Raw genomic sequence first — 57,246 nt, 5'->3', positions numbered from 1 at the left:
CGATCGTTCTGCCGGAGCAGAGATCGGGCAGGTATCTGCGCCGCTGCTCCTCGTTGCCGTTGCGATAGATGTTGTTGGCGCAGAGGTTGTCGTGGGCGACGACCGAGAGCGCCATGGCATGGTTCCAGCGGCTGAAGCCCTGCAGGACCAAGCCAGCCTGAAGCAGGTCGAGCCCGGCCCCGCCATATTGCTCGGGGATCGTCGCGCCCAAGAAGCCGTTGGCGCCGATCTGGCGGAAAGCCTCGTCCGGCCACCACTCCTCGTCGTCCATGCGCCGCGACAGCGGATAGAGCTCGGCGCGTGCATAGCGGTCGGCGCCGTCGAGGATGGCGTTCTGCTCCTCGTCGAGGCCGAAGGCGTTGGCGCGGTTGCTACCGGTCACGGCATTCAAGTCGATCTCCTCCCTTGCCTCGTCACGCAGCGGTGCGGGCATCGCGCCATTCGGCTGTCGATCTTATTGAGCGCATTTCATCAGCGCCAAACCCAACTGTCAATGCAGGCCGGATACGGCGAAATCGAATAATCCGTTTGCGCAATTGCTGGCACGATTCAGGTATGGAACGCCTATTGACACAGCAAATGAATTAAAATCATTTATTCAGCGAAGGCTCCTTCAGCGAGCCGCGCAGGGACGGAACCCGTGAGCGAAGACGTCATCACCCGACGAGAGGGCGCGGCGCTGGTCGTCATGATCAATCGCGAGAGCCGCCGCAACGCCCTGAACGAGGCGGTCGCCGAGGGGATCGTTGCCGCGCTCGACCGGGCCGAGGCCGATTCCGAAGTGCGCGCGGTCATCCTGACCGGCGCCGGCGACAAGGCCTTCTGCGCCGGCGGCGATCTCAAGCCGAACGCGGACGGAACCCCCTTCACCATCGAGGCCGCCGACCCCCGCCATTACGTCGCCCGCCTGCTGCGCCGGATGGATGCCTGCCGGCTGCCGCTGGTGGCGCGGGTCAACGGCCATGCGCTGGCCGGCGGCTTCGGCCTGATCTGCGCCTGCGATCTGGTGGTGGCGCGCGACGACGCCTTGCTCGGGGTGACCGAGGTCAAGGTCGGGCTCTTCCCGATGATGATCCTGCCCTATCTGATGCGGGTCCTGCCCTATCGCCGGCTGATGGAGTTCTGCCTGACCGGCGAGACCATCAAGGCGGGCGATCCCGAGGCCGGCGCGATCGTCAACTACGCCGTGCCGGCTGATCAGCTCGACGCCAAGACCGCGTGGCTGGTCGGTCGCCTCGTCGACAAGTCGCCGACCGGCATCCGCCTCGGCAAGCAGAGCCTCGCCAAGATCAGGGAGATGTCGACCGACGCGGCGCTCGAATACGCCCAGTTCATGCTGGCGAACATGGCCCGCACCGAGGATGCGCGCGAGGGCTTTGCCGCCTTCGCCGAAAAGCGCCCGCCTGCCTGGACCGGGCGGTGAGCGCCATGGCGGCGACACTGCGCGAGAGCATCCGCATCGGCTGCGGCGCCGGCTTCTGGGGCGACAGCCCGGAAGGGCCGCGACAGCTCGTCCGGCAGGGCGGCATCGACTATCTCGTGCTCGACTATCTCGCCGAGATCACCATGTCGATCCTCGCCCGGATGAAGGCGAAGAACCCGGCGCTCGGCTATGCGACCGATTTCGTCTCGCTGGTGATGAAGCCGCTCGCCCGTGAGATCGCGGAAAAGCGCATCCGCGTCGTCACCAACGCCGGCGGCGTCAACCCGGAAGCCTGCCGGGACGCGCTACTCGCCGCCTTCAGGGAGGTCGGCGTCGAGCTCAAGGTCGCGATCGTCACCGGCGACGATCTCTCGGGCGAAGCCGAGCGGCTGCGCACCCAAGGCATCACCGAGATGTTCTCAGGCGCGCCCTTCCCCGAGCGGACCGCCAGCATCAACGCCTATCTCGGCGCCTTCCCGATCGCGGCGGCGCTGGCAGCCGGCGCCGATATCGTGGTGACGGGGCGCTGCGTCGACTCGGCCGTGGTTCTCGGCCCGCTGATCCATGAATTCGGCTGGGCGCCCGAGGACTACGACAAACTCTCGGCCGGGAGTCTGGCCGGCCACATCCTCGAATGCGGCGCGCAGGCGACCGGCGGCATCGTCACCGACTGGCGCGAGGTCGCCGGCGACTGGGCCGATATGGGCTTTCCCTTCGCCGATTGCAGGGCCGATGGCAGCTTCGAGATCGGCAAGCCCGAGGGAACCGGCGGGCGCGTCACCCCTTCGACGATCGCCGAGCAGGTCGTCTATGAGGTCGGCGACCCCGCCGCCTATATGCTGCCGGATGTCTCTTGCGACTGGTCGCAGGTGCGGCTCGAAGCCGCCGGCCTCGATCGCGTCCGGGTGTCCGGTGCGCGCGGGTGGGCACCGTCCAGCAGCTACAAGGTCAGCGCCACCTATGCCGACGGCTATCGCTGCGCGGCGACGATGATGATCGTCGGCGATGAGGCTGCCGAGCGGGCCGAAGCGGTCGCGAAGGCGGTTCTTGCCCGCTGCGGCCGGTTGATCGGCGAGGCCGGCTTCCCGGATTTCGCCGAGATCTCGGTCGAGACGCTCGGCGCCGAGGCGAGCTATGGGGCGCAGAGCCGGGCGCGAGCGACACGCGAGGTCGTGCTCAAGATCGGCGTGCGCCACCCCTCAAAGGAGGCGCTGCAGATCTTCGCCCGCGAAATCTACCCGGCCGCAACCGCAATGGCGCAGAGCCTGACCGGCTTCGCCGGAGGCCGGCCCGAGCCGCAGCCGGTGATCAGGCTGTTCTCCTTCCTGATCGACAAGTCCGAGCTGCAACCGACGGTGAGTCTCGGCGAGACGCGCCTGCCGGTGCCGGCGCATATCCCCGCGGCGGCCACGAGCGCGCCCTCTCCTGCCAGCGCGAACTCGGACGCCCCGGAGACACCAACCGGCGAGACCGTCTCCGTCCCGCTCGTCGCCCTCGCCTTCGGCCGCAGCGGCGACAAGGGCGACATCGCCAATATCGGCGTGATCGCGCGCGATGCCGCTTTCCTGCCCTGGCTCCGGCGCGCGCTGACGCCGGAGGCGGTCGGCCAGCATTTCGCGCACCACGTCCAGGGCAAGGTCGAGCGCTTCGACTGGCCGGGCCTGCGCGGATTCAACCTCGTGATGCACCGGGCGCTTGGCGGCGGCGGCATCGCCTCGCTGCGCCACGACCCGCAGGGCAAGGCGATGGCCCAGGTGCTGATGAGCCTGCCGGTGCCCGTCCCTGCCGCCTGGCTTGCGCCGGGCGGCCCCCTCCAGGACTCCAAGACCATGGACGACGCATGATGAGCACTCCGCCGTTCCGCAAGGTGCTGATCGCCAATCGCGGCGAGATCGCCTGCCGGGTGATCCGGACCTTGCGCGAGATGGGCATCGCCTCGGTCGCGATCCACCACCCGGTCGAGGCTCGCGCCCGGCATGTGCGTGAGGCGGATCAGGCGATCGAAATCTCCGGCGAGACGCCGGTCGCCGCCCATCTCGACATCGCACAGATCGTTGACGCTGCCCGCGCCGTCGGGGCCGATGCGATCCATCCCGGCTATGGCTTCCTCTCCGAGAATGCGCGCTTTGCCCGCGCCGTCGCCGAGGCCGGAATCACCTTCATCGGCCCGGATGCCGATACGATCGCTCTGATGGGCGATAAGATCTCGGCGCGCCAGTTCGCAGCCGATCATGGCGTGCCTGTCGCGCCTTCGGTGATGCCGACGCAGGATCTCGCCGAATTCACCCGCCAGGCGACAGAAATCGGCTTCCCGCTGTTGATCAAGGCGGCGGCCGGCGGCGGCGGCAAGGGCATGAGCATCGTGCGCTCGGCCGAGGAGCTGGAAGGTGCGGCCCGCCACGCCGCAAGCGAGGCCCAGCGCTATTTTGGCGACGGGCGCGTCTATGCCGAGCTCTTCGTCGAGCAGCCCCGTCATATCGAGGTGCAGGTCTTCGGCGACGGCAAGGGCGGTGCCATCCACCTGTTCGAGCGCGAATGCTCGGTGCAGCGCCGCTTCCAGAAGATCATCGAGGAGGCGCCGGCGGCGAACCTGCCGGCCGGAATGCGGGACGAGATCTGCGCCTCGGCGGTCAGGCTCGCGGCGGCGGCACACTATCGCAATGCCGGCACGGTAGAATACATCCTCGGCGCAGACGGCCGCTTCTTCTTCCTGGAGATGAACACGCGCCTGCAGGTCGAGCATCCCGTCACCGAGATGATCACCGGGCTCGACCTCGTACGCTTGCAGATCGAGATCGCTGCCGGGCACGACCTGCCTTTCGCGCAAGATCAAGTCACCGCCAATGGCCACGCGATCGAATGCCGGATCTGCGCCGAGGATCCCGAACGCGACTTCCTGCCGGAGACCGGCACGATCCTGCACCTCGACGCGCCGCAGGCGGCCTATCTGCGATTCGAGAACGCGCTCGATCGCGGCCAGCGCGTTACCGCCGATTTCGACCCGATGCTGGCCAAGCTCGTCGCCCATGGGCCCGACCGGGCCAGCGCGACCCACCGCAGCATCGCGGCGCTGCACGACCTCGCTCTGCTCGGGGTCAAGACCAATATCGACTATCTCGCCCGCGTGCTCGGCCACCCCGCCTTCGCCGCCGGGGAACTGCACACCGGCTTCGTCGCACAGCACAAGGCGGCGCTCGCCGCCGGCGAACCGAATGATGCGACGCGCGACAAGGTCCTGATCGCCGCGGCGCTCGGCCTGCGCGATTTCCGCGAGCTCATCCTCGACGTGCCCGAGCCGCACGCCTCGATCGGGCGCTGGAGGAACTGAGCATGGTCCTCAAGCTCGATCTCGCTGGCAGCGTGCATCACGTCACCATCCTGGCGCGCCGGCCGCATCTCGTGCTCTCGATCAACGGTCGCCGGCATGTCGTGGAGCGCTTCGACGAGGCCGGCGACGGCAGCCGCCAGCTCACACTCGATGGCGAGCCGATCGCCTTCGTCCGCGCCGGTAGCGCCGACGGCGTCATCGTCCGGCTGGACGGGCGCAGCTTCGCGCTGCGCCGCCTTGATGCGGCAGCCGAAGCCTCGGCAGCCGGCGGCGGCGCCAATGTCGTGCGCGCGCCGATGCCGGGCACGGTCGTCGTGGTCCACAAGCGCATCGGCGACAAGGTCCAGCGCGGCGAGACCGTCGTCACGATCGAAAGCATGAAGCTGCAGATGAAACTCGATGCGCCTCGCGACGGCGAGATCGCCGAGATCGCGGCGCGCGAGGGCGAAGGCTTCGACAAGGATACCGTCCTCGCCCGTCTTGCGGCTCCGGCGGAAGGCTGACCCGATGTCCAGACTGCAATCGTCGATCAACACCGCTTCCGCCGATTTCCGCCGCAACGAGGCGCATAACCGCCGCCTCGTCGCCGAGTTCAAGGCGAAGCAGGAGGCGGCGCGTCATAGCCGGCCGCAGCGCGATCTCGATCGGCTCGCCCGCCAGCAGAAGATGCCGCAGCGCAAGCGCATCGAGATGCTGCTCGACCCCGGCACACCCTTCCTGGAGCTGTCCTCGCTCGCGGCCAACATGGCCTATGGCGGCGAATCGCCGTCGGCGAGCTCGATCGTCGGCATCGGCATGATCTGCGGCCGCGAAGTGATGATCCGCGCCGACGACCCGACCGTGAAGGGCGGCGCGTGGTATCCGCTGACGGTCAAGAAGATCGTCCGCGCCCTCGACATCGCCATGGAGAACCGGCTGCCGGTCGTGCATCTCTGCGATTCCGCCGGCGGCTTCCTGCAGCTCCAGTCGGAACTGTTCCCCGATCGCTACATGGGCGGGCGGATCTTCCGCAACCAGTCGCTGCTGTCGAAGATGGGCGTGAAGCAGCTCGCCCTCGTCTTCGGCCATTGCACCGCCGGCGGCGCCTATATCCCCGGGCTGTCCGACTATAGCGTCATCGTGCGCGGCACCGGCGCGGTCTTCCTCGGTGGCCCGCCTCTGGTGAAGGCGGCGACGGGCGAGGACGTCACGGTCGAGGAGCTCGGCGGCGCTGAGATGCATACCAGCGTCTCCGGCACCTGCGACTACCCCGCCGACAGCGAGGAACACGCCATCGAGATCGGCCGCGACATCGTCGCGCAATGGGACCGGTTGCCGCGCTGGGAAGCCCAGCGCGAGGCGCCGGAGGAGCCGTTCTACGATCCCGCCGAGATCTACGGGATCGTGCCCGACGACATCAAGAAGGCGTTCGACATGCGCGAGATCATCGCCCGCATCGTCGATGGCAGCCGCTTCCATGAATACAAACCGAATTACGGGACGACGCTGGTCTGCGGCTTTGCCAATATCTGGGGCTTCAAGGTCGGCATCCTCGCCAATAACGGCGTGCTCTTCAACGATTCCTCGATCAAGGGCGCCCATTTCATCGAGCTCTGCAACCAGAACAATACGCCGCTGGTCTTCCTGCAGAACATCACCGGCTACATGGTCGGGCGCGAATACGAGAGGCGAGGCATCACCAAGGACGGCGCCAAGATGATCATGGCGCAGAGCTGCTCGCGGGTGCCGAAGTTCACGGTGATGTGCAACGGCTCGTTCGGCGCCGGCAATTACGGCATGTGCGGGCGTGCCTTCGACGGGCGCTTCCTTTTCTCCTGGCCGAACCACCAGATCGGCGTGATGGGCGGCGACCAGGCGGCAAACACGCTGGCCGAGGTCAAGGCCAACCAGATGAAGCGCAATGGCGGCGCGGTCGACCAGAGCGAGATCGATCGGCTCTGGGAGGAGACGCGGAGAGCCTATCAGGAGCAGCTCTCGGCCTATCATTCGACCTCGGAACTCTGGGACGATGGCATCATCGACCCGCTCGACACCCGCAACGCGCTGGGCGTGGCGATCTCGGCCTCGCTGAACGCCCCGCTCGGCCCGCCCGGCTACGGCGTCTTCAGGTTCTGATCGATGCCGGGAGCGCTGCGCCTCTATCTCGATTTCGCCTCGCCCTATTCCTATTTCGCGCTTCGTCCGCTGGCGCGACTGGCGGAAGAGCATGGCCGGGCACTGGAGCTAAGGCCGATCCTGCTCTGGGCGGTGTTCAAGCAGCAGGGTGCGACCAACCCGCTGGAGAAGCCGGCGCGGCGGCGCTATTTTCTCGAGGACGTGATCCGCTCGGCCGAGTTCTTCGGCCTGCCCTTCAGGATCCCCGAGCCGCTGCAGATCTCGGCGCATCTCGCCGGTCGGCTCTACCACGCCTGGACCGCGACAAGGCCGCAGGACGGTTTGCGCCTGGCGAGCGAGATCTTCGAAGCGTTCTTCGCTAAAGGCGAGGAAATCACCGACCCGGCCGTGCTCGCCGCCCTGCCCTGTCTTGCGGACGAGACACCGGAGACGGTCCGCGCCATGATCGACGGCAGCGAAGGCCGCCAGCGCCTTGGCGAGGCAGTGGATGAAGCGTGCGCGGCCAATATCACCGGCGTGCCGTTCATGACGCTGGACGGCGAAAGCTTCTTCGGCGCCGACCGCCTGCCGCAGATCGCCTGGCGGCTGCAGCATCCGCGCATGGCGTAAACGGGAGAGTGCGATGAGCGACGACAGGCTCGCCGGGGCGCTGAAGGCGACGCCCTTCATCGATGCGAATGCGCCGACGGTCCGCGCCTTTGTCGACCGCCATGCCGGCAGCGGACCCGATCGCTACCGCGCCGTGCGGCTCTATTACGCCGTCCGCGACGCGATCCCATACGACCTGCGCTATTTCGGGATTGAGCGCGATATCTTCGTCGCTTCGCGCTGCCTGGAGGCGAAGGGCTCGTTCTGCGTGCCCAAGGCGGTGACGCTTGCTGCGGTTTGCCGCGCCGCCGGCATTCCGGCACGCGTCGGCTTCGCCGATGTGCGCAACCACCTGGCCTCGCCGCGCATCCTCGACCTGATGGGCAGCGACGTCTTCCGCCGGCACGCCTATACGCTGCTCCATCTCGAAGGCCGCTGGGTCAAGGCGACGCCGGCGTTCGATCTTGCCTTCTGCGCCCGCTTCGACGTCGAGCCGCTCGATTTCGACGGCAGCGTGGACTCGATCTTCCAGCCCTTCGATGCGGCCGGCCGGCAGCACATGGACTATGTGCTCGACCGCGGCGATCATGACGAGATGCCGTTCGAAGCCTTTCGCGAGGCGATGCAGGACGCCTATCCGCGCCTGATCACGGCGATGGCGGCGGAGCGCGCCGCCCTTGCGGGCAAGGCTCGTCCTGAACACGCCCCGGACGCGTGACCATCGCGTCCCGGCCAGCGGGCCCGACCAGTGACCGCAATTCTTCCACACTGACCAGCTAGCCAGACCGCTTCGTCAGCGCGTGTCGTGGACGACCACGCACGCCAATTGCAGGCTCGGTGGATCATAGCCGGCCAGCGCGTTTGTGATCGCGCATCGACCGCCTTCTGCTCCGTCCCGCTCGATATGCGTAAGAAGTAGACCATTTCCGCCGTCGATTTTATAAGACGGCTAACGAACTTGGCGGCATAATCAGCCGCTTGACCTCTCCGAATCTCGCCTGAAGGAGCGCCCACCCCACGATGAACGCCGCAGACAGCACCACGTCCATCCTGATCCACCTCGCCGGCTCGGTGGCGCTGCTGATCTGGGCGGTCAGGCTGGTGCGGACGGGCGCGACGCGGGCCTTCGGCCCCTCGCTGCGGCAGGGCCTCGCCCGCTTCGCCGGCAACCGCGTCTCGGCGATGGCGAGCGGGGCGGTGGTGACGCTGATCCTGCAAAGCTCGACGGCGACGACGCTGCTGCTCTCCTCCTTCGCCGGCCAGGCGCTGATCGGCCTGCCGATGGCCTTCGCCGTGCTGCTCGGCGCCAATGTCGGCACAGCGATGGCCGCCTTTGTGATCTCCTTCGATCTCGGCTGGCTCTGGGGCGCCTGCCTTTCCGTCGGCGTCGCGCTCTACCTCGCCAACGAAGCGATGAACCGCGCCCGCAATATCGGGCGCCTGATCGTCGGCATCGGCCTGATCCTGCTCTCGCTCGCCGAGCTCAAGACCGCCTCGGCGCCGCTGGCGCAATCGCCCGTGTTCCGCTCGGTGTTCGAGGCGCTGGCGAGCGAGCCGCTGCTCGCCGTCGGGATCACCGTCGCGGCGACCTGGCTGACCCATTCCAGTCTCGCCATCGTCCTCCTGATCGCCTCGTTCTGGGCCGGCGGGCTGTTCCCGGCACCGACCGCGCTGATCCTGATCGTGGGCGCCAATCTCGGCAATGCGCTGGTGCCGGTGCTCGACCAGCTCGGCGCGCCCGTGGTGCAGCGCCGCGTCGCGCTCGCCAACCTGCTGACGCGCATGATCATCGCGCTGGTCGTCATCCCTTTCGCCAAGCCGCTCTCCGTCTGGTTCTCGGCGCTGTCGCATGACCCGTCGCGCCTGGCGGTCGAAATCCATCTGGCGCTGAACATCATCGGCGCCATCGCCTTCCTGCCCTTCGTCCAGCCGATCGCGGCACTGGTGACGCGCCTGACCCCGGCCAAGCCCGAAGCCGAGCAGCGCAATCGGCCGCTCTATCTCGACGCCGGCCTGCTCGACAGCCCGCCCGAAGCCCTAGCCAGCGCGATGCGAGAGACGCTGCATCTGGGCGACCGTGTCGGCGCCATGCTGAAGGACCTGCAGGTCCTGCTGGAGCAGGACAAGCTCGCCCTCTCGCGCGAGATCGCGGCCGCCGATGACGGCGTCGACGCGATCCACGAGGCGATCAAGCTCTATCTCGTCAAGCTCTCTCGCCATCCGCTCGGCGAGGAGGACAGCCGACGCCTGTTCGAGATCATTACGGCTACCACCAATCTCGAGCATATCGGCGACATCATCGACAAGAACCTGCGCGAGCTCGCCGAGAAGAAGATCCGCAAGCGCTACCGCTTCTCCGAGGAAGGCCTAGCCGAGATCCGCGATTTCCACAGGCAGGTCAGCCACAGCCTGCAGCTTTCGCTGAATGTGCTGGCCACGCGCGATATCGGCCTCGCCCGCCAGCTCTTCGACGAGAAGAGCGAGATGCGCGTCGCCGAGCGCATGGCGACCGAGAAGCACTACGAACGCCTGCGCAGCGGGGTGACGCAATCGCTCGAGACATCCTCGATCCATCTCGACGTGCTGCGCGACCTGAAGCGCATCCACGGCCACATCACCTCGATCGCCTACCCGATCCTGGAGGCCGCCGACGAGCTCAGGGACACCAGGCTGCGCAGGGCTGGCGAGCAACCGGCCAAGGAGCAGCCCGGCGTGGCTGACGGCTACGGCCTCGCTTTGCCGCAGAAGCCGGCCTGAGACCGGCACTGCCTTGGGCTGGCGCCGCCTGCGCTTGACAGCCTCCCGGTTTGACCGAGCTTAAGGCCCGAGGCTCGGGGGCACCATGGATCGCATCGACGCGATGAAAGTGTTCATCGCCGCTCTGGACGAGGGCAGCCTCGCCGGAGCGGGACGCCTGCTCGGCCGCTCACCGGCCGCCGTCAGCCGGGCCGTCGCTTTTCTCGAACAGCAGGCCGGCGCGCAGCTGTTGCACCGGACGACCCGCTCGATCCGGCTGAGCGAAACCGGCGAGCGTTATGCCAATATCTGCCGCCGCTTGCTTGCGGACCTGCAGGAACTGGAAGCGGTCGGCGCCGGCGAGCAGGCCGCTCCTCGCGGCACCTTGACCATCACCGCGCCGCCGATCAGCGGCGAGGAGATCCTGCGCCCGATCGTCGACGCCTTCATCGCGGCCTTTCCGGCCGTCTCGGTCAACCTCGTCCTGCTCTCGCGTGGCGCGAATCTGGTCGAGGAAGGCATCGATATCGCCTTGCGTATCCTCGACCTGCCGGATTCCGCGATGACGGCCATCCGTATCGGCGGCGAAGTCCGGACGGTCGTCGCAGCTTCGCCCCGCTATCTCAGCCAGCAGCCGCGTATCAACGAGCCGGGAGACCTGGCAAGTCACAGCATCATCGCCTGCACCGATTTCGGGCGCGATTCCTGGGTCTTCCCGCCGGCGAAGGGGGGCTCCGTATCCCGCTCCGTCCAGTTCAGGCCGCGGCTCACCGTCAACAGCGTCAGGGCGGCTTTGGGCGCTGCGGTCGGCGGGCTCGGCGTCACGCGGCTGTTCACCTACCATGTCGCCGAACGCGTGCAGGACGGCTCGCTCGAGCTCCTGCTGCGGGATGCCGAGCCGCCGCCCCGCCCCGTCAACCTGGTCATGCCGCAGGGCCGCTCGAACGTCCCCAAGGTCCGGGCCTTTCTCGACTTCGCCGTGCCGCGCTTGCGCGCCGACTTCGCGCGGCTCTCGGCCGAATTGGCTGTAAAGCGGTCCTGAACCGCCTATTCTTCCGCGCGGCGGTTGAATGCCTGCCGACCAACGGGCATTCAGCTGCAACGCGAAACACTCCAGATTCCTCGTCATCAGGCCAATGGCCGGGCAGCGGCACATCCGCTCGCTGCCGAAGCAACGAGGATCTATCATGAGCAACGAACGGAAGGTCGCCATCGTCACCGGTGCCTCGCAGGGCATCGGCGCCGCACTGGTCAAGGGGTTCCGCGACCGCAATTATCGCGTCGTCGCGACGTCGCGCTCGATGACGCAGGGCAGCGACCCGGACATCCTTGCGGTCCCCGGCGACATCGCCGATCCGGCGACCGCCGAGACAGTCGTCAGGGAGGCGATGGCCCGCTTCGGACGCGTCGACACGCTGGTCAACAATGCCGGTATCTTCATCGCCAAGCCCTTCATCGACTACACGGCCGAGGACTTCCAGGCCAAGATCGCGACCAATCTCGCCGGCTTCTTCCACATCACCCAGCAGGCGGCCCGCGCCATGCTGGCGCAGGGCTCCGGCCACATCGTCAGCATCACCACCAGCCTGACGGACCAGGCCGTCGCGGGCGTCCCGACCGTGCTCGCCAACCTGACCAAGGGCGGCATCAACTCGGCGACCAAGGCGCTGGCGATCGAATACGCCACCCAAGGCATCCGCGTGAACGCAGTCTCGCCCGGCATCATCAAGACGCCGATGCACGCGCCGCAGACGCATGAATTCCTGGCCAATCTGCATCCAGTCAAGCGCTTGGGCGAGGTCAAGGACATCGTCGATGCCGTGCTGTTCCTGGAGAGCGCCCCTTTCGTCACCGGCGAGATCCTGCATGTCGACGGCGGACAGAGCGCCGGCCACTGACGCAACGCGCAACCCGATAGGAGTTTTCCATGCCGATCGTCACCATCCAGGTCACCCGCGAGGGCTCCGGCCCGGGCCGCACCTCAGTCACGCCTGAGGAGAAGGCCAGGCTCATCGCCGGTGCCAGCCAGCTCCTGCTCGATGTGCTGAACAAGCCGCTCGAGGCGACCTTCGTCGTGATCGAGGAGGTCGAGCTCGACAATTGGGGCTGGGGCGGCCTGCCCGTTGCGGACTACCGCAATCGGCGCGCGGCGCGCTGATCTCGCCACCAGCGGTCTCGAACCGCGTCCCGCCCAATCCTGCACCTCGGATGCGCTGAGCTTCACCTTGCAATCGGCGAGCAGGGCCGGACTCTAGCGCCGACCGGCTCTGCCTCCGCGAGGAACAACCATGACCAGCACCGCACAAGCGCGCCTGCTCGACCTCTTCGGCATCGAGCTGCCGATCATCCAGGGACCGATGGCCCTCGCGAGCACGCCCGAAATGGTCATCGCCGTCAGCGAAGCCGGCGGGCTCGGCTCGCTGGCCGGCGCGCAGTACGATGCGGCGGGCCTGCGGGCCGCATTCGACACGGTGCGGGCCGGCACGCGACGGCCGTTCAACGTCAACTTCTTCTGCCACACGCCCCCGGCCGATGACCCGGCCTGTCAGGCTGCCTGGCTCGACCGCCTCGCCGGCTACTATGCCGAGGCCGGGCTCGACCCGAACATGCCGAAGACGCCGAGCGGACGCACGCCTTTCGACGCAGGCCTGGCGAGCGTGGTGGAAGAGTACCGCCCCGAGATCGTCAGCTTCCATTTCGGCCTGCCAGCGCCCGACCTGTTCGAGCGGGTGAAGCGAACCGGCGCCAGGATCATCGCCTCCGCCACGACCGTGCCCGAGGCGCGCTGGCTCGCGGACCACGGCGTCGACGCGGTCATCGCCATGGGCGCCGAGGCCGGCGGCCATCGCGGCATCTTCCTGAACGACCGGATATCCGAACAGCTCGGGACCTTCGCACTGGTGCCGCAGGTCGTCGATGCCGTGCCGGTCCCGGTCATCGCCGCCGGCGGCGTCACCGACCGGCGCGGGGTTGAGGCTGCTTTTGCGCTCGGAGCGGCGGCCGTCCAGGTCGGCACCGCCTATCTGTTCACGCCCGAGGCCGAGGCCAAGATCTCGCCGATCTACCGCAAGGCGCTCCGCATGAGCGAGCGGCCGACCGCGCTCACCAACCTGTTCACCGGCCGGCCGGCGCGCGGCATCGTCAACCGCGCCATGACGGAGCTCGGCCCGATCTCAGAGCTCGCGCCGGCCTTCCCGACCGCCGGCACGGCGCTGGGACCGCTGCGCAGTGCTGCGGAAGCTGCCGGCCGCGACGACTTCACCCTGCTCTGGGCCGGCCAATCCTTCCCGCTCGCCAGGCCGATGTCGGCGGCGGCGCTGACGCGGATGCTCGCGGGGCTGGACGGTTGATGGAGCCCGTTGCGCGCTGCTTAAGCCGATAGCCTACTGCGCTCGGTCTCGACCGGCGGAACGTTCGTGCCCCACCGCGCGAGCGCGCTGCGGCCGGCCTCGGTCAGCCCGTAGACGCCACGCTCGGCGCGCTCGAACCAGCCATAGACGTTGCGGTGCAGGATCTTCTGGGCGTCGGGGCATGCCGGCTTGAGGTCGCGCGGGCGCTGCGGCGCCGTGCTCATCGCCGCGGCGCAAGCGAGCGCCTGCTGGCGATAGGCGGTCATGATCGGCCGGCGCGTGCTGCCGCCGGCAGCGGGGTCGCCCTTGCGCCGTCGGTGCTCGTCGACCAGCCGCGAGCGGGCCTTGGCGTTCTTGCGCGGCGTCGGCGCGACCGGCGAGACCAGAACCTCGACGCGCCCCGTGCTGCTGACGCCGAGCAGGCCGAAGCCCAGCCGGCGGCAGAGATCGCGATAGCGCGGATCGCTCTCCCGGCCCTTGCCCCGGGCCGAGAGCTGCGCCGCCAGCCAGATCTCGTCGCCGAGGCGCAGTCGGTCGACGCCCTGCAGGATCAGTTCCAGATTGAAGGCCAGCTTCAGTTCCCCAATCACCACCACCGTTGGATCGCCTTCCCTGAGGCCGACGAGGTCGCAGCGGCCGATCTCACCCTTCACGGCATAGCCGAGTTCCTCGAGGAAGCGCTTGACGGGCGGGTAGAGGGTGGTTTCCACGCGGGGCTCTCCGGACGACTCGCACCATGATGGTAGCAAGACGTTTCGAAGTGCCGAACGCGGACGCCGGAGCCCGTCCTAAGCCGCCACCGCCTCGGTCGCAGCGGTCACCTGCCAGCCCTGCAATTCACGCCAGTTCGGCTCCAGCTCGGCGAAGCGCGCCAGTGCGAAGCTGGAGATGTCGGCGAAGCCGCAGGCGCCGTCGATGATGAGGTCGCGGATCGCCCGCCCGCTCGCGGGCGAGAGGCCGAAGCCGACGCTCGACAGCGTCGCGACCACGACATTGGCCTGCGAGGCGAGCCGGTCGATCACCGGCCGGCCATCCGGCGTGTTCTCGATCACCCCGGCCCAGGAGCGGATGATGCGGGCATGCGACGCCTTCGGCAGCAGTTCGGCAAGCCTCCGGCCCATATGCAGCATCAGCGGCGTGGTCGGCTTAGGCAGCGTGCCCTCCTCCGCCATGGCCAGCCATTCATGCGGCCCGCCACCATAGGCAAGGTTGCCGCGCAGGGTCTGTCGGCCATAGAGCCCGCAGCCGTCAACGCCGCCGAGCGGCATCAGCGGCAGCGGCTCGGTCACGATCATCTCGCAGCGGGCCGACTGCACCGGCACCTCCTGCCCGAGCATGGCGGAAAGACGCCCGGTCTGCGGGCCGGCGGCGAGCACGAGGCTGTCACAGCCGATCTCACCACGATCGGTCTCGACCGCGACGACCCGGCCGCCCTCGGTCCGGAAGCCGGAGACGGTGGTGTGCTGCAAGATGCGCCCGCCATGGTCCTGCATCGCCCAGGCGTAGCCCTGCAGCGTGCGGTGCGGATTGGCATGGCCGCCGAACTTGTAGTGATAGCCGCCGACGACGGTATCGCCTGCCAGCGGCACCAGTTCCTTGGCCTGCTTGACGTCGAGCACCTCGGACTCGAAGCCCTGCCGCGCGGCATTGCGCAAGGCGCGGCCATAGAGCGCCATCTGGTGCTCGCTCGCGGCAAGGCGAACACGCTCGCCCCGGAACTCCGTGGGGTAGCCGAGCAACTCGTCCATGATCGGCCAGAGCCGCTGCTCCTCGGCGAAGAGCGGCGAATGATGGTGCGAGCAGCCGCCGCCATTGCGGCCCGATGCCTCCCAGCCGATCAGCCCCTTCTCCAGCACCAGCACGTCGACGCCATCGCGCGCCAGCCACCAGCCTGCGGAGAGGCCGGTGACGCCGCCGCCGACGATGACGACCGAAGCTCCCTTGATCTCGCTCATGACAGCTCTCACTCGCTCGCGACGGGGCCGGTCGCGTCATTGCCAGCGACGGTGTAGCGCGCCGGCACCTCCCAGAACGGCACCCATTGCGCATGCATGCCGAACCAGGTGTCCCAATGCTCGGCCTGCTCGGGCGCCTCGGGAACAAGGGCGGTCATCGCCAGCGGCATCGGCCGGACTGGTGCACGATAGCCGGCGAGCGGGATCGCCGAGAGCGGCTGCGCCGCGCCGAGCGCCAGCAGGGCTGCGACCTGCTCGCGGCAGCGTCGGCCCTGGCACGGCCCCATGCCGGCGCGGGTCAGGCGCTTGACCTGATCGGGATTGGGCGGGCCCTCGCCGAGCAGCGCCGAGAGCGAGCGGTCATTTCGGCGCTCGTTCTGCCAGTCGAGATAGCGCGGCGGGCGGACTTCCAGGATCTCGCGCGCCGTCACCTCCTCGCATTGGCAGACATGGAACTCGGCCCGGGCCTCGATCACGCTCGCCCTGACCCAGGCGAGACGATAGGCGGAGATGTCATAGTCCGGCACAGGCGGCGCTGCGGCTGTCGGACTGGCGATGTCCTCCCCAAGCGCCACGACAGCGCGGGCCGCCTCCGCCTCTGCGATGGCGCGGTCGCGCGTCTTGGCCGCCCAGAGGCCGGCGCAGTCGCCGACGGCGTAGACATTGGCGAGGCTGGTGCGCTGGTTCGCGTCGAGCACAGGCGCATAGCCGCCACGCTCGGCCTGGAACGCGACCTTGCAGCCGGCTGCGTCGATCAGGTCGATGACGGGCGTGGCTCCCACCGCCAATACGATGCCGTCGCAGGCGATGGCGCGCTCTTCGCCAACCGGGCGGCCCTCCCCGTCCAGCCTCGCGACGACAGCCGCTTCGACGCCATCGCGGCCGATCGCTTCGCGCACGACATGGCCGGACAGGATTTCGGTCCCGCCGGCGCGGAGCTTCGCCAGAAAATCCGCGTCGCCGATCGGTTCGGGCGCCTGCTCGACGATGGCGGCGATCGTGACGCCCGCCTCACGCAAGGCGAGCGCGGTGGTCAGGGCCTCCGTGTTCGAACCGAGGACGACGACGGTGCGGGGACCGAAGGCGTCGTAGCGCGTCGCGAGATTGAGCGCGGCGGTGGCGCCCATCACGCCGGGCTTTTCCCAGCCGGGAAAGCCGAGGCCCATGTCGCGGCGGCCGCAGGCCAAAATGACGTGCCGGGCCTGGACGAGGATGCTGCTCTCGTCGTCGGCGAGGCCGGCGACGAGGCCCGGCATCCAGCCGAGCGCCGGGCCGTTGGCATAGAGCCCCCAGCAGGCCGTGCCGAGACGCAGATCGACACCGGCTTCGAACGCCTCGGCGATCCGCGGCTCGGAGGCGACGAAGGTCTCCATCATGGCGTTGCGGTTGCGGGCGTTGGCGGCCATGCCCTGGCCGAAATGCAAGGGGACGTCGTCGCCCATCGTCTTGAACGGCACCGGGTTCTCGTCGACCAGCAAGACGCCAAAGCCCCGCGCCGCCGCGCCGATGGCAGCTTCGAGGCCGGCAGGGCCGGCGCCGACGACGAGGACATCGACGCTCTCGGCAATGGCGAGCTGCTTGCCGGTGACGGATTTGGGATCGGAGGCCGGGACGGTCATGGTCTGCGCTTTCGAATGACTGGGCTCATTCTTGGCGCCGGCGCCTGGCGGAGCCGGCCGGTTTGCGACATCGACCGGCCGGGACGCGACATCCGGGCCGAGGGACCTGCCAGCTCAGAGCACCTGTTCGAGGAAGGCGCGGGTGCGCGTCTCGCGCGGTGCGCCGAAGAACTCGGCCGGCGCCGCATGCTCGACGATGACGCCGCCATCAGTGAAGTAGACATGATCCGCCACCTCGCGGGCGAAGCCCATCTCATGGGTGACGAGGATGCAGGTCATGCCCTCCGCCGCGAGGTCGCGGATGGCGACAAGCACCTCCTTCTTGGTCTCGGGATCGAGCGCGGCAGTGACCTCGTCGAACAACATCACCTTCGGGTTCATCGCCAGCGAGCGGGCGATGGCGACGCGCTGCTGCTGGCCGCCGGAGAGTTCGCCCGGATAGGCATCGTGCTTGTGCGAGAGCCCGACCTTGGCGAGCAGGCGCCTGGCGCGCTCCCCGACCTCGGCAGGGTCCTGCTTCAGCACATGGATCGGCGCCATCATGACGTTCTGAAGGGCCGTCTTGTGCGGGAAGAGATTGTATTGCTGGAAGACGATGCCGACATCGCGGCGCAGCGCCAGCTTGTCCAAAGCGGGATCGTTGACCTGCCGTCCGGCGACGGTGATCGAGCCCTTGCTGATCGGCACCAGGGCGTTGATGCAGCGCAGCAGCGTCGACTTGCCCGAGCCCGAGGGGCCGATGATGCAGACGGTCTCGCCGCGGCGGATGGTGAGGCTGACATCCTTGAGCACCATGAAGGCGCCGAAGGCCTTCTCGACGCCCTCGACGACGACGACCGGCTCGCCGAGTTCATGCCTGGCAGCCATGATCATCCCTTCACGTTGAAGCGGCGTTCGAGCGCCATGGTCAGGCGCGCGATCGGGTAGCAATAGGCGAAGAACATCAGCAGCAGCAGCAGGTACATCGGCAGCATCAGCTCCGGCCGACTCTCGGCGACGAGGGCGGCGCGGGTGATGGTGAGCCCGTCCTGGATGCCGACGACCGAGATCAGCGTCGTCGCCATGGTCAGGATGGCGTAGAGGTTCATCCACGGCGGCAGCATGCGTTTGACCGCCTGCGGCAGGATGATCATCCACATCGTCTGGCGGCGGGTGAAGGCGAGCGCCTCGGCCGATTCCCATTGGCCCGAGGGGATCGAGCGGATGCCGCCGCGCACGATCTCCGAGACATTCGCCGCGACGGGAAGCGCCAGACCGATGATCGCCTTGACCCAGGCCGGGAAGGCGATGGTGACCGGCCCGAGCCTGATCTCGAAGGGCAGAAGGAACATCGCGTAGAACAAGAGCACGAGCCAGGGCGCGTTGCGGAAGAACTGCGTCGCCGCCCATGACGGCTGGCGCATGATGGCCGAGGGCGAGACCTGGCCGATGCCGAACAGCACGCCGACCGCGGTGCCGAGCGCCATGGAGAGGACGCTGATCAGCAGGTTGAACAGGAAGCCCTGGAAGATCAGCGGCGCCCAGCGCAGGAGGATGATGACGGCGCTATCCCGGGCAGTCGGCCCCGTCGCCTGCGCTACCGCGAGCGAGGCGGCGAAGACGATGGCGACGCCGGCTGTGAGCCCGGCGCTGAGCATCATCGGCGCAGCGAGCCCGCTCGGCGCGATCGGCGCCGCGCGGAAGGGTTTCAGCACTGGGAGATCGGTCGCGGCGGTCTTCATGGCATGTATCCGGGAATGCGCATGGCCCGCTCCCAGCGATGCATCACCCAGACCAGCACCGCGACGAGCAGCACATAGACGACGAGCAGCACGTTCATCATCTCGCGGACATTGAAGACCTCGGACCAGATCTGCGACGCCGCATAGAGCAGCTCGGGCACGCCGATGGCGTAGGCGAGCGTCGTGGTCTTCACCAGGTTGACGAGGTTGTTGTTGAGCGCCGGCAGGCAGATGCGGAAGGCGAGCGGCAGCACGATCTGGCGCCAGAGCTGGAAGCGGGTGTAGCCGAGCGATTCCGCCGCCTCGACCATCGTCTCCGGCACAGCCTCGATGCCGGCGCGGAAGATCTCGACGTTGAAGGCGCCAGCGAAGAGCGAGAATGCGATGATCGCCCAGCCGGTGCCGCTGACCAGCGGCGACTGCCCGCCGAAGCCGTCCGACACCGTCGGCAGAAGGCCGCCGACGGCGAAATAGAAGAAGGAGAGCTGCACCAGAGGCGGCGTGTTGCGGAAGAACTGGACGTACCCCCGCACCACGAGCCGGCCGAGCCGCGAAGTGCTGCCGGCGACCCAGACGCCGAGCAGTCCGATCGCGAGCGAGGCCAGGATCGAGACGACGCAGATATAGGTCGTCGTCCACAGCCCGGTCAGGAAGCGCGAGCGGTCGAAGGCGTCGTAGAAGATCGAGAAGTTGAGGCCGTGGACCTCGTTCAGGCGCTCGAAGAAAGCGGCGATCATGGTGTCATCGGCCCATCGCTGGCCACACCGTCATCCCGGGCGACCGAAGGGAGACCCGGGATCCACGCCGGAGCGCGGGCGAAAGAGGCTCGGGCATGGATCCCGGCTCTCCGCCGCGCTCCGTCCGGGATGACGGCGAGGGTGTGACCAACGCTCCTTCGCCTACGAGCCGGACTTCAGCTTTTTGTTGGTCTCGATCAGATAGGGGCTCTGCTTGATGCCCCATTTGGTCTCGAGCGCGAGCAGCTTGCCGCTCTTGTGCCAGTCGACCGACATGTCCTTGATCAGCTTGCCGAAGGCACCGTCGAGATCGTCGAGGCGCACGCCGATCGCCCAGAGCTGCGGATCCTCCGAGACCAGCGGCATCTCGTAATTCGCCCATTTCGGATCGCCGCCCGAGAGCGTCGAGACGATCAGCGTGTCGTCGAACAGGAAGGCGACGCAGTTGTTGCCGAGCAGCGCATTCAGCCCGTCCGGCACCGAGGGGAACACCACCATCTCCGGCGAATACATCTGCGAGACGCGGCGGTTGTAGTAGGCGCCCTGCACGGCGCAGACCTTGCGGCCCTTGAGGTCTTCCCACTTCTTCAGGCCGGCGCTCTTGGGCGCGAGCACATTGGTGGCCCCCGCATAGTAGTTCGGCTCGATCATGCCGATCTGCTTGCGCCGGTCCTGCGTGTCGCCGAGCGTCGCCAGGATCATGTCGATGCGGCCCTGGCGCAGGAACTCGATACGGTTGGCGGCGATCACCGGCACCATCTCGAGCTTGACGCCGATCTTGCTCGCGACCTCCTGGGCGAGATCGATCTCGAGGCCGACGATCTTGCCTGACGGATCGAGGAAGCCCCAGGGCTTGTAGTCGTTCTTGACGCCGACGGTGAGGACGCCCTTTTCCTTGATCTTGGCGAGCGTGTCCTGCGCGAAGGCCGGCACGGCGGCAAGCGTGGCGGCGAGTGCGAATGCCAGGGCGGTCAATCGTTTCATCGGTCGCGATCCCCTTGTTTTCTTATGAAGCCCTAGCTTCGGGTGGATCGGCGCATAGATTTGACTGGATGCGACGCTTTCTTGACTCTCAGCGGCGAGCCGGGCGGACCTCCTGCACACGCTCGGTCCGTGGCGGATGGCCGAAGCGCTCGCGATAGCTGCGCGAGAAATGGCTGGCGCTGGCAAAACCGCAGGCGAGCGCCGTCTCCAGGATCGAGAGGCTGGTCTGGCGCAGGAGGTCGCGGGCGCGGTCGAGGCGCAAGGCGAGATAGTGCTCGCCGAGCGAGCGGCCGAGATGCTGGCGGAACAGCCGCTCGAGCTGGCGTAGCGAGACGTTCGCGAGCCGAGCGAGGCCCTCGCGCGACTCTGGGGTCTCGATGGTCTGCTCCATGCGGGCGATCACGCGCAGCAAGGGCGCATGAGCGATGCCGAGCCGCTCGCGCAGCGGCATGCGCTGCGGCCCCGCCCCTTCCCGCACATGGGTCTGCAGGAACCATTCGCTGACCGCGAGCGCGAGCTCGCTGCCGTGCTCGCGCGCGATCACGGCGTGCAGCATGTCGAGCGGCGCCGTGCCGCCGCTGCAGGTCAGCCGGTCGCGATCGATCTCGTAGAGCGAGCGCCGCAGGTCGAGATCGGGATATTCCTCGAGGAAAGCCGGCGCGTGCTCCCAGTGGATGGTGAAGCGATAGCCGGAGAGCAGGTTGGCGCGCGCCAGCAGATAGGGGCCGCCCGAGACGCCGCCGATCTTCACGCCGCGCCGCGCGAGCTGACGCAGCCAGGCGAAGGTCGGCTGGTGATGGAATAGGGCCGGATTGCCGCCGGCGCAGACGAAGAGATAGTCAAGCCTGAGATCGGCGCCGACGCTGGCATCGGCGGCGATGGCGACGCCGTTCGAGGCCGGCGCCGCGGCGCCGTCGATCGAGACATGGCTCCAGCGATAGAGCGGCCGGCCCGAGAGGCGGTTGGCGGCGCGCAGGGGCTCGATCGCCGAGGCGTAAGGCAGCAACGCGAAGTCTGGGATCAGCAGGAAGCCGACATGGGTCGGCGCGCTGTCGTCGCTATCAGGCAATCTGATGTCGCTATCGAGCATGTCGGCGAGCCTATGTCGGTCAATCTCCTGATGACAAGACCGCCCGGACCCAATGATGCGCTATTCCATCTTCTCGCTGCTGTCCCAGACGCTCCAGGGCCACAAGGGCTGGACTCCGGCCTGGCGCGATCCCGCGCCGAAGCCCGAATACGACGTGATCATCATCGGCGGCGGCGGCCATGGCCTGGCGACGGCGCATTACCTCGCCAGCCGGCACGGCATCACCAATGTCGCGGTGCTGGAGAAGGGCTATCTCGGTTCCGGCAATGTCGGCCGCAACACCACGATCATCCGCTCGAACTACCTGCTGCCGGGCAATACCCCGTTCTACGAGCTCTCGATGAAGCTCTGGGAAGGGCTGGAGCAGGACCTGAACTACAACGCCATGGTCAGCCAGCGCGGCGTCTTGAACCTCTACCATTCCGATGCCCAGCGCGACGCCTTCGCTAGGCGCGGCAACGCGATGCGGCTCGCCGGGGTCGATGCCGAACTGCTCGGCAGCGAGCAGGTCCGGGCGATGCTGCCCTATCTCGATTTCGAGAATGCGCGGTTCCCGATCCAAGGCGGCCTGCTGCAGCGCCGCGGCGGCTCGGCCCGGCACGATGCCGTCGCCTGGGGCTTCGCCCGCGCCGCCGACAGCCGCGGCGTCGACATGATCCAGAACTGCGAGGTCACCGGCATCACCATGTCCGGCGGGCGCGCGATCGGCGTCGAGACCTCGCGGGGGCCAATCCGAGCGAAGAAGATCGCCATGGCGGTCGCCGGCAACTCGTCGCGCGTCGCGGCGATGGCCGGAATGCGCCTGCCGATCGAGACCCATGTCCTGCAGGCGTTCGTCTCGGAAGGGCTTAAGCCGCTGATCGACTGCGTCGTCACATTTGGCGCCGGGCACTTCTACATCAGCCAGTCCGACAAAGGCGGCCTCGTCTTCGGCGGCGACATCGACGGCTACAACTCATACGCCCAGCGCGGCAACCTGCCGGTGATCGAGGACGTGATGGAGTCGGCGATGGCGCTGTGGCCCGGCCTCGGCCGGGTGCGGATGCTGCGCCATTGGGGCGGCGTCATGGACATGTCGATGGACGGCTCGCCGATCATCGATACGACGCCGGTCGACGGGCTCTATCTCAATGCCGGCTGGTGCTATGGCGGCTTCAAGGCGACGCCGGCCTCGGGCTTCTGCTTCGCCCATCTGATCGCGACGGGCCAGCCGCACGAGGTCGCCACCGCCTATCGGCTCGACCGCTTCGCCACCGGGCGGGTGATCGACGAAAAGGGCGCCGGCGCCCAGCCGAACCTGCACTGACCGCGCGCTGCCGAGGATCCCATGCGCATCACTTGTCCCCACTGCGGCGCGCGCGACGCCCAGGAATTCAGCTATCTCGGCGCCGCCGATCTGCAGCGCCCCGAAGGCATGGCGGCGAGCGAGGCCGCGATGGCCGATTACGTCTATCAGCGCGACAACCCGGCCGGCGTCCATCGCGAGCTCTGGTATCACGGCGCCGGCTGTCATGCCTGGCTGGTGGTGACCCGCGACACCCGCAACCATGCGATCACCGCGGTCGAGCCGGCGAAGGCGCGCAAGGCGGGAGCGGCGGCATGAGCACCCAGCCTTTCCGCCTCGCCTCCGGCGGCCTGATCGATCGCGGTCATCCGCTGGATTTCAGCTTCGACGGCGCCTCCTATCGCGGCTATGCCGGCGACACGCTGGCCTCGGCGCTGCTCGCCAACGGCGTGCGCCTGGTTGGCCGCTCCTTCAAATATCATCGCCCGCGCGGCATCCTCTCGGCCGGGCCAGAGGAGCCGAACGCGCTGGTCGAACTGCGCTCCGGCGCGCGGCGGGAGCCCAACACCCGCGCCACGGTGGTCGAACTGTTCGCCGGGCTGGAGGCGGCGAGCCAGAACCGCTGGCCTTCGCTCGCCTTCGACCTGCTCTCGATCAACGGGCTGATCTCGCCGGCCCTCGTCGCCGGCTTCTACTACAAGACCTTCATGTGGCCGGCCTCCTTCTGGGAAAAGCTCTACGAGCCGCTGATCCGGCGCGCCGCCGGCCTCGGACGCGCCGCCGGAGCGGAAGATCCGGACCATTACGAGAAGGCCTTCGCCTTCTGCGACCTGCTGGTGATCGGCGGCGGGCCGGCCGGTCTCTCCGCTGCGCTGGCGGCCGGGCGCAGCGGCGCCCGCGTGATCCTCTGCGACGAGGATTTCCGGCTCGGTGGACGGCTGCTGGCCGAGAAGCGCGAGATCGACGGCAAGCCAGCCTCCGAATGGCTCGCCGCGACGCTGGCCGAGCTCGAAAGCCTGCCGGAAGTGCGGATCATGCCGCGCACCACCGTGTTCGGGCTCTATGACCACGGGATCTACGGCGCGGTCGAGCGCGTCGCCGATCACCTGCCGCAGCCGCCGGCGCATCAGCCACGCCAGCGCGGCTGGCGCATCCATGCCAGGCGGGCGATCCTCGCCGCCGGCGCGCTGGAGCGGCCGATCGTCTTCGCAGGCAATGACCGGCCCGGCGTGATGCTGGCCGGCGCGGTGCGGACTTACGTCAATCGCCATGGCGTCCTGCCCGGCCGCGAAACCGTGCTGTTCACGGCCGGCGACGATGGCTGGACGACGGCGCGCGATATCGCCGCGGCTGGCGGCAAGGTCGCGGCGATCGTCGATTCCCGCCCCGCCGATCCCGTCCGCAAGGCGCTCGCCGACAAGCTCGGCGCGCGGCTGTTCGCCGGCGGCGCCGTGACGGGCGCGCGTGGCGGGCGGCAGCTCAGCGGCGTCACCATCCGCGATGCCTCGGGCGCGGTGAGCGAATTGTCCTGCGACCTGCTCGCCGTCTCCAATGGCTGGAATCCGACGCTGCACCTGACCTCGCACCAGAACGGCAAGCCGGCCTGGGACGAGAGCCTACAATGTTTCGTGCCGGGAACCGTCCCTGCGGGACTCGCGGTCGCCGGCAGCGCTGCCGGGCGTTTCACCCTGGCGCAGGCGCTGGAGGACGGCGCGAGGTTGGGGAACGAGGCGGCTGTCGAAGCTGGCTTCGCCGCCAAGTCGGCCGAGCCGATCCCGACGACCGACCCCGAGACAAACGGGCTTTCGCCGGTCTGGCGGGTGTCCGGCGGCAAGGGAAAAGCCTTCGTCGACTACCAGAACGACGTCACCGACAAGGATGTCGAGCTCGCCGCCCGCGAGGGCTTCCGGCCGGTCGAGCATCTCAAGCGCTACACCACGCTCGGCATGGCGACCGACCAGGGCAAGACCTCGAACCTTTCCGGCCTCGCCATCATGGCCGAGCAGACCGGCCGGACGATCCCGCAGACCGGCACCACCACCTTCCGCCCGCCCTATACGCCGGTCGCGATCGGCGCTCTCGCCGGCCATCATCGCGGCAAGGATTTCAGGCCGATCCGGCTCGCACCGACGCATGACTGGTCGAAGGAGCAAGGTGCCATCTTCGTCGAGAGCGGGCCTTGGCTGCGGGCGCAATACTATCCGCGCTCCGGCGAAGCCGACTGGCTGACGACGGTCAACCGCGAGGTCAAGGCGGTGCGCGCCGGCGTCGGCCTTTGCGACGTCTCGACGCTCGGCAAGATCGACATCCAGGGCGCCGACGCCGCCGAGTTTCTGGAACGCGTCTATATCAACGGCTGGAAAGCGCTGCCGGTCGGCAAGGCGCGCTACGGGCTGATGCTGCGCGAGGACGGCTTCGTCATGGATGACGGCACGACCTCGCGCCTCGGCGATACGCATTTCCTGATGACGACCACCACCGCCAATGCCGGCAAGGTGATGCAGCATCTCGAATTCTGCCATCAGGTGCTGTGGCCGGAGCTGGACGTGCGCATGGTCTCGGTCTCCGAGCAATGGGCGCAGGTCGCCATCGCGGGGCCGAAGGCGCGCGAGACCCTGCGTGGTGTGGTCGACCGCGAGCACGATCTCTCGAACGAGGCCTTCCCCTATCTCGCGGCGCGCGCCGTCACGGTCGGCGGCGGCATCCCGGCGCGGCTCTTTCGCATCTCCTTCTCGGGCGAGCTCGCCTACGAGCTCGCCGTTCCCGCCGACTATGGCGATGCGACGGTGCGGGCGCTGATGCAGGCGGGCACCCCCTTCGGCATCACGCCCTATGGCACCGAGGCGCTCGGCGTGATGCGCATCGAGAAGGGCCATGTCGCCGGCAACGAGCTCAACGGCCAGACCACGGCGCGCGATCTCGGGCTCGGCAAGATGATGTCGTCGAAGAAGGATTTCGTCGGCCGGCTGATGGCGGGTCGGCAGGCCCTGGTCGAGCCGGACCGGCCTGCCTTCGTCGGCTTCAAGCCGGTCGATCCCTCCCAGCGCCTGCGCGCCGGCGCGCATTTCATCGGTATCGGCAAGCCGGGCGTGATGGAGAACGACGAGGGCTACATGACCTCGGTCGCCTACTCCCCGCACCTAAATCACTGGATGGGGCTCGGACTGATCAAGGGCGGAGCTGCCCGCATCGGCGAGCGCGTGCGCGCCTATGACCCGGTGCGCAATGGCGACGTCGTCGTCGAGATCTGCTCGCCTGTCTTCGTCGATCCCGAAGGAGCCCGCCTCCATGGCTGAGACAGCGCGTTCATGGGCGCCGCGCAGCGCCTGGGCCGGCATCGCGCAGGCCGGCCAGATCGGCGTGGCCGGTGCAGCCGGCGTCACCGCGAACTTGCTCGACGGCTTCGGCCTGGCGACGCTGATCGCCGCGCCGGGCGGGGCCGCGGCCTTGTCGCAAACCGTGGAAGCGCGGCTGGGCATCGCGCTGCCGACGACGCCGAAGATCGCCTCGGGCGCCGCGCATGACGCGATCTGGTCCGGCCCCGATCAGTGGCTGCTGCGTGCCGCCACGCGCGACGCTTTCGGCAGCCTCCTGGAGTCGCTTTCGGCTCAGGCGGCGGTCAGCGACCAGAGCGATGCGCGCGCCGCGATGCGGCTTAGCGGCCCACGCGTCCGTGACATTCTGGCCAAGGGCGTGATGCTCGATCTGCATCCCGCCGCCTTCGCGGTCGGCGATACCGCCTTGACAAGCATCGCGCATATCGGTGTGCATCTCTGGCGGCTCGCTGACGGGCCGGATGGATCCGTGTTCGAGATCATGGTCGCACGCAGCATGGTGGGAAGCTTCTGGTCCTGGTTCGCCGCCTCCGCGGCCGAATTCGGCTGCCAGATTTCCATCGATCGCTCCACCGGCCGAGGTTGACGGCAGCGCGCCGCGCGCCGTCCCTTCCGCCGACCTTTCCCCATTCTCATTGTTCAGGGACCCGCGCGAGCGGGCCGATCCGTCACATGTCCGATTCTCCGATGATCCTCGCTCTGTCCTGCCCTGATCGGCCGGGCATCGTCGCTGCCGTCTCGACGCTGCTCGCCGAGGCCGGCTGCAACATCCGCGACGCGCAGCAGTTCGACGACCTCGAAACCGGCCGCTTCTTCATGCGGGTGGTGTTCGACCGGCTCGAAGGCGCGCGCAGCGCCGCCGAGATTCAGGGTCTCGTCGACGAGCTGGCAGCACGCTTCAAGATGACCGTCTCGCTGCGCGATGCCGCGGGCCGCAAGCGCGTGCTGCTGCTGGTCTCGAAATTCGACCATTGCCTGGCCGACCTGATCTACCGCTGGCGCATCGGCGAACTGCCGATGGAGATCACCGCGATCGTCTCGAACCATGCCCGCGAGCACATCGCCTCGACCGATCTCGGCGACCTGCCCTTCCATCACCTGCCGGTCAATCGGCAGACTAAGATGGAGCAGGAGGCCGAGCTCTGGCACCTGATCCAGGAGACGCAAAGCGATCTCGTCGTGCTCGCCCGCTATATGCAGGTCCTGTCGGACGGGCTCTCGGCCAAGCTCTCGGGGCGCTGCATCAACATCCACCATTCCTTCCTGCCCGGTTTCAAGGGCGCCAAGCCCTATCATCAGGCGCATGAGCGCGGGGTGAAGCTGATCGGCGCGACCGCGCATTACGTCACCTCCGATCTCGACGAAGGGCCGATCATCGAGCAGGACGTCGAGCGCATCAGCCATCGCGACACGCCGGACGACCTCGTGCGCAAGGGCCGCGACATCGAGCGGCGCGTGCTGGCCCGGGCGGTGCGCTACCACCTGGAAGATCGCGTGCTGCTCAACGGCAGGAAGGCCGTCGTCTTCACCGATTGATTTGGAGCCTCGGTGCGGCCGGAGCTTCGCTGTGCGCCAAGCTCCGGCCCAGCCGCTGTCGAGAGCCGGCAGCGGCGCGAGGACCCGCAGCTCATCGAAGCGTTCGCGCAAACCCACGCCCGATACCCTGCCGAGCGGGCACTGCATCACGGCGATTTGTGCGTGTGCGAAGATAGAGAACGGCAGATCGTTCTTGCAGTGAGGCGGCATGTTGGCGGCGGCAGACATCTTCGCCGCAAACAAGGGGACCGCCATGAAGCGCCTACTCGCCGCTGCCCTTCTCTGCGCCTCAGCGACACTCGCGCAGGCCCAGGCTCAGAAATCCACCCTGTCCATCATCAAGAGCCGCGGCGAACTGATCTGCGGCGTCAGTCCAGGACTCGCCGGCTTCGGCTTGCCGGACGAGAAGGGCGAATGGCATGGCCTCGACGTCGATCTTTGCCGCGCCATCGCGGCTGCCGTCTTCAACGATCCGAAGAAGGTCAAGTTCACGCCGCTCTCGTCCAAGGACCGCTTCACCGCGCTCCAGTCGGGCGAGGTCGACCTCCTGTCGCGCACCAGCACCTGGACGATGGCGCGCGACACCTCGCTCGGCCTGGCCTTCGCCGGCGTCAACTACTATGACGGCCAGGCCTTCCTGGTTCAGAAGAAGCTCGGCGTCGATTCCGCGCTCAAGCTAAACGGCGCGTCGATCTGCCTGCAGCAGGGCACGACGACCGAGCTCAACGTCGCCGACTATTTCCGCCAGAACAACATCAAGTACGAGCCCGTCACTTTCGACAAGGGCGACGAGGCGATCAAGGCCTTCGAATCCGGACGCTGCGACGCCCTCACCGACGATTCCTCGGCGCTCTACGCGCTCATGCTCAAGCTGGTGAAGCCGGACGATGCGATCGTCCTGCCCGAGCTGATCTCGAAGGAGCCGCTCGGGCCGGTGGTGCGCAGCGCCGACCACGACTGGTTCAACCTGGTGAAATGGGTGCATTTCGCCATGGTGAATGCCGAAGAGCTCGGCGTGACCCAGGCTAATGTCGATCAGCAGCTGAATTCGACCAACCCCGAGATCAGGCGGCTGCTCGGCAAGGACGGCAAGTTCGGCGAGGCGATCGGTCTCACGCCCGACTGGGCCTACCGGATCGTCAAGCAGGTCGGCAATTACGGCGAAGCCTTCGAGCGCAGCGTCGGTGCCGGCTCGGTGCTCAAGATCGCCCGCGGCAAGAACGACCTCTGGAGCAAGGGCGGCCTGCAATACGCCCCGCCGATCCGCTGAGCGGTCACTCCGGCAAAGATCGCGCCGCGCCGGAGCGCCGTGGCGACAGCTGACAGTCGCCGCGGCGGCGCAACTTTCTGATTTTGCGCGAATTCTTTCCGTTCAGCCGATTCCGGCTGAACGGAAAGCGCGCTAGGATCACGCCATGCGTGCCCGCCAGATCGAAGTCTTTCGCATGGTCATGCGCTGCGGAACGTTGACCGGCGCCGCCGAGGCGCTCGCGGTATCGCAGCCGGCGCTCAGCCAGATCCTGCTGCACACCGAGGACGAGCTCGGCTTCAAGCTGTTCCTGCGCGTCAAGGGCCGGCTGATCCCGACGCCGGAAGCCGAGGAGATCTACCCCGAGGTCGAGCGCCTGTTCGGCGACCTTGAAATGCTCAGGCGGCGCACGCGCGATTTGCGCCACGGCAAGGCCGGGCTCGTGCGCCTCGCCGCCTCGGCCCCGCCCTCCCTCTCCTTCGTTCCCGAGGCGCTCCGCCATTTCCGCGCCGCGCATCCGAACACGCGCGTGCGCTCCTATGTCGTGCCAGCCGAAGTCATCCTGACCATGCTCGACCGCGACCAGGCCGGGCTCGGCATCGCCATGATGGACCAGCCGACGCCCTTCATCGAGACCGAGGTGGTCGGCTACACCCGCGTCGTCTGCGTGCTGCCAGCCGGGCATCCTTTGGCCGAGCGCGATGCCGTCGGCGCCGAGGACCTCGATGGCGAGACGCTGATCTCCTACCGCGCCGAATCCCTGCCCGGGCAGTTGCTGCGCGACGCGCTGGCTAAGGAAGGGCTGCCCTTCCGGCCGGAGATGGAGATCGACGTCTCGATCATCGCTCTCGCCTTCGTGCAGCAGGGGCTCGGCGTCGCCGTGGTCGACGGCCTCCTGCCCTGGCACAATTTCCCCGGCCTGGTGACGCGCCCGTTCCGGCCGCATGTCGCCCTGCCGCTTTGCCTGCTCACCAGCACGCGCCGGCCGCTCTCGCGCAGCCATGAGCTGCTGCGCAACCATATCCGTACCGCCTGCCGGCAGCTCGATCTCGACCAGCCTGCGCCCACAGCAACCGAGGCATAAGGCCGGCTTATCCGGCAGCGCGGTTTTGGTGTTGGACCCTCGGGCGCACCGCCGCCAAGACTGGCCTGTCCTTTTACCAACAGGCGCATCATGAGCTGGCGTATCGGCGTCGACATCGGCGGCACCTTCATCGATTTCTGCGCGCTGGAGACCGGCAGCGGCCGCGTCGAAACCATCAAGGTTTTGACGACACCAGACGCGCCGGGCCGCGAACTCCTCGCCGGGCTCGACCTGCTGAACGAGCGACATGCCGTGCCGCCGGAGGAGATCGTCTCCTTCGTCCACGGCACCACGGTCGGCATCAACACCATCATCCAGCGCAAGGGCAGCCGGCTCGGGCTGATCACCACCGCCGGCTTCGAGGATGTGATCGAGCTGGCGCGCCTGCGCATGCCCGACATGTACTCGCTGTTCTGCGCCCGCCCGGACCAGCTCATCCCGCGCGACCGCGTCTTCGGCGTCGGTGGACGCATCCTCTCCGATGGCAGCATCGCCGAACCGCTCGACCGCGAGGCTATTGCGGAGGCCGTCATGACGCTCGAGGCGCGCGGCGTCGATGGCGTGATCGTCTCCTTCCTGCACGCCTATCGCAATCCCACCCTTGAGGCGGAAGCGCGGGCGCTGATCGCCGAGCTCGCGCCGGAGCTTTTCGTCTTCAGCACCAGCGAAGTCTGGCCGGTGATCCGTGAATATGAGCGCACCACGACCGCGATCCTGAACGGCTATGTCCATCCGCGCGTCTGCGGCTATCTCGACGCGCTCGAGGAGGCGCTTTCCTCGCGCGGCGTGCCAGCCGGCCCGATGCTGACCAAGTCGAATGGCGGGGTGATGAACGCCGCGACCGGCAAGCGCGCCTGCGTCAACATGCTGCTCTCCGGCACGGCCTCGGGCGTGATCGGCGCGGCCTATCTCGCCGAGCAGGCCGGCGCCAGGAACATCCTCACCCTCGACATCGGCGGCACCAGCGCCGACCTCGCCCTGATCATCGAGGGTCAGCCGCAATTCGGCACCGGCGAGGTCGTCGGCGACTTCCCACTCTATGTCCCCAGCGTCTCGGTGACCTCGATCGGCGCCGGCGGCGGCTCGATCGCCTGGGCCGACGCTTTCGGCGTGCTCAAGGTCGGCCCCGAAAGCGCCGGATCGACGCCCGGCCCCGCCTGCTATGGCCGCGGCGGCGCCCGCGCCACCGTCACCGACGCCATGGCGACCTGCGGCTTCCTCGGCCACACCGCCCTCGCCTACGACCAGATCGGGATGCGCCGCGAACTCGCGCAGAAAGTCGTCGGCGAGGTCGCAGCGATGCTCGGCCGCAGCGCCCAGGCGACCGCCGAGGCGATCATCGCCATCGCCGTCTCCGAGATGTTCGTCGAGGTCAACAAGCTCGTCGCCCGCTACGGCGTCGACCTGCGCGACTTCGCGCTGATGCCCTTCGGCGGCGCGGGGCCGATGCTCGGCTGCTTCCTGGCGCGCGAGCTCGGCATACCCCGCATGCTCGTGCCGCGCCGCCCCGGCGTCGTCAGCGCGCTCGGCGGGCTGATCGCCGATCTGAAGGGCGATTTCATCCAGAGCGTCTTCGCCGCGGCGGAGCCGGCCTCACTGTCGCAGCTGCGCGCGGCGCTGGCACAGCTCAAGCGCGACGGGCTCGCCTGGATCCGCGAGGACCAGCGCTTTACCGGCCCCGTCGTCGAAGCCCTGAGCGCCGATATGCGCTATCATGGTCAGTCCTTCGAGATCGAGGTGCCTCTCTCCGAGAGCTGGCTGGTGGAGGGCGATCTCGCCGCGACCCGTGCCGCCTTCCATCGCCAGCATCTTGCCATCTACGACTTCAACGACGAGGCGGCCGAGGTCCAGATCGTCAATCTGCGCCTCGTCGTCACCGGCGCGACGCCGCGGCCCGAACTCGCCCCGGCGAGCGAAGCGGTCGACGAGGCGGCGGTCCCGGCGCGCTCCATCACGGTCTGGCTCGACGGCGCCGAGCGCGAGGTCGCGCTCTTCCACCGCGAGGCGCTGCGCTGCGGCCAGCATTTCTCCGGCCCGGCCGTGGTGGCGCAGGAGGACACCACGATCTGCATACCCGCCGGTTTCGAGGCGAAGGTCGACGCCTTCCTCAACCTGCATCTCATCCTGCGCGAGGGAGCCTGATCATGGTCGACAAGGTCACCTTGCAGGTCCTGGCCAATCATTGCCGGGCCGCCGCCGAGAACATGGCCTACACGCTCTACCGCACGGCCCATTCCACCTTCGTCAAGGAGACGGAGGACTTCACGGTGATGGTGATGGACCGCACCGGGCGCGTCGTCGCCGTGCCGATGGACCTCGGCGCGACCTGGTATCCGGGCATGAACTACAACCGCGCCATCGAGATGGTACCGGAGTATCGCCCGGGCGACATCGCCTTCACCAACGACCCCTATAGCGGCTATCTCGCCACCCACGCGCCTGACACGCATCTGTGGAAGCCGATCTTCCACGAAGGCGAGATCGTCTGCTTCGTCGGGGGCCATGTCCACAACACCGACATGGGCGGGGCGGTGCCGGCGAGCCTGTCGCGCTCGCTCACCGAGATCCATCAGGAGGGCATTCGCTTCCCGCCGATGACGCTGATGCGCGATGGCGCCTTCGACGAGACCGTGCTGCGCATCATGATGATGAATGTGCGCAAGCCGGCGCTCAACATGGGCGACCTCAAGGCCCTGGCCGGCGCGCTCAACACCGGCGAGCGCAAGATCCAGGCGATGGTCGCCAAGTTCGGCGCGAAGGGCTTCATGGACGGCCTCGACGGGCTGATGGACTATGCCGAGCATCAGGCCCGCGAGATCCTGCGCTCGATCCCCGACGGCGAGTACGCCTTCTCAGACTATGCCGACGAGGACAGCGTCGACGGCAATCCCTGCCGGCTGGCGCTGACGCTGACGATCAAGGGCGACGAGGCGATCCTCGACTTCACCGGATCGGACCCGCAGCTCGGCTCCTCGCTCAACGTCCCGACCGGCTCCGACCCGCGCCATACGCTGCTGCTCGTCGGCGTCTACTACGTGCTCTACACGCTGAACCCGCAGCTGCTGCTCAATTCCGGCCTGACCCGGCCATTCACCTGCATCGCGCCGGAAGGGACGGTGCTGAACCCGTCCTTTCCGGCGGCGGTCGGCATGCGCAGCCTGACCTGCGCTAGGCTGCGCAGCCTGATCTTCGGGGCGTTCAGCCTCGCCGCGCCGGAGCGCCTGCCGGCAGCGCCGGCCGGCTCCAGCTCGATCGTCAACGTGATGACGACGGACGAGACCACGCATCGCAGCGTCATCGCGGCGATCAATCCGGTGGTCGGTGGCGGTGGCGGCATGCCGCATCGCGACGGGCCGAACGGCTCTGGCGCCGACGCCGCCTATCTCAAGAACACGCCGATCGAGATCACCGAGACCGAGGTGCCGATCCGCTTCATGCGCTACGGGCTGCAGCCGGATTCAGGCGGCGCCGGGCGCTGGCGCGGCGGCCTCGCCACGGTGATGGAGTTCAAGGTCTTCTCGCCGAACTCGCGCATCACCGTGCGCAACCGCGACCGCTCGCATTTCCGGCCGTGGGGCACGCTCGGCGGGCTCTCCGCCGAAACCTCGAACTTCATCATCAATCCCGGCCGCCCAAACGAGCGCATCCTCGGCAATACCGACATCGCCATCGCCGAGCCAGGCGACGTGATCCACATCCATTCGCCAGGCGGCGGCGGGCGCGGCTCGCCCTTGGAGCGCGAGCCGGAGCGGGTCTTGCTCGATGTCGAGCGCGGCTATGTCAGCCTGGACGCGGCGCGGGCGCTCTATGGCGTGGTGATCGAGGGGGACGCCGTCGATCACGAGGCGACGGCGGCGCTGCGAGCCGAGCTGAAGACGCGCGCCCACAGCACGCATTTCCATTTCGGCCCCGAGCGGGATGCGTTCGAGCAGGTCTGGACGGCAGAGAACTATGCCGCGCTGACGCGGCTGCTGGCCGCTTTACCGGTCCACTGGCGCTTCTTCACCAAGACCAAGCTCTTCGCTGTGATGCGCAACGCTGCCGGCAAGCTCGATCTTGCGGCGGCCTTCGCCATCGTCCGGCGGGACTATCCGCAGATCCCGGAGGTTGGGCAGGACGCGCCCGCGATCGCGCAGGCGGCCGAATAGCCGCCGGCCTCAGCCGACGGTGACGGTCGCGCCGGTCGCGATCTCGCCGGGCGTCACCACGTCGCAATAGATGCCGAAATTGCGCTCGTGGCGCTTGACCACCGTCCGCAGGATTTCGACGTCCTGGGGCAGGCCCTCCTGCGCGATCGTGATGAAGCCGCAGCGCCCGCAAGGCTCGCGTCCGCGCAGCACGGTGTCCCCGATCCTGATCTCGCGCCCGATCCAGCCATGCTCGGGTATGGCGTCGGGACCGTCAGGCCAATCAACGAGGATGTTCGGCCGGAAGCGGCGGGCATCGATGATGCTGCCCGGCAGCTCGCGTTCGAGGCTGCGGATCGCAGCGCTGGTGACGAGATGGATCGGCGCGTGCTCGTAGCGCGGCCTGAACCCGCCTGAACCGAAAGCGTCGAAAGGCTTCAACACCGGCATGAAGCCGAAGGCCTGCGACAGGCCTTCCAGCAGCTCCGCATCCCGCGGCCCCGCCCAGCGCTCGCCATCGAGCGACAGGGCGACGCCCTCCTGCACGGCTTTGGCATGAGCGCGCGGCACGCCGATGAAGTGCTTCTCGCGCCCCGGCGAGGCGATGCGGCCGGTGGCTGCGTCGAGCAGTCCCCAAATCCGGTCACCCACGACACCCGCGGCGTGTATGTGGAGCTGGTCCAGCCGCTCGCCGGCCATCGAGCTGACGGGATAGCGCCAGAGTTCGGCAACCTTTCCCGTCACTGACCATCCATCCGCGGATCGAGCGCGTCGCGTAGGCCGTCGCCGATGAAGTTGAAGCTGGTGACGGCGAGCGTGATCGCGGCGCCGGGAATGATGGCGAGCCAGGGCGCGCTGGTGAGATAGCTCTGGGCGCTTTCGAGCATGTTGCCCCAGCTCGGCGTCGGCGGCTGGATGCCGAAGCCGAGGAAGGAGATGTAGCTCTCCGCCAGGATCGCATGGGCGACGTTGAGCGTCGCCGCGACGACGATCGGCGCGATCGCGTTCGGCAGGAGCTCGCGGATCATGATGCGCCGGTTGCTCGCGCCGAAGGAGACGGCGGCCTGCGCGAATTCGCGCGTCTTCAGCGAGCGGATCTGCGCCTCGACCACGCGGGCGACCTCCATCCACGAGGTCATCGCGATCAGGAGGATGATCGACGGCACCGAAGGCGAGATCAGCGCCGAGATCGCCAGCAGCAGGAAGATCGAGGGGAAGCACAGCATCGCATCGACGAAGCGCATCAGCGCGGCGCCGAGCGCGCCCTCGTAGAAGCCCGCGACCATGCCGACGACGATGCCGATCGCCATCGCGATCGCCATGGCCGAGAAGCCGACCGCCAGCGAGATCCGCCCGACCATCAGGAGGCGCGCGAGGATGTCGCGCCCGAGCGGGTCGGTGCCGAGCACATGCGGGCCGGAGAAGGGCGCTGCGAAGCGGTTGCGGATGTCGATGAAGGTGTCGGTATAGGGCAGCAGCCAGGGGCCGACGATGCAGGCGAGCGTCAGGAAGATGATCGTCGCCGCGCCGAAAACCGCGAGCTTGTGACGCCTGAAGCGCTTGAAGCCGGGGCGGTGCCACAGTCCAGGCGGAGGCAGGGCGAGCGGTTCCGCCATCGCGTTGAGGTTGCTCATCGCCCGCTCCTCGAAATGCGCGGATCGGCGATGCCGTAGAGCAGGTCGGCGAGCAGGGATCCCAGCAGCACCAGCACGGCGGTGAACATCAGGATGCCCATGACGACCGGGTAGTCGCGATAGCTGATCGAATCGAGGAAGAGCCGGCCCATGCCCGGCCAGGTGAAGACCGTCTCGGTCACCAAAGCGCCCGAGAGCAGCGTCGGCACATGCAGGCCGGTGATGGTGATCATCGGCAGCAGCGCATTGCGCAGGGCATGGCGCATCAGGATCTGGCGCTCCGGCACGCCCTTGGCGCGGGCGGTGCGGATATAATCCTGGTTGACCACCTCAAGCATGGAAGAGCGCATGTAGCGGCTCCAGACCGCGGTCGAGACCAGCGCCAGCACGATGCAGGGCCCGATCAGGTGATGCACCTGGTTGAGGAAGGAGCCGTCGCCCATGGTGTAGCGGTTGCCCGCCGGCAGCCAGCCGAGCCCGACGGAGAAGACGTAGATCACGACGAGGCCGAACCAGAAGGTCGGGATCGAGAGCGCGATCATCGCGCCGATGGTGGCGAGCGAGTCGAACAGCGAATAGCGCCGGATCGCGCCGAGGATGCCGACCCAGGCGCCGATCACCATGGCGAGCAGCGTCGAGGTCAGCATCAGCTCCAGCGTCGCCCCCAGATGCGAGGCGATGATGTGCAGCACCGGCTGCTGGTCGCGATAGGATACGCCCCAATCGCCCGAGAGCATGCGCCAGAGCCATTCGACATATTGCACCGGCAGCGGCCGGTTGAGGCCGAGCTGCTCGGCGATGCGGTCGAGATCGGCCTGGGTCATGTCGCCGCCGGCGGCGAACTGCGACATCGGCCCGCCCGGCGCCAGATGCAGGATGGCGAAGCCGATCACCGAGACGATCAGCAGCAGGAGCAGCGACTGCCCGAGCCGGCGCAGGAGGAAGGCGATCATGGCGCCCTCCTCCCGGCCGGCGCCGGCATCATGCCGGCGCGTTTGACATCGCTCATCACGTCACGCACCACGTCACTTGGCCCAGTACCACTGGCCCATGTTCCAGGTGTTCTGCCTGGCGTTGATGTTGGGCTGGTAGCCGATCAGCCCCTCCTTGTAGCCCTCGACCGGCGCGTACTGGTAGATCGGCAGGATCGGCAGCTCCTCGCGCACCAGCACCTGCAGCTTCTGGTAGATCTCCTTGCGCTTGGCCGTGTCGAAGGTTTCCTGGCCGGCCTTCATCAGCGCGTCGGCCTCGGCGTTCTGCCACTGCATCTGGTTGGCGCCATTGCCACTCTTGGCCGGGATCGCGTCCGAGCCGAAGCGATGCGCCGGATCGGGATCGATCACCGTGCGGAAGGCGGTGCCGACCAGCAGCGACTGGAACTTGGAGCGGGTATAGAATTCGCCCCAGATCACAGCGGCGGGCATATTGTTGATCGCCATCTTGATGCCGATCTGCTGCCAGTCCTGCTGCATCAGCTGCTGGCACTGCTCGCGCAGGGCCGCGCCCGTCGTGGTCGAGACCGCGAACTCCAGCGGCACGCCGTTCTTCATGCGCACGCCGGAGCCGGAACGCTTCCAGCCGGCATCGTCGAGGATCTTGCCGGCGAGTGCGGGATCATAGACCTGCTTGGGCAGGTTCGGGTCGTAAGCCCAGGATTCCTGCGGCATGAAGGATTCGGTCGGGATGTGCAGGCCGTAGAAGACGATGTCGATGATCGCCTGCTTGTTGATCGAGGCATAGAGCGCCTTGCGCACCGCCTTGTCGGACAGAGCGGGATGCTCAAGGTTCGGCATCAGCACCTCGAGCGAGGCGCTCGGAATCTTCACCACCTTGCGTCCGGGCAGCTTGACCGCCTCGGCGTAGAAATTGGCGGGGATGCCGGTGCCGATGATCAGGTCGACCTGGCCGGTGCGGAACTGGGCATAGAGCGCGGTCTGGTCCGGCACGTATTTCAGGACCGCCTTCTCGAGATACGGCCCCTTGCCGTGATATTTCTCGTTGGCGACCAGCTGGATGTTGTCGCCCGGCGTGCGCGTGCCCCATTTGAACGGGCCGGTGCCGACCGGCGCGCCGTTGAACGGCGCCGTGTTCGGATCGGCCGCCTTCTCCAGCAGGTGCTTGGGCACGATAAAGGTATTGGAGAGCAGCGCGAGATAGGGCGCATAGGCCTTCTCCATGCGCCAGGAGATCTCGAGCGGGCCGGTGACCTTGATGTCCTTGACCAGCGAATGGCCGACGCGGGTGCGCGCCTTGAAGCCCGGCGCATTGATCAGCTCGAGCGTATACTTGACGTCCTCGGCAGTGAACGGCGCCCCGTCATGCCAGGTGATGCCCTCACGCAGCTTGACCTTCCAGGCGAGACCGCCTTCCGAAATGCCGCCATTGGCCTCGCTCGGTACTTCGACGGCGAGGTCTGGGACCAGCGAACCGTCGGGCTGGGCCAGCCACATCGTATTGAAGACCTGCATCCAGACGGTCTCGTCGACCTCGATGCCGGGCATCAGCGGGTTGAAGGCGGTCGGCTCCTGCGATAGGCCGACCACGACCTGGCCGCTCGGCTTGGCCGGTGGCGGCGGAGGCGCCTTGCCCTGGGCGCGGGCGCCGAGGCCGGATGCGGCGAGGATGCCGCCGGCGCCGAGCGCCAGGACCTCGCGACGATGCAGGGCAGGCAGAGCAAGGCCGGACGCCTTCGTGGACGGCTTGTTCATCGTTGATCCCCTCGTTGTCGGCGGCCTTGCATGGCCGTTACGCGGTGCCGCCTTTCGGCTGACGGTCGGCCGCATGAGCCGCCCGTTGTCGGCCCGCCTCATGATAGGCAGCAGGCGACCCGCGATGGTCCCCGTCGTTTGCCCGGACAACCAAAACAATCTGCCGAATCGCACCCGTCCTTTGGCATAGGGTTCCAGACGGTTCGGGCTTGAATATCGGCCTCCCGATCCCGGTCCGCGCCGCCGGCACGACCGCCCTCCGCCAAGGACCATGCCGCATGTCGCCACCGGTCAACCGCGTCCACAGCGACGAAGCCCTGCCCGCCGCAGCCGACATCGTGGTCATCGGCGGCGGCATCGCCGGCGTAACCGCGGCCTATCACCTGGCGAAGAAAGGCCATTCGGTCGCGCTGGTCGAGAAAGGCTATGTCGCCGGCGAGCAGTCGAGCCGCAACTGGGGCTGGTGCCGCCAGCAGAACCGCGATCTGCGCGAACTGCCATTGGCAATGCGTGCCGTCGAGATGTGGAACGGGCTCTCCGAGGAGGTCGGTGCCGATGTCGGCTTCCGCCGCAGCGGGCTGACCTATCTGACGACGCGCCAGTCCGATCTCGATGCCTGGGAGGGCTGGGGCGAGAAGGCCCGGCAATACCAGATGCAGACACGCATGCTGAGCGCCGAGGAAGCCAGGGCGATGGCGCCGCATGCCAAGGGTGAGTGGATCGGCGGCGTGCATTCACCCACAGACGGTCGCGCCGAGCCTGCCATGGCCGTTCCCGCCATCGCCGGGGCCGCACGCAGGCTTGGCGTCACCATCCATCAGGATTGCGCGGCGCGCGGCCTCGAAACCGCGGCAGGCCGCGTCTCCGGCGTCGTCACCGAGAAGGGCACGATCAAGACCTCGACGGTGCTACTCTCCGGCGGCGTCTGGACGGCGATGTTCGCCCGCCATCACGGCATCCGCATGCCGCTCGCCGGCATCAAGTCGACCTCGTTCTTCACAGGACCTGCGCCGGAAATCACCACGGGAGGCATCTCGACGCCCGATCTCACCATTCGCCGCCGGGTCGATGGCGGCTTCACCGTCGGCATCAGCGGGCGCGGCCTGCTCGAGCTCTCACCGCACGGCATGCTCAACGCCCAGCCGTTCTGGCGCACCTTCAAGAAGCGCCACAAGCTGCTGACGATCCGGGCCGGCAAGTCCTTCTTCTTCGGGCCGGAAGCGCTGATGCGCTGGAGCAACGATACGATCTCGCCCTTCGAGAAGATGCGGACCTATGACCCGCCGCCGCAGGAGGAGCTGATCACCTTCGCCAAGAAGCGGCTGGGCGAGGTCTTTCCGCAGCTCGCGACGGTCGAGATCAAGCACAAATATGGCGGGCTGATCGACTTCACGCCCGATTGGGTGCCGGTGATCTCCGCGGTCGACAAGCTGCCGGGCCTGCATGTTTCGGCCGGCTTCAGCGGCCATGGCTTCGGCATCGGCCCGGCGGCGGGGCGGCTCGCGGCTGATATCGTCGCCGGCGATGCCCCGATCGTCGACCCCACCCCCTACCGCTACAGCCGCCTCGTCGATGGCACCGACCTCGGCGAGCCCGGACTGATGTGACGCAAGCCCCTGCCCCAACCACATAGTCCCGAATCAGCGAGACATCCCGCGCCGTGCCGCTTCGTGGCATGGCCGCCTCCGGAGCCATTCATGCCACTGACCATCGAACGCATCGCCAGCAGCGAGGCGCTGCCCGCCGCCGCGGATGTCGTCGTCATCGGCGGCGGCATCGTCGGCGCGGCGGCGGCCTATCATCTGGCACGGCGCGGCCGCTCGGTGGCTCTGGTCGAGAAGGGCGTGGTCGGCGGCGAGCAGTCGAGCCGCAACTGGGGCTGGTGCCGCAAGCAGAACCGCGACGCCCGCGAATTGCCGCTCGCCATCCGCGCCATGGAGCTCTGGGAGACGCTCAGCGAAGAGCTCGGCCGCGACAGCGGTTTTCGCCGCTGCGGCCTGGTCTATGCCACCAACGACCCTGCGCAGCTGGCGCAATGGGAGCGCTGGCGCGAGACGGCGAAGGCTTTCGGCGTCGAGACCACGATGCTCACCGGAGCAGAGACCGCGGCGATGACTGCCGCCAGTGGTCGGAGCTGGCTCGGCGGCCTGCATTCGATCACCGACGGCAAGGCCGAGCCGTCGCTCGCAGCGCCGCTCATGGCTGACGGCGCCCGCCGTGCTGGCGCCAGCGTGCATCAGGGTTGCGCCGCGCGTGGGCTCGACGTCACCAATGGCGCGGTCACCGGCGTCGTCACCGAGAAGGGCACGATCCGCACGAACGCGGTCATCCTCGCCGGCGGCGCCTGGGCCTCGGCCTTCTGCCGCCATCAGGGCATCGCCTTCCCGCAGGCGAGCATTCGCGCGACCAGCCTGCGGACAGAGGTTGCGCCTGAGTTTCTCGATGCGTTCTATACCCCCGAGATCGCGCTGACGCGCCGCCTCGACGGCAGCTACACGATCGCGATCAGCGGCAAGGGCACGCTCGAGATCACGCCACAGGGCCTGCGCTATGCCCGGGACTTCCTGCCGATGTTCATCAAGCGGCTGAAGGCGGTCGAGCTCGGCATCAGCTCCTCCTTCTTCAAGGGGCCGGAGGCCTTAGGCAGCTGGAAGCTCGACGAGGTCACGCCCTTCGAGACGATCCGCGTGCTCGATCCGGCGCCGAGCCGACGTGCGATGGCGACCCTGCTGGAGCGTGCCCACGCCATGTTTCCGGCCCTGAAGAGCGTCGCCGTACGCGAAAGCTGGGGCGCCTATATCGATTCCACGCCGGACGCCGTGCCGGTGATCTCGCCGGTCGCCGGCCTCTCGGGCTTCGTGCTGGCCGCCGGCTTCAGCGGCCACGGCTTCGGCCTCGGTCCTGCGGCCGGTCATCTCGCGGCCGACCTCGCAACCGGCGACACGCCGATCGTCGATCCGCGTCCGTTCAGGCATTCGCGCCTCGTCGACGGCTCGCGCGGTGCGATCGGCGAGTTCTGAGGCTCAGGAGAGTCGCTCGGCGACACCAGCGATCATCGCCATCGCTCCGGCGAGTTCGGCCTCGGTGATGTACTCTTCCGGCTTGTGGGCGCGGTCGACATCGCCTGGCCCGCAGACGATCGCGGCGATGCCGGCGCGCTGGAACAGCCCGGCCTCGGTGCCATAGCTGACCGCTGCCTGGCGCTCCTGGCCCGATACCGCCTCGGTGAAGGCGACCAGCGGATCGTTCTCGTCGAGGGCGAGCGGCGGGTAGTCGCTCATAGTCTCGAAGCTGAACGCGACCTTGTGCCCGGTCACAGCAGCCTCGCGCGCGATCCGCTCGGCGACACCGGGCAGGAAGCCGAGCAGCGCGGCGGGCTCCTGCCCGGCGATGGCGCGGGCCTCGACCTCGAACACGCATTGCGCCGGAACGATGTTGATGCCGGTGCCGCCCCTGATCACGCCGACCTGGATCGTCGAATAGGGCGGCGCGAAAGCCTCGGCGAAAGGCCCCTGCGCGGCATGGCGCAGCGCCTCGTCATGGATCGCGGTGATGAGACCAGCGGCGTAGTGGATCGCGTTGTCGCCGAGATCGGTGCGCGAGGAATGCCCGGCCTTGCCATCGACCGTGACGCGCTTTGCGATCTTGCCCTTATGAGCCAGCACCGGCCGCAAGCCGCTCGGCTCGCCGACGATGCAGCCGAGCACCGGCGGGCACAGCTCCGGCAGTCGCGCGATCAGATGGCGCACGCCGACGCAACCGACCTCCTCGTCATAGGACAGCGCGATGTGCACCGGCCGCGCCAGCCTCTTGGCGACGAGGGCGGGAACGCTCGCCAGCACGCAGGCTGCGAAGCCCTTCATGTCGACAGCGCCGCGCCCGATCAGCCGCTCGCCGTCGCGCCGCAGCTTGAAGGGGTCGCCGACCCAGCCCTCCGGCGCCGCCGGTACCACGTCGAGATGGGCCGAGAGGATGATACCGCCTTCGACATTGGGCCCGATCGTCGCGAACAGGTTGGCGCGGTCCCCCTCCGGTCCCGGCACGATCACGCTGTCGACGCCATGGCCGGCGAGATAGGCGCGGACATGCTCGATGATCGCCCCGTTCGGGGTGCGGCAGACGGAGGGAAAGCCGACGAGATCGGCGAGAACGGTTTCGACGGTCATGGGATTCGCTGGAGGGTTGATTCAGCCGACCTTCGGAGAGGCGATCGGGCCTGTCCATCCTGCCCCGACAGCCGCAGCAATCCATGCCGAAGCAACCCGATTCATCGGCAGAATATTCGGTCATGGCGTTCGAATTCCGCCTCCCTCCCCGCGGTCGCGCTCTAGCCTCTTCCTAACGGCAGAGAGCCGTCGCAACGAGCAAGGGCGAGACGATGAGCAGTTTCCGGCCGAAATTCATCACCTTCGACTGCTATGGCACGCTGATCTATTTCGAGATGGCTCCGGCCGCCCGTCGCGCCTATGCCGACCGCCTGTCGCCCGAGCAGCTGGACGCGTTCTGCGACGCCTTCTCGAACTATCGTCTGGATGAGGTGCTCGGCGCCTGGAAGCCCTATCAGGACGTCGTCCGCAATGCGGTGGCGCGGACCTGCAAGCTCCTCGGCATCCCCTACGATCCGGCCGACGCCCAGCGCATCATCGACGAGATCCCGAGCTGGGGCCCGCATCCCGATGTGCCGGCCGGCCTCGCCAAGGTCGCCAAGGAGATCCCGCTCGTCATCCTCTCCAACTCGATGACCGACCTGATACCGCATTCGGTCGCCAAGCTGGGGGCGCCCTTCCACGCCGCCTATACCGCGCAGGAAGCGCAGGCCTACAAGCCTCGTATGCCCGCCTTCGAATACATGTTCGACATGCTCGGCTGCGGCCCGGAGGACGTGATGCATTGCTCGTCGAGCTTCCGCTACGACCAGATGACCGCCTATGACATGAAGATCGCCCGCCGCGTCTTCGTCAATCGCGGCCACGAGCCGTCGAATCCCTACTACAGCACGCATGAGATCAAGGACATCGGCGGCCTGCCGGCTCTGGTCGGGCTCTGACATGTCCGGTGATTTCGACCCGGCCGCGATCCATGTCACGGCCGGGCACTTCATCGCCGGCGCGGCGATCGGCGGCGGCGAGACGCTTCCCGTCGCTCGTCCGTCCGATCTCGTCGACTATGCCGAGATCCCGATCGCCGATGCCGGTATGGTCGACCGGGCCGTCGGCAGCGCGCATGCAGCGGTCGCGGCCAGCGGCTGGGCGGTAAGGCCGCCGCGCGAGCGGGCCCGCATTCTGAGACGCTGGGCCGAGCTCATCGAAGAGAACGCCGAGGAACTCGCTCGGATCGAAGCCGTCGGGTCGACGCGGCCGATCTCGCAGGCCGTCACTGGCGACGTCGCAGCCACGGCCGACGGCATCCGCTTCTTCGCCGAATGGGCCGACAAGCTCGGGGGCGAGGTCGCGGCGACGCGCAGCGACAATCTCGGCCTGATCGTCTGCGAGCCCTACGGCGTCGTCGGTGCGATCGCGCCCTGGAACGTGCCCCTCAGCACCGCCTCATGGAAGCTCGGTCCGGCGCTCGCGGCGGGCAATGCCATCGTGCTGAAACCGTCGGAACTGACGCCGTTTTCCGCCGTGAGGCTGGCGCAGCTCGCGATCGAGGCAGGCATGCCGGCCGGCATCTTCAACATCGTCCAGGGCACTGGCGTCACGGGCGATGCGCTGACGCGCCATCCGGGCATCGGCAAGATCTCGTTCACCGGATCGACCCGGACCGGCGCGGCGATCATGAAGGCCGCAGCCGAGAGCGGCATCAAGCCGGTGACGCTCGAGCTCGGCGGCAAGAGCCCGCAGCTCGTCTTCGCCGATGCCGATCTGGAGAAGGCGGCGACCTGCATCGCCGGCTCGATCCTGGCGAATTCCGGCCAGGGCTGTGTCGCCGGCTCGCGGGTGATCGTGCAACGCCCGATCGCCGACGCCCTGATCGAGCTGTTGAAAATGAAGCTTCCGCAGATCAAGCCGGGCCACACCTGGAAAGCCGCGACCGATTTCGGCCCGATCATCTCGGACGCCCAGGCTCGCCGGATCGATCGCATCGTCACCGTCAGCCGTGAGCAAGGCGGCGAAGTCCTGCTCGGCGGCGGTCTGATGACAGGCTATGGCGGCGCCTACTACCAGCCGACGATCATCGCGAACGTGACCGCCGACAACGCGGCGGTGCGCGAGGAGATCTTCGGCCCTGTCCTGACCCTTCAGCTCTTCGACACGGAGGAAGAAGGCTTCGCCCTCGCCGACCATCCCGAATACGGGCTCGCCGCCGGCGTCTACACACGCGATCTCGGCCGCGGCCTGCGCGCGGTGCGCCAGCTGCAGGCCGGCACCGTCTGGGTCAACCGCTACAGCCGCACGCTCGACTTCATCCTGCCGACCGGCGGCTACAAGAGCTCGGGCATCGGCAAGGACCTCGGCCGCCAGGCGGTCGAGCAGAATCTGCGGCACAAGACGGTGCTGATCGACATCGCGAGCTGAGGCGCCCTTCAGCCATAGCAGGCCTGCTTCAGACCGAGGCCGGGATGAAGCGCGTCGATCGCCTCGATCTCGGCCCTGAGCTCCGCCCCGATCCAGTCCCGGATCTCGCGGACGACCGGGCTCGGCGGGCGGTTGCGCGGCGTCAGCAGCACGCAGTTGCGCTCACCGCGCGTCAGCCGATCGCTCGCCGGCACTAGCGCGCCCGATCTCAGCGCATGGGATACGACGGTGATCCAGCCGAAGGCGACGCCCTGGCCGAGCAGCGCCGCCTGCACCACCACGGCATAGTCCGAGAAGCTCAGCGTCTTGACCGGCCCCGGCCGGCCGGTGGCGAAGGGCGGATAGCGCTCGGCCCAGTCGAGCGCTGAATCGGTCAGATTGATGATCGTGTTGCCCTCGCCCGCCGCCCCGTCTTCGGGCTTGGCCTGTCGGTAGCCGGGGCTGCAGATCGGCAGCATCGTCTCGCGCATCACCATCGCCTCGGCCGGCACCGCCTCGTCGCCATCGAGGAAGCGCATGCCGAGATCGACATTGTCGACCTGGCCGCGCAGCGAGCCGGCGATCATCTGGAAACGCAGATCGACCGAGGGAAACCGGCGCTGGAAGTGATCCATGCGGGGCATCAGCCAATGCGTGGTGAAGGCGGAGGAGACCGAGATCGTCACCGTCTCCTTGCCGCCGCGCAGCTGCTCGACCTCGCGCAGGCCCGCTTCGATGCTGCGGAAGCCATCGGCGACGCGGCGATAGAGCACTTCGCCCTCCGCCGTCAGGATCGCCCCCTTCCCACCTCTCTCGAACAGGCGCAGGCCGAGATAGCTCTCGAAACGCGACAACATGCGGCTGACCGCCGGCTGGGTGACGTTCAGCTCCTCGGCTGCGCGGGTGAAGCTGCCGCTGCGCGCCGCCGCCTCGAAGACGAAGAGCGCATTGCTCGACGAGACCATGCGGCGCAGCTCTGACATTACACCAGGTTATGCTTCGCCTGATTATTTGGCAATTGCGACAGGGGACCGAAATCCCGTTTCATGAACCGATCGAATACGGCTTGCAGTGACGGCCCGGCAGAGGTCCGCACCGCCGAGCAGCACCAGCGCCGGAACGGATCGCCATAAGACCAGCTTATGGCCCGTCCCAAAAACGGTCTTTGCCTGCGCAGTGCCGCGATGTCGCTGTATCCGGACGGGAGAGTGCCATGGCCAACATAGGCGGCGAGCGCGTCGAGATCAGATCAGCGAGCAAGCATTACGGCGCGGTGCGCGCGCTCGACGACGTCTCGCTCGACATTGCCCCGCAGGAATTCGTCTCGCTGCTCGGCCCGTCCGGCTCGGGCAAGACCACCCTGCTCGGCATCCTCGGCGGCTTCATTCAGCCGTCCGGCGGCTCGGTCCATCTCGGCGGCCGCGACGTCACCTATACCCCGCCGCACAAGCGCGACATCGGCATCGTCTTCCAGAACTACGCGCTGTTTCCGCATATGAGTGTCGGCGAGAACGTCGCCTTCCCCTTGCGAGCGCGGCGTCTGCCGAAATCGACCTATGCCGAGAAGGTCCGCGGTGCGCTCGCCATGGTCGACCTCGCCGGCTACGAGGAGCGCGGCATCGCCCAGCTCTCCGGCGGCCAGCGCCAGCGCGTCGCGCTCGCCCGCGCCATGATCTTCGAGCCGCGCCTGATCCTGATGGACGAGCCGCTCTCGGCGCTCGACAAGCAGCTGCGCGAAAACATGCAGATCGAATTGCGCCAGCTGCACAGGCGGCTGGGCGCGACGATCATCTACGTCACCCACGACCAGCGCGAGGCGCTGACGATGAGCGACCGCGTCGCCATCCTGAAGGACGGCAAGCTGGTCCAGATCGACAGGCCCGAGCGCCTGCACGACCACCCGGCCAACGCCTTCGTCGCCAGCTTCATCGGCGAGGCGACGCTGCTGCCGGTCGAGCGCGCCGGCGCGGACAGCGTCTCGCTCGCCGGCACGATGCTGAAGAGCGCCCGCCCGATCGCTGCGAATGGCGAGCTCGTGCTGGCGATCCAGACCGAGAAGCTGCTGGTCGAGGACGGTTCCGGCAGTCCCGAGCGCAACCGGCTCGAAGGCCGCGTCACCGATGTCGTCTTCCAGGGCGAGAGCCTGCGCGTCTTCCTCGCGCTCGACGACGGCACGGCCTTAAGCCTGCGCCAGCCCAGCCATTACGAGGCCGCGCGTCGGATCCCGCCGGTCGGCGAACGCCTCGCCGTCAGCCTCCACCCGCAGGACACGATCATCGTGCCGAAAACCGGCGCCTGAGCCCTTCCTCCAGCAGAGACGCAAGACCATGGCCCTCAGCGATTTCAAGGTTCTCACATTCGATGTCGTCGGCACGCTGATCGACTTCGAGACCGGCGTCCTCGGCGCGGTGCGCCGCATCGGCGGGCCGGCAGCGGCCAAGCTCAGCGACGACGAGATCTTCGCGCCCTACCTCAAGGGCCGCGAGCTGCACTATGAGCGCTCCAGCGAGGTGATGAAGCTGGTCTACATCCACCTCGCCAAGGAGCTGGGCCTGCCCGCCGACGAGGGCTCGGCTGATGCCTTCCAATACGCGATCCTGCAGCATCCGGCCTTCCCGGACTCGGTCGAGGCGCTGGCGAGGCTGCGCAAGCATTTCCGCCTGGTCGCGATGACCAATGCCGACCGGCCGAGTTTCGCGTTCTATTCGCAGACGCTTGGCAACCCGTTCCATGACAGCGTCACCGCCGACGAGGCGGTCGATCCCAAGCCCGATCCCCGGTACTTCGCCTATAATCGCGGTCGGCAATCGGCCTTCGGCTACAAGCAGGAGGAGATCCTCCACGTCGCGCAGAGCCAGTACCACGACATCCGCGTCGCCAAATCGCTCGGCTATGCCACCTGCTGGATCGAGCGGCGACAGGGCCAGAAGGGCTTCGGCGGCACACCGGCGGTGCCCGAGATCACCAAACCCGATTATCACTTCCCGACGCTGAAGGCGCTTGCCGACGCGGTCGAGGCCGAACGGGCCTGACCCCGTGACGGCCGCGCCGACATCCTGGCAGGCCCTCGACGCCGCGCCATCGCTCTGGCGGGCGACGGCGTCGCCTCTGCAGGCGTTGCCGCCGCTCGCCGGCGACACGCTGGCGGATGTCGTGATCATCGGTGCCGGCTATACCGGGCTCTCGGCCGCCCATCATCTTGCCGCCAGCGGCCTTGCGCCTGTCGTGCTCGAGGCGAACGAGCCCGGCTGGGGTGCAAGCGGGCGCAATGGCGGCGTCATCACCGCCAAGTTCCGCCTGTCCTTCCCAGCCATCGCCGCCTCCCACGGCCGGGGCATGGCCAAGCGCATGTACGACATCGCCCATGAGGCGACCGATATCGTCGCCGAACTGGTCGACGCCCATGGCATCACGGACGCCGGCTTGACCCGCGCCGGCCAGGTCAAGGCAGCCCACAACCAGGAGACGCTGGCCTACGCGGTGAAGGAAGCTGATTGGCTCCGCGCCGAACTCGGCGACACCACGATGACCGTGCTCGATGCCGGGCAGGTGCGCGAAGAGACCGGCTCTGCCGGCTTCGTCGGCGGCGTGCTCAATGCCGGCTCGGGCGGCATCCATCCGCTCAACTATCTGCGCGGGCTTGCCCGCGGCGTGACCGCGCAGGGCATCCCCGTCCATAGCCGGACGCCGGCGCTCGGCCTCAGGCGCGAAGCGGACGGCGTGCTGGTCGAGACGCCCCGCGGCACGGTGCGGGCGAAGCAGGCGATCATCGCGACCAACGGCTACTCCGACCTGACGCCCGCGACCCGGGACTACCAGCGCACGCTGATCCCGTTTCGCAGCGCGATCATCGCGACCGAAAAACTCTCGCCGAACCTCGCCGCCAGCGTGATGCCGACGGGCCGGACCTATAGCGAGACCAAGCGGATGATGCGCTGGTTCCGCATGGTCGACGGCCGGATCGTCTTCGGCGGCCGTGGCGCCTTCGGCAAGACCGATTCCGCCTCGGCCTTCGCCGCCCTGCACAAGGCGATGGTCGGCATCTTCCCTCAGGTCGCCGATGTGCCGCTGGCCTATTCCTGGTCCGGCCTCGTCGCGATGACGCTCGATTCCGTGCCGCATGTCGGCCGCGTCGATGACCGGGTCATGGTCGCCATGGGCTACAACGGCGCCGGTGTCGCCATGTCCAGCCTGATGGGGCGCTATCTCGCCGCCTTTGCGCGCGGCGAACGCCCCGATGTTGGGCTGCTGGACGTCGGCCGCATGCGGCCCGTGCCCTTCTACGCGCTTCGAGAACCGGCGGTCCGTGCGGTCGCCGGCTGGTACCAGTTTCTGGACGCGATCGGACGGTAGGCCTCGAAGCTCCGATCCAAAACAACAGGGGAACAGGACATGGCCAAGAGCTTGAACTTCCGGACGACCTGCGCCGTCGCAGGCTTCTCCCTCGCGCTGCTCGGCTCCGCCAGCGCGGCCGAGCAGATCATGTTCGTCTCGCAGGGCGGCGCCTACCAGAAGGCGCAGACCATCGCGATCCTCGATCCCGCCGCCAAGAAGCTCGGCATCACCATCAACCAGGACAGCGTGCCCGACGCCTGGCCGATCATGCGCTCGCAGGTCGCTACCGGTAAGCCGACCTGGGACGTCGTCGACGTCGCCACCAATTTCTGCCTGCGCGGCGGCGAGCAGGGCATCGTCGAGAAGCTCGACTTCAGCAAGATCCCGAACGCCGCGGCGATGCCGGCCGAGTATCGCAGCGACTGGTCGGTGGCCTACGAGTTCTATTCGAGCGTGCTCGGCTACAACCAGAAGAAATTCCCGGACGCGGCCTCGGCGCCCAAGACATGGGCCGACTTCTGGGACGTGAAGAAGTTCCCGGGCCGCCGCTCGCTGCGCAACCACCCGCTCGCCACGCTGGAAGCGGCGCTGATGGCAGACGGCGTCGCTCCCGACAAGCTCTACCCGCTCGACGTCGAGCGCGCCTTCAAGAAGCTCGAAGAGATCAAGCCGAACATCACGGTATGGTGGACCTCCGGCGCCCAGTCGGCGCAACTTCTCAATGACGGCGAGGTCGACATGGTGATGGCCTGGAACGGCCGCATCAGCGCGCTGACCAAGGAGGGCGCCAAGGTCGCCTACACCTACAACCAGGGCATCCTGCAGAGCACCTCGCTCTGCGTGCTCAAGGGCGCGCCGAACCTGCCGACCGCGATCAAGTTCCTGAACGAGGCGGTCGATCCCGTGCATCAGGCCAACCTGCCGCTGCATATCGACTACGGCCCGGCCAACCCGAAGGCCTACGACACCAAGGTCATCTCGGAGGCACGGGTCAAGGAGCTGCCGAGCGCGCCGGAGAACGCCAAGGTCCAGGCGCTGATGTCCTATGCCTGGTGGACCTCGCCGGCCGGCGAAGCCGCCGAGAAGCGCTGGCTGCAGTTCATGCAGAAGTAAGCAGCCTCACCGTCATGCTTGGGCTTGTCCCGAGCATCTCTTGCAGGAGATTCTCGGGCCTGCGCTGCGCTTCGCCCGAGAATGACGTCTAGAAGGGACCGCAACATGACCACCAGCGCGATCGATCCATCCCTCCGTCATCAGCGCCGCGAGCAGGCGCTGATGACCCTGCTCGCGGCTCCGGCCGTGCTGGTGATCGTTGCGCTGGTGGTGATCCCGGTCGGCTGGCTGGCGGCCCAATCGATCTACGACAACGGCTTCACGCTGGAGCACTATCGCCGCATCTTCACGGAAGAAGTCTATTGGCGCAGCTTCGCGCTGACCTTCCGCATCGCCCTGATGGTGACGCTCCTCACCTTGCTGCTCGGCTACCCGGTCGCCTATGCGGCAGCCCATGCGAGGCGGCCCTGGAACGTCTTGATCCTGGCCTGCGTGATGCTGCCGTTCTGGACCAGCGTCCTGGTGCGCGCCTATGCCTGGCTCGTGCTGCTGCAGCGCACCGGCGTCGCCAACCAGTTGCTCGAACGTTTCGGCTTGATCACCGAGCCGCTGGCGATGGTCCACAACGAACTCGGCACGGTGATCGCGACCGTGCATATCCTGCTGCCCTTCATGGTGCTGCCGCTCTACTCGACCATGCAGAAGATCCCGCGCGAGCTGATGCTCGCCGGCGCCAGCCTCGGCGGCGGCCCGCTCTACAGCTTCCTGCGCATCTTCCTGCCGCTGTCGCTGCCGGGCGTCGTCGCCGGGCTCACCCTCGTCTTCGTGCTGACGCTCGGCTTCTACATCACGCCCGAGCTGCTCGGCGGCGGGCGCACCGTGATGATCTCGATGGTGGTGAGCCGCAATGTCGAGCTCTACGCGCAATGGGGCGCTGCAAGCGCCGTCGGCGTCGTGCTCCTCGCCTGCGTGCTCGCGATCTTCGCTGCGGTCAGCCGCATCATCCCACTCGACAAGATGCTGGGGCAGAAATGAAAACCTCGCTGCTGCCGCGCCTCGCCTTCGGCCTCATCATCGGGCTTGTCCTGATCTACCTGATGCTGCCGGTGCTGATCATCGTGCCGATGTCGTTCTCGAGCACGCGCTTCCTGACCTTCCCGCCGCCGGCGCTCTCGCTGCGCTGGTACGCCGAGTATTTCGGCAATCCGAACTGGATGCAGGGCACGCGGATGAGCCTGATGCTCGGCGTGCTGACCGTGCTGATCGCGACGCCGCTGGGCACCGCCGCGGCCTATGCGATCAGCAATGCCCAGAACCGGCTGATGCGCTCGTTGCACATGGTGCTGATGCTGCCGCTGATCGTGCCGATCATCATCGTCGCGATCGGCATCTTCTTCGTCTACGCCAAGCTCGGCCTGATCCAGACGCTGACCGGGCTGGTGCTCGCCAATGTCATGCTCGGCCTGCCTTATGTCATCACCTCGGTCGTCGCCGGCCTGCAGAGCTTCGACAAGACGCAGGAGATGGTGGCGCGCAGCCTCGGCATGAACCGCCTGCGGGCGTTCCTGACCGTGACCCTGCCGCAGATCAAGGCCAGCGTCTTCGCCGGCGCCGTCTTCGCCTTCATCTCGGCGATCGACGAGACGATCATCGCGCTGTTCGTCTCCGGCGGTCAGTACCAGACCCTGACCAAGCGCATGTTCACCGCCCTGCGCGACGAGATCGACCCGACCATCGCCTCGATCTCGACCCTGCTGACGGCGGCCTCCTTCCTGCTCGTCCTGCTGGCCATGAGCGGGCAGAAGAAGGAGGCGTAGGGACGCACCCGTCATGCTCGGGCTTGACCCGAGCATTGCAGCCCGGAAGAGGCGCCGACCAACGCCTTCCCGTCATGAGATTCTCGGGTCTTGCTCCGCTCCGCCCGAGAATGACGGCCCTGGTCAGGCTCAGTGGCGCCAATCCTGGTAGCGGTAATACATCCCGACAAAAGGCAGGAACCAGGGCGGGCCGAAATGGCCGGGCACCGCCGGCCAACCCAGCCCGGCGAAGGGGTTCGCCTTGACGTCCCCGCCCATCACCTTCGCCATCGCCTGCCCCATATGCACCGACATCTGGGTGCCGTGGCCGCTATAGCCGAGCGCGTGGAAGACGCCGTCGCGCTCGCCGGCGCGCGGCAGCCGGTCGGCGGTCATATCGACGAGACCGCCCCAGCAATAGTCGATGCGCGTATCCGCGAGCTCCGGAAAGAGCTCCAGCATGCGCGCCCGCAGGATCGCACCGCTCTTGGCGTCCGAAGCCGGGCTCGACAGCGCAAAGCGCGCCCGCCCGCCGAAGATCAGCCGGTTGTCCGGGGTGAGCCGGAAATAGTTGCCGATGTTCTTGGTCGTCGTCGCCGTCCGCCGTGTCGGCATGATCGCCGCGGCGCGCTCCGGCGAGAGCGGCTCGGTCGCGATGATGAAGCTGCCGACCGGCACGATCCGCCGCCGGAGCCAGGCAAAGGGCCCCCGGCGCGAGGTGCCGGTCGCGAGCAGCACCTGCCCCGCCTCCAGCGTGCCGCGGCTGGTGACGACGCGATGGGCCTGGCCGTTCAGCCGCTCGAGCCCGGTCACTGCCGCGTTCTCATGGATTGCCGCGCCATTTCGCGCCGCCGCCTCGGCGAGGCCGACGCCGAAGCGGCCCATATGCATATGGGCGCTGCGTGGATAGACGAGGCCACCGAAGAAGCCGTCGGTGCCGATCTCTCGCCGAATCTCGGACGGCGACACCACGGCCAGGTCCGGCTCGACCGTACGCCGCAGCAGGGCCGCACTCTTCTCCAGCTTGGCGAAGTGCTCCGGTTTGGCCGCGAGCTTGATCTTGCCGGTGCGGATGAAATCGCAATCGATCGCTTCGCGCGCCACCAGCGCCTCGACGGTGTCGACGGCGTTGTCGAAGGCGCGATAGAGCGCGACCGCCCTCTCCTCGCCGAGGCTTGCGGCAAGGCTGCCGAGATCATGCGCGAGGCCATTATTGCAATGCCCGCCATTGCGTCCGGAGGCCTCGCCGATCACGCGCCCGGCCTCCAGCACCGCGACACTCGCGCCGGACTTCGCCAAGGCGAGCGCAGCCGACAGGCCGGTGAAGCCGCCGCCGACGATTGCGACATCGACCTTGCCGGCGATCGGGGCCGTGGAGCCGCCGGTGAATCCCGGCGCCGTCGCGAGCCAATAAGGTTCGAGCTTCATGGAAGACAGGGCCTCAATGCTTCGGACAGGACGACAGGGATGGTATTCCGCCGGACAGATCGGCTCCGACCGTCGAGAATACCGCCTTGCTGCACAGGTTCTTGGACAATTTTGCAGTTCTCCGTAGCCCGGCGCCTGCCTATAGTCGCCCCGCATTGCGACGAACGAGGCCTGCAACGGTGGCTCACGGAACGGCTCGGCGCCGGCTCGACTACGAGCTCGCCATCAGGCCGATGACAGAAGCGGATATCTCCCAGGCGCACCAGCTCTCCGTCGGTGTCAGCTGGCCGCATCGGCCGGAGGACTGGCGCTTCGTGCTGGAGGTCGGGCACGGCTTCGTCGCCTGCGACGCGATCGACCGGGCGCTCGCATCGGCGATGTGGTGGCCCTATGGGCCGCATTTCGCCACGATCGGCATGGTCATCACCTCGCCGCGCCTGCAGATGCAGGGCGCCGGCCGGCGGCTGATGGATACGATCTTCGAACAGGCCGGCGAGCGCGATCTCAGACTCAATGCGACGCGGGCCGGCTACCGGCTCTACCGCTCGCTTGATTTCCAGCCGATCGGCCGCATCTTCCAGCATCAGGGCCGCGCGCAGGCACCGGCCGGCGCTGCGCCCGACGAAGTCACCGTCCGGCCTGCGACAGCAGCCGATGGCAACGCGATCGCCCGGCTCGACGCCGATGCCTATGGGGCCGATCGCTCGCGCGTCATCGCCGCGCTGATGAAGCTGGCGACCGGGACGGTGATCGAGCGCGACGGCACCGTCGTCGGCTTTGCGCTCTGCCGACGCTTCGGCCGTGGCCATGTCGTCGGCCCGATCGTCGCCGAGAGCGACGAGGCGGCGATCGCGCTGCTGCGGCCGCATGTCATCGCCCATGATGGGCAGTTCCTGCGGGTCGACACAGCCCAGGAACAGGGCAGGTTCGGCGGCTTCCTCGAAGAATGCGGCATGACCGTCTACGACACCGTGACCACGATGGTCAGAGGTCACAATCACGGGCCGCGCGGCGCGGCGCGGACCTTCGGGCTCGTCACCCAGGCGCTCGGCTGACGCCGGTCAGATGTCGAACAGCACCGGCAGCGGATAGCCGGGCTTCTGGATCGGCGACTTGATCACGATGTAGCTGAAATATTTGGAGATGCCGATATTGCGGTCGAGCAGAGTCTCGATCAGCGATTGGTAGTGCGTGAGACCGCGCGTGACGAACTTGACGAGGTAATCGTAGCCGCCGCTGACGAGATGGCATTCGACGACCTCATCGACGCGCCGAAGCGCCATCTCGAAGCGGATGAAGTATTCCTTGGTGTGGTCGGTCAGGGTGATCTCGGTGAAGACGGTGATCGTCTCGCCGAGCTTCTGCAGGTTGATGGTCGCGCCGTAGCCGGAGATGAAGCCGGCCTGCTCCAGCCGCTTGACCCGCAGCAGGCAGGGGCTCGGCGACAGGCCCACCGCATCGGCCAGATTGACGTTCGTGATCCTGCCGTTGTTCTGCAGCTCGATCAGGATCTTCATGTCGATGCGGTCGAGCCGCACGCCCGGTGTCACGACGAAGGCCTCTCGTCCCTTGATGCCTCTAGCGGACCCGGGCCTGCAGAGCGGACCCGAACCGGCATCAGACTAATCGTTTGATACGGTCCGGGCCAAGCAGGGATCATGCCGCCTTTGCGGTTTTCAACGCCGCCGCGACCTCGGGCAGCGCCATGACATCGTCGAGCGTCTTGCGCAGCCGCGTGACGATCAGGTCGATCTCTGCCTCGCTGCAGCAGAGCGGCGGCGCCAGGCCGATGATGTCGTCGGCGAAGGCGCGGAAGATGACGCCATTGGCATAGCCGCGCGCGAAGAGATGGTCGGGCAGCTTCGCCTCGCGCGGCAGCTTCTCTTTCGTCGCCTTGTCGGCGACCAGCTCGATACCGGCGAGCAAGCCGCGCGCCCTGACCTCGCCGACCAGCGGATGGTCGGCGAGCGTCGCCAGGCGCTCCTCGAAATAGGCGCCGACGCGCTGGCCGTTGGCGAGGATGCCGCCCTCCTCATAGAGCCGCAGCACTTCGAGCGCGACCGCGGCGCTGACCGGATGACCGGAATAGGTGTAGCCATGGCCGACCGGCCCGCCGGCCGGGGCATTGTCGGCGATGGCGCGATAAACTTTCTCGCCGATGGCAAGTGCGCCGAGCGGCGCATAGCCCGAGGTCAGGCCCTTGGCCATGGTCATCATATCCGGCACGACGCCTTCGGCCTCGCAGGCGAACATCGGGCCGGTGCGGCCGAAGCCGGTGATGACCTCGTCGGCGACGAAGAGGATGTCGAGCTCGGCGGCCGTCTCGCGCATTGCCCTGAGCCAGCCCTTCGGCGGCACGATGACACCGCCCGAACCGATCACCGGCTCGCAGAAGAAGGCCGCGACGTTCTCGGCACCGAGTTCCGCGACCTTGGCGCGTAGCGAGTCGACGCTGGCCGCGATCACCGCCGCGTCGCCCGAGCCGGTCGGGTTGCGATAGGCGTAGGGCGGGGCGACGTAGTGATGCACATGCGCCGGAAAGTCGAAATTGGCATGGAAGGCCGGCAGCGCCGTGACACCGGCGCCGGTCGAGCTCGAGCCATGATAGCCGCGCTCGAGCGAGAGAATCGCCTTCTTGGTCGGGCGGCCGGTGACGTTGTAGTAGAACTGGATCAGCCGCAGCGCGCTGTCGACCGCATCCGAGCCGCCCAGCGAGAAATAGATGTGATCGAGATCGCCGGGGGTCAGCTCGGCGAGCTTGGCGGCGAGGCGGATCGTCGGCTCGCTGCCGAAGCTGAAATAGCCGGTGGCATAGGGCAGTTCGCGCATCTGGCGAGCCGCCGCCTCGACGATGCTCTCGTGACCATAGCCGACATTGACGCACCACAGTCCGGCGAAGCCGTCGATTAGCTCATGGCCGTCGGCATCGGTGATGAAGGCGCCCTTGGCCGACTTCATCACGGTGACGCCGCGCTTCTCATGGCCGGCCCAATTGGCGACCGGATGGACCCAATGGCGGCGGTCGAGAGCTTCGAGGGAGTTGACGGTCATGGCGGAACCTCAGGCAGGGCGTGAAGACGAAACGGGAGAAAAGGCGGTGCGCGCCGGATAGCCGATCCGGCCAGCCCGCATCGGCGGCGATTGCACCAGCTCGCGCAGATAGCGGCCGGGCGTCATGCCGTAGACGCTCTTGAAATGGCGCGAGAGATGACTCTGGTCGAAGAAGCCGGCCTCCAGCGCCGCCTGCGCGGCCGGGACGCCGTCAACGAGAAGACCCCGCGCATAGCGCACGCGCTCGCGGCAGACGAAGCGATGGGGTGTCAGCCCGACCTGGCGCCGGAAGACCGTGACGAATCGGCAGACGCTGAGGCCGGCCAGCGCCGCGAGGTCGTCGAGATAGAGCGCCTCGGTGAAATGCCGCTCGATATGGCTCAGCGCCCGCCGGATGCCGGGGCTCGCCGGCTCGCCCACGCGGGCGACAGAGCTTGAAACAGACTGGAGCATGGACCGCTTCGTCCTCCGCTGACGGCGAT

General features: G+C 67.7%; 51 protein-coding genes (1 of these 51 running past the window's edge). 32 read left to right on the top strand and 19 right to left on the bottom strand.

Annotated features, from left to right (window positions below; genetic code table 11):
- Window positions 1-433: the start of an acyl-CoA dehydrogenase family protein gene (locus CXY91_RS20395; protein WP_100963024.1), read on the bottom strand. Its footprint begins 821 nt before the window's first position; the window shows 433 of its 1,254 coding nt (coding positions 1-433); the start codon lies at window positions 431-433; its stop codon lies off the left edge, out of view.
- A gap of 207 nt (window positions 434-640) precedes the next feature.
- Here CXY91_RS20395 and CXY91_RS20390 point away from each other — a divergent pair, with 207 nt between their 5' ends.
- The 12 genes from CXY91_RS20390 (at window position 641) to CXY91_RS20335 (ending at window position 13,540) form a co-directional block, all read left to right on the top strand.
- Window positions 641-1,423, top strand: a complete 783-nt coding sequence (locus tag CXY91_RS20390) for an enoyl-CoA hydratase-related protein (RefSeq protein WP_248307571.1) — start codon at window positions 641-643, stop codon at window positions 1,421-1,423.
- Window positions 1,424-1,428: 5 nt separating this feature from the next.
- Window positions 1,429-3,267 carry an acyclic terpene utilization AtuA family protein gene (locus CXY91_RS20385; RefSeq protein WP_100963023.1) on the top strand — a complete coding sequence of 613 codons (1,839 nt, stop codon included), beginning with the start codon at window positions 1,429-1,431 and terminating at the stop codon, window positions 3,265-3,267.
- A complete protein-coding gene (locus CXY91_RS20380) occupies window positions 3,264-4,751 on the top strand; it encodes an acetyl-CoA carboxylase biotin carboxylase subunit (RefSeq protein WP_210202608.1) in 1,488 nt (495 codons plus the stop codon). Before CXY91_RS20385 ends, CXY91_RS20380 begins: the two co-directional genes overlap by 4 nt.
- A gap of 2 nt (window positions 4,752-4,753) precedes the next feature.
- Entirely contained in the window at window positions 4,754-5,254 is a 501-nt protein-coding gene (locus CXY91_RS20375; RefSeq protein ID WP_100963021.1) for an acyl-CoA carboxylase biotin carboxyl carrier protein subunit, read from the top strand.
- A 4-nt stretch (window positions 5,255-5,258) separates the two neighbouring features.
- Complete coding sequence (locus CXY91_RS20370; protein ID WP_100963020.1) at window positions 5,259-6,866, top strand: acyl-CoA carboxylase subunit beta; 1,608 nt, start codon at window positions 5,259-5,261, stop codon at window positions 6,864-6,866.
- Window positions 6,867-6,869: 3 nt separating this feature from the next.
- Window positions 6,870-7,475 carry a 2-hydroxychromene-2-carboxylate isomerase gene (locus tag CXY91_RS20365; protein WP_100963019.1) on the top strand — a complete coding sequence of 202 codons (606 nt, stop codon included), beginning with the start codon at window positions 6,870-6,872 and terminating at the stop codon, window positions 7,473-7,475.
- Between the two features lie 13 nt (window positions 7,476-7,488).
- Window positions 7,489-8,172: a transglutaminase-like domain-containing protein gene (locus CXY91_RS20360; RefSeq protein WP_100963018.1), complete on the top strand. Its 684-nt coding sequence runs from the start codon at window positions 7,489-7,491 to the stop codon at window positions 8,170-8,172.
- A gap of 302 nt (window positions 8,173-8,474) precedes the next feature.
- Entirely contained in the window at window positions 8,475-10,211 is a 1,737-nt protein-coding gene (locus tag CXY91_RS20355) for a Na/Pi cotransporter family protein (RefSeq protein ID WP_100963017.1), read from the top strand.
- A gap of 85 nt (window positions 10,212-10,296) precedes the next feature.
- Complete coding sequence (locus tag CXY91_RS20350; RefSeq protein ID WP_100963016.1) at window positions 10,297-11,232, top strand: LysR family transcriptional regulator; 936 nt, start codon at window positions 10,297-10,299, stop codon at window positions 11,230-11,232.
- Window positions 11,233-11,377: 145 nt separating this feature from the next.
- Window positions 11,378-12,088: an SDR family NAD(P)-dependent oxidoreductase gene (locus CXY91_RS20345; protein ID WP_100963015.1), complete on the top strand. Its 711-nt coding sequence runs from the start codon at window positions 11,378-11,380 to the stop codon at window positions 12,086-12,088.
- Window positions 12,089-12,117: 29 nt separating this feature from the next.
- Window positions 12,118-12,348, top strand: a complete 231-nt coding sequence (locus tag CXY91_RS20340; RefSeq protein WP_100963014.1) for a tautomerase family protein — start codon at window positions 12,118-12,120, stop codon at window positions 12,346-12,348.
- 130 nt (window positions 12,349-12,478) lie between these two features.
- On the top strand, window positions 12,479-13,540 hold the full coding sequence (locus CXY91_RS20335; RefSeq protein ID WP_100963013.1) for an NAD(P)H-dependent flavin oxidoreductase: 1,062 nt from the start codon (window positions 12,479-12,481) through the stop codon (window positions 13,538-13,540).
- Window positions 13,541-13,560: 20 nt separating this feature from the next.
- On the opposite strand, the gene CXY91_RS20330 is transcribed toward CXY91_RS20335, so the two are convergent.
- The 8 genes from CXY91_RS20330 to CXY91_RS20295 form a co-directional block, all read right to left on the bottom strand.
- Window positions 13,561-14,250 (bottom strand): DUF2161 domain-containing phosphodiesterase, encoded by a 690-nt coding sequence (locus CXY91_RS20330; RefSeq protein ID WP_100963012.1) that lies wholly within the window; start codon window positions 14,248-14,250, stop codon window positions 13,561-13,563.
- 78 nt (window positions 14,251-14,328) lie between these two features.
- Window positions 14,329-15,495: an NAD(P)/FAD-dependent oxidoreductase gene (locus tag CXY91_RS20325; RefSeq protein ID WP_100963011.1), complete on the bottom strand. Its 1,167-nt coding sequence runs from the start codon at window positions 15,493-15,495 to the stop codon at window positions 14,329-14,331.
- An 8-nt stretch (window positions 15,496-15,503) separates the two neighbouring features.
- Complete coding sequence (locus tag CXY91_RS20320) at window positions 15,504-17,114, bottom strand: FAD-dependent oxidoreductase (protein WP_100963010.1); 1,611 nt, start codon at window positions 17,112-17,114, stop codon at window positions 15,504-15,506.
- A gap of 114 nt (window positions 17,115-17,228) precedes the next feature.
- Window positions 17,229-17,987, bottom strand: coding sequence for an amino acid ABC transporter ATP-binding protein (locus CXY91_RS20315; protein WP_465246881.1), 759 nt, complete (start codon window positions 17,985-17,987; stop codon window positions 17,229-17,231).
- On the bottom strand, window positions 17,984-18,835 hold the full coding sequence (locus CXY91_RS20310; RefSeq protein WP_100963009.1) for an amino acid ABC transporter permease: 852 nt from the start codon (window positions 18,833-18,835) through the stop codon (window positions 17,984-17,986). The genes CXY91_RS20315 and CXY91_RS20310 overlap by 4 nt, the downstream gene beginning before the upstream one ends.
- Complete coding sequence (locus CXY91_RS20305; RefSeq protein ID WP_100963008.1) at window positions 18,832-19,572, bottom strand: amino acid ABC transporter permease; 741 nt, start codon at window positions 19,570-19,572, stop codon at window positions 18,832-18,834. The genes CXY91_RS20310 and CXY91_RS20305 overlap by 4 nt, the downstream gene beginning before the upstream one ends.
- Window positions 19,573-19,734: 162 nt before the next feature.
- Window positions 19,735-20,556, bottom strand: a complete 822-nt coding sequence (locus tag CXY91_RS20300; RefSeq protein WP_100963007.1) for a transporter substrate-binding domain-containing protein — start codon at window positions 20,554-20,556, stop codon at window positions 19,735-19,737.
- Between the two features lie 88 nt (window positions 20,557-20,644).
- A complete protein-coding gene (locus CXY91_RS20295) occupies window positions 20,645-21,646 on the bottom strand; it encodes a GlxA family transcriptional regulator (RefSeq protein WP_100963006.1) in 1,002 nt (333 codons plus the stop codon).
- Between the two features lie 55 nt (window positions 21,647-21,701).
- On the opposite strand from CXY91_RS20295, the gene CXY91_RS20290 reads away from it, so the two are divergent.
- From CXY91_RS20290 to CXY91_RS20250, 9 genes are all read left to right on the top strand, one after another.
- Window positions 21,702-22,952: a sarcosine oxidase subunit beta family protein gene (locus CXY91_RS20290; RefSeq protein WP_100963120.1), complete on the top strand. Its 1,251-nt coding sequence runs from the start codon at window positions 21,702-21,704 to the stop codon at window positions 22,950-22,952.
- A gap of 21 nt (window positions 22,953-22,973) precedes the next feature.
- Window positions 22,974-23,249, top strand: a complete 276-nt coding sequence (locus tag CXY91_RS20285) for a sarcosine oxidase subunit delta (protein ID WP_091830315.1) — start codon at window positions 22,974-22,976, stop codon at window positions 23,247-23,249.
- Complete coding sequence (locus CXY91_RS20280) at window positions 23,246-26,227, top strand: sarcosine oxidase subunit alpha family protein (protein WP_100963005.1); 2,982 nt, start codon at window positions 23,246-23,248, stop codon at window positions 26,225-26,227. Before CXY91_RS20285 ends, CXY91_RS20280 begins: the two co-directional genes overlap by 4 nt.
- A 94-nt stretch (window positions 26,228-26,321) precedes the next feature.
- Window positions 26,322-26,852: a sarcosine oxidase subunit gamma gene (locus CXY91_RS20275; RefSeq protein ID WP_158673509.1), complete on the top strand. Its 531-nt coding sequence runs from the start codon at window positions 26,322-26,324 to the stop codon at window positions 26,850-26,852.
- A gap of 86 nt (window positions 26,853-26,938) precedes the next feature.
- The gene (gene purU, locus CXY91_RS20270; RefSeq protein WP_199777518.1) at window positions 26,939-27,802 is read left to right on the top strand and encodes a formyltetrahydrofolate deformylase; all 864 of its coding nucleotides are present in this window, start codon (window positions 26,939-26,941) and stop codon (window positions 27,800-27,802) included.
- A gap of 253 nt (window positions 27,803-28,055) precedes the next feature.
- Window positions 28,056-29,072: an amino acid ABC transporter substrate-binding protein gene (locus CXY91_RS20265; protein ID WP_100963118.1), complete on the top strand. Its 1,017-nt coding sequence runs from the start codon at window positions 28,056-28,058 to the stop codon at window positions 29,070-29,072.
- A gap of 145 nt (window positions 29,073-29,217) precedes the next feature.
- Window positions 29,218-30,135 carry a LysR family transcriptional regulator gene (locus CXY91_RS20260; RefSeq protein WP_100963003.1) on the top strand — a complete coding sequence of 306 codons (918 nt, stop codon included), beginning with the start codon at window positions 29,218-29,220 and terminating at the stop codon, window positions 30,133-30,135.
- A gap of 90 nt (window positions 30,136-30,225) precedes the next feature.
- On the top strand, window positions 30,226-32,277 hold the full coding sequence (locus CXY91_RS20255) for a hydantoinase/oxoprolinase family protein (protein WP_100963002.1): 2,052 nt from the start codon (window positions 30,226-30,228) through the stop codon (window positions 32,275-32,277).
- A 2-nt stretch (window positions 32,278-32,279) separates the two neighbouring features.
- Window positions 32,280-34,283, top strand: coding sequence for a hydantoinase B/oxoprolinase family protein (locus CXY91_RS20250; protein ID WP_100963001.1), 2,004 nt, complete (start codon window positions 32,280-32,282; stop codon window positions 34,281-34,283).
- 9 nt (window positions 34,284-34,292) lie between these two features.
- Here CXY91_RS20250 and CXY91_RS20245 read toward each other — a convergent pair whose 3' ends face one another.
- The 4 genes from CXY91_RS20245 to CXY91_RS20230 form a co-directional block, all read right to left on the bottom strand.
- Entirely contained in the window at window positions 34,293-35,006 is a 714-nt protein-coding gene (locus tag CXY91_RS20245; protein ID WP_100963000.1) for an MOSC domain-containing protein, read from the bottom strand.
- Complete coding sequence (locus CXY91_RS20240) at window positions 35,003-35,878, bottom strand: ABC transporter permease (protein WP_100963117.1); 876 nt, start codon at window positions 35,876-35,878, stop codon at window positions 35,003-35,005. The genes CXY91_RS20245 and CXY91_RS20240 overlap by 4 nt, the downstream gene beginning before the upstream one ends.
- 14 nt (window positions 35,879-35,892) lie before the next feature.
- On the bottom strand, window positions 35,893-36,849 hold the full coding sequence (locus CXY91_RS20235; protein WP_100962999.1) for an ABC transporter permease: 957 nt from the start codon (window positions 36,847-36,849) through the stop codon (window positions 35,893-35,895).
- A gap of 72 nt (window positions 36,850-36,921) precedes the next feature.
- A complete protein-coding gene (locus CXY91_RS20230; protein WP_091830331.1) occupies window positions 36,922-38,604 on the bottom strand; it encodes a peptide ABC transporter substrate-binding protein in 1,683 nt (560 codons plus the stop codon).
- Window positions 38,605-38,882: 278 nt separating this feature from the next.
- Between CXY91_RS20230 and CXY91_RS20225 the strand changes: the two genes are divergently transcribed.
- Window positions 38,883-40,211 (top strand): NAD(P)/FAD-dependent oxidoreductase, encoded by a 1,329-nt coding sequence (locus CXY91_RS20225; protein ID WP_100962998.1) that lies wholly within the window; start codon window positions 38,883-38,885, stop codon window positions 40,209-40,211.
- Window positions 40,212-40,301: 90 nt separating this feature from the next.
- Window positions 40,302-41,624: an NAD(P)/FAD-dependent oxidoreductase gene (locus CXY91_RS20220; protein WP_100962997.1), complete on the top strand. Its 1,323-nt coding sequence runs from the start codon at window positions 40,302-40,304 to the stop codon at window positions 41,622-41,624.
- 3 nt (window positions 41,625-41,627) lie between these two features.
- On the opposite strand, the gene argE is transcribed toward CXY91_RS20220, so the two are convergent.
- Complete coding sequence (argE, locus tag CXY91_RS20215) at window positions 41,628-42,770, bottom strand: acetylornithine deacetylase (RefSeq protein ID WP_100962996.1); 1,143 nt, start codon at window positions 42,768-42,770, stop codon at window positions 41,628-41,630.
- 212 nt (window positions 42,771-42,982) lie between these two features.
- Between argE and CXY91_RS20210 the strand changes: the two genes are divergently transcribed.
- Both CXY91_RS20210 and CXY91_RS20205 read left to right on the top strand, forming a co-directional pair.
- Window positions 42,983-43,651, top strand: a complete 669-nt coding sequence (locus CXY91_RS20210; RefSeq protein WP_091830339.1) for a haloacid dehalogenase type II — start codon at window positions 42,983-42,985, stop codon at window positions 43,649-43,651.
- Between the two features lies 1 nt (window position 43,652).
- Window positions 43,653-45,122, top strand: coding sequence for an aldehyde dehydrogenase family protein (locus tag CXY91_RS20205; RefSeq protein WP_100962995.1), 1,470 nt, complete (start codon window positions 43,653-43,655; stop codon window positions 45,120-45,122).
- A gap of 8 nt (window positions 45,123-45,130) precedes the next feature.
- Here CXY91_RS20205 and CXY91_RS20200 read toward each other — a convergent pair whose 3' ends face one another.
- On the bottom strand, window positions 45,131-46,084 hold the full coding sequence (locus CXY91_RS20200; RefSeq protein WP_091830343.1) for a LysR family transcriptional regulator: 954 nt from the start codon (window positions 46,082-46,084) through the stop codon (window positions 45,131-45,133).
- A gap of 230 nt (window positions 46,085-46,314) precedes the next feature.
- Here CXY91_RS20200 and CXY91_RS20195 point away from each other — a divergent pair, with 230 nt between their 5' ends.
- From CXY91_RS20195 to CXY91_RS20170, 6 genes are all read left to right on the top strand, one after another.
- The gene (locus tag CXY91_RS20195) at window positions 46,315-47,400 is read left to right on the top strand and encodes an ABC transporter ATP-binding protein (protein ID WP_100962994.1); all 1,086 of its coding nucleotides are present in this window, start codon (window positions 46,315-46,317) and stop codon (window positions 47,398-47,400) included.
- A 28-nt stretch (window positions 47,401-47,428) separates the two neighbouring features.
- A complete protein-coding gene (locus CXY91_RS20190) occupies window positions 47,429-48,133 on the top strand; it encodes an HAD-IA family hydrolase (protein ID WP_100962993.1) in 705 nt (234 codons plus the stop codon).
- A 4-nt stretch (window positions 48,134-48,137) separates the two neighbouring features.
- A complete protein-coding gene (locus CXY91_RS20185) occupies window positions 48,138-49,454 on the top strand; it encodes an NAD(P)/FAD-dependent oxidoreductase (protein WP_100962992.1) in 1,317 nt (438 codons plus the stop codon).
- A gap of 39 nt (window positions 49,455-49,493) precedes the next feature.
- On the top strand, window positions 49,494-50,549 hold the full coding sequence (locus CXY91_RS20180) for an ABC transporter substrate-binding protein (RefSeq protein WP_100962991.1): 1,056 nt from the start codon (window positions 49,494-49,496) through the stop codon (window positions 50,547-50,549).
- A gap of 105 nt (window positions 50,550-50,654) precedes the next feature.
- Window positions 50,655-51,524 (top strand): ABC transporter permease, encoded by an 870-nt coding sequence (locus CXY91_RS20175; RefSeq protein WP_100962990.1) that lies wholly within the window; start codon window positions 50,655-50,657, stop codon window positions 51,522-51,524.
- On the top strand, window positions 51,521-52,306 hold the full coding sequence (locus CXY91_RS20170) for an ABC transporter permease (RefSeq protein ID WP_091830354.1): 786 nt from the start codon (window positions 51,521-51,523) through the stop codon (window positions 52,304-52,306). The genes CXY91_RS20175 and CXY91_RS20170 overlap by 4 nt, the downstream gene beginning before the upstream one ends.
- 129 nt (window positions 52,307-52,435) lie before the next feature.
- Here the strand turns inward: CXY91_RS20170 and CXY91_RS20165 are convergent, their stop codons facing one another.
- The gene (locus tag CXY91_RS20165; protein WP_100962989.1) at window positions 52,436-53,713 is read right to left on the bottom strand and encodes an NAD(P)/FAD-dependent oxidoreductase; all 1,278 of its coding nucleotides are present in this window, start codon (window positions 53,711-53,713) and stop codon (window positions 52,436-52,438) included.
- Between the two features lie 179 nt (window positions 53,714-53,892).
- Between CXY91_RS20165 and CXY91_RS20160 the strand changes: the two genes are divergently transcribed.
- Window positions 53,893-54,768, top strand: a complete 876-nt coding sequence (locus CXY91_RS20160) for a GNAT family N-acetyltransferase (RefSeq protein WP_248307570.1) — start codon at window positions 53,893-53,895, stop codon at window positions 54,766-54,768.
- A 6-nt stretch (window positions 54,769-54,774) separates the two neighbouring features.
- Here the strand turns inward: CXY91_RS20160 and CXY91_RS20155 are convergent, their stop codons facing one another.
- The 3 genes from CXY91_RS20155 to CXY91_RS20145 form a co-directional block, all read right to left on the bottom strand.
- Window positions 54,775-55,251, bottom strand: coding sequence for an Lrp/AsnC family transcriptional regulator (locus tag CXY91_RS20155; protein WP_199777522.1), 477 nt, complete (start codon window positions 55,249-55,251; stop codon window positions 54,775-54,777).
- Window positions 55,252-55,369: 118 nt separating this feature from the next.
- Entirely contained in the window at window positions 55,370-56,764 is a 1,395-nt protein-coding gene (locus CXY91_RS20150; protein WP_100962988.1) for an aminotransferase class III-fold pyridoxal phosphate-dependent enzyme, read from the bottom strand.
- Window positions 56,765-56,773: 9 nt separating this feature from the next.
- The gene (locus CXY91_RS20145; RefSeq protein ID WP_100962987.1) at window positions 56,774-57,217 is read right to left on the bottom strand and encodes a helix-turn-helix domain-containing protein; all 444 of its coding nucleotides are present in this window, start codon (window positions 57,215-57,217) and stop codon (window positions 56,774-56,776) included.
- Between the last annotated feature and the right edge of the window lie 29 nt (window positions 57,218-57,246).

This window comes from Allobosea sp. FBZP-16 (assembly GCF_002831785.1).
GTDB lineage: Bacteria > Pseudomonadota > Alphaproteobacteria > Rhizobiales > Beijerinckiaceae > Allobosea > Allobosea lupini.
The sequence above is the reverse complement of the archived record's forward strand: the minus strand, read 5'-3'. Positions and strand labels throughout refer to the sequence as shown.

Coding starts and splice junctions, on each gene's coding strand:
- CXY91_RS20385 (WP_100963023.1), top strand. CDS start 1,429: ATGGCGGCGACACTGCGCGAGAGCATCCGCATCGGCTGCGGCGCCGGC.
- CXY91_RS20375 (WP_100963021.1), top strand. CDS start 4,754: ATGGTCCTCAAGCTCGATCTCGCTGGCAGCGTGCATCACGTCACCATC.
- CXY91_RS20190 (WP_100962993.1), top strand. CDS start 47,429: ATGGCCCTCAGCGATTTCAAGGTTCTCACATTCGATGTCGTCGGCACG.
- CXY91_RS20180 (WP_100962991.1), top strand. CDS start 49,494: ATGGCCAAGAGCTTGAACTTCCGGACGACCTGCGCCGTCGCAGGCTTC.
- CXY91_RS20305 (WP_100963008.1), bottom strand. CDS start 19,572: ATGATCGCCGCTTTCTTCGAGCGCCTGAACGAGGTCCACGGCCTCAAC.
- CXY91_RS20170 (WP_091830354.1), top strand. CDS start 51,521: ATGAAAACCTCGCTGCTGCCGCGCCTCGCCTTCGGCCTCATCATCGGG.
- CXY91_RS20370 (WP_100963020.1), top strand. CDS start 5,259: ATGTCCAGACTGCAATCGTCGATCAACACCGCTTCCGCCGATTTCCGC.
- CXY91_RS20365 (WP_100963019.1), top strand. CDS start 6,870: ATGCCGGGAGCGCTGCGCCTCTATCTCGATTTCGCCTCGCCCTATTCC.
- CXY91_RS20195 (WP_100962994.1), top strand. CDS start 46,315: ATGGCCAACATAGGCGGCGAGCGCGTCGAGATCAGATCAGCGAGCAAG.
- CXY91_RS20265 (WP_100963118.1), top strand. CDS start 28,056: ATGAAGCGCCTACTCGCCGCTGCCCTTCTCTGCGCCTCAGCGACACTC.
- CXY91_RS20150 (WP_100962988.1), bottom strand. CDS start 56,764: ATGACCGTCAACTCCCTCGAAGCTCTCGACCGCCGCCATTGGGTCCAT.
- argE (WP_100962996.1), bottom strand. CDS start 42,770: ATGACCGTCGAAACCGTTCTCGCCGATCTCGTCGGCTTTCCCTCCGTC.
- CXY91_RS20380 (WP_210202608.1), top strand. CDS start 3,264: ATGATGAGCACTCCGCCGTTCCGCAAGGTGCTGATCGCCAATCGCGGC.
- CXY91_RS20310 (WP_100963009.1), bottom strand. CDS start 18,835: ATGAAGACCGCCGCGACCGATCTCCCAGTGCTGAAACCCTTCCGCGCG.
- CXY91_RS20295 (WP_100963006.1), bottom strand. CDS start 21,646: ATGCTCGATAGCGACATCAGATTGCCTGATAGCGACGACAGCGCGCCG.
- CXY91_RS20175 (WP_100962990.1), top strand. CDS start 50,655: ATGACCACCAGCGCGATCGATCCATCCCTCCGTCATCAGCGCCGCGAG.
- CXY91_RS20230 (WP_091830331.1), bottom strand. CDS start 38,604: ATGAACAAGCCGTCCACGAAGGCGTCCGGCCTTGCTCTGCCTGCCCTG.
- CXY91_RS20220 (WP_100962997.1), top strand. CDS start 40,302: ATGCCACTGACCATCGAACGCATCGCCAGCAGCGAGGCGCTGCCCGCC.
- CXY91_RS20205 (WP_100962995.1), top strand. CDS start 43,653: ATGTCCGGTGATTTCGACCCGGCCGCGATCCATGTCACGGCCGGGCAC.
- CXY91_RS20340 (WP_100963014.1), top strand. CDS start 12,118: ATGCCGATCGTCACCATCCAGGTCACCCGCGAGGGCTCCGGCCCGGGC.
- CXY91_RS20320 (WP_100963010.1), bottom strand. CDS start 17,114: ATGACCGTCCCGGCCTCCGATCCCAAATCCGTCACCGGCAAGCAGCTC.
- CXY91_RS20165 (WP_100962989.1), bottom strand. CDS start 53,713: ATGAAGCTCGAACCTTATTGGCTCGCGACGGCGCCGGGATTCACCGGC.
- CXY91_RS20280 (WP_100963005.1), top strand. CDS start 23,246: ATGAGCACCCAGCCTTTCCGCCTCGCCTCCGGCGGCCTGATCGATCGC.
- CXY91_RS20145 (WP_100962987.1), bottom strand. CDS start 57,217: ATGCTCCAGTCTGTTTCAAGCTCTGTCGCCCGCGTGGGCGAGCCGGCG.
- CXY91_RS20285 (WP_091830315.1), top strand. CDS start 22,974: ATGCGCATCACTTGTCCCCACTGCGGCGCGCGCGACGCCCAGGAATTC.
- CXY91_RS20335 (WP_100963013.1), top strand. CDS start 12,479: ATGACCAGCACCGCACAAGCGCGCCTGCTCGACCTCTTCGGCATCGAG.
- CXY91_RS20345 (WP_100963015.1), top strand. CDS start 11,378: ATGAGCAACGAACGGAAGGTCGCCATCGTCACCGGTGCCTCGCAGGGC.
- CXY91_RS20240 (WP_100963117.1), bottom strand. CDS start 35,878: ATGGCGGAACCGCTCGCCCTGCCTCCGCCTGGACTGTGGCACCGCCCC.
- CXY91_RS20260 (WP_100963003.1), top strand. CDS start 29,218: ATGCGTGCCCGCCAGATCGAAGTCTTTCGCATGGTCATGCGCTGCGGA.
- CXY91_RS20360 (WP_100963018.1), top strand. CDS start 7,489: ATGAGCGACGACAGGCTCGCCGGGGCGCTGAAGGCGACGCCCTTCATC.
- CXY91_RS20290 (WP_100963120.1), top strand. CDS start 21,702: ATGCGCTATTCCATCTTCTCGCTGCTGTCCCAGACGCTCCAGGGCCAC.
- CXY91_RS20255 (WP_100963002.1), top strand. CDS start 30,226: ATGAGCTGGCGTATCGGCGTCGACATCGGCGGCACCTTCATCGATTTC.
- CXY91_RS20315 (WP_465246881.1), bottom strand. CDS start 17,987: ATGATCATGGCTGCCAGGCATGAACTCGGCGAGCCGGTCGTCGTCGTC.
- CXY91_RS20300 (WP_100963007.1), bottom strand. CDS start 20,556: ATGAAACGATTGACCGCCCTGGCATTCGCACTCGCCGCCACGCTTGCC.
- CXY91_RS20210 (WP_091830339.1), top strand. CDS start 42,983: ATGAGCAGTTTCCGGCCGAAATTCATCACCTTCGACTGCTATGGCACG.
- CXY91_RS20355 (WP_100963017.1), top strand. CDS start 8,475: ATGAACGCCGCAGACAGCACCACGTCCATCCTGATCCACCTCGCCGGC.
- CXY91_RS20225 (WP_100962998.1), top strand. CDS start 38,883: ATGTCGCCACCGGTCAACCGCGTCCACAGCGACGAAGCCCTGCCCGCC.
- CXY91_RS20200 (WP_091830343.1), bottom strand. CDS start 46,084: ATGTCAGAGCTGCGCCGCATGGTCTCGTCGAGCAATGCGCTCTTCGTC.
- CXY91_RS20325 (WP_100963011.1), bottom strand. CDS start 15,495: ATGAGCGAGATCAAGGGAGCTTCGGTCGTCATCGTCGGCGGCGGCGTC.
- CXY91_RS20350 (WP_100963016.1), top strand. CDS start 10,297: ATGGATCGCATCGACGCGATGAAAGTGTTCATCGCCGCTCTGGACGAG.
- CXY91_RS20250 (WP_100963001.1), top strand. CDS start 32,280: ATGGTCGACAAGGTCACCTTGCAGGTCCTGGCCAATCATTGCCGGGCC.
- purU (WP_199777518.1), top strand. CDS start 26,939: ATGTCCGATTCTCCGATGATCCTCGCTCTGTCCTGCCCTGATCGGCCG.
- CXY91_RS20235 (WP_100962999.1), bottom strand. CDS start 36,849: ATGATCGCCTTCCTCCTGCGCCGGCTCGGGCAGTCGCTGCTCCTGCTG.